The organism is Neorhizobium sp. LMR1-1-1.1 (assembly GCF_040675795.1).
In the GTDB taxonomy this organism is placed as follows: Bacteria; Pseudomonadota; Alphaproteobacteria; order Rhizobiales; family Rhizobiaceae; genus Neorhizobium; species Neorhizobium cellulosilyticum.
Genome location: NZ_JBEGHE010000058.1, coordinates 57672 through 115342, shown reverse-complemented (window position 1 = coordinate 115342; position 57671 = coordinate 57672). Strand labels below are relative to the sequence as shown.

Annotated in this window: 40 protein-coding genes (2 of these 40 cut by a window edge); 14 read left to right on the top strand and 26 right to left on the bottom strand. The window is 59.9% G+C overall.

The features are described 5' to 3' along the window. Positions 1–1321: the 3' portion of a M48 family metalloprotease gene (locus MRBLMR1_RS25750; protein WP_246436449.1), read on the top strand. Its footprint begins 98 nt before the window's first position; 1321 of the gene's 1419 nt are visible here — the last part of the coding sequence; its start codon lies off the left edge, out of view; it ends in the stop codon at positions 1319–1321. Between the two features lie 24 nt (positions 1322–1345). Here the strand turns inward: MRBLMR1_RS25750 and MRBLMR1_RS25745 are convergent, their stop codons facing one another. The 5 genes from MRBLMR1_RS25745 to MRBLMR1_RS25725 all read right to left on the bottom strand — a co-directional run bounded on the left by MRBLMR1_RS25745 (position 1346) and on the right by MRBLMR1_RS25725 (position 7555). Then, positions 1346–2212, bottom strand: a complete 867-nt coding sequence (locus tag MRBLMR1_RS25745; RefSeq protein ID WP_148147757.1) for an RNA polymerase factor sigma-32 — start codon at positions 2210–2212, stop codon at positions 1346–1348. Positions 2213–2491: 279 nt separating this feature from the next. Next, positions 2492–3064 carry a CarD family transcriptional regulator gene (locus tag MRBLMR1_RS25740; protein ID WP_148147756.1) on the bottom strand — a complete coding sequence of 191 codons (573 nt, stop codon included), beginning with the start codon at positions 3062–3064 and terminating at the stop codon, positions 2492–2494. 404 nt (positions 3065–3468) lie between these two features. Further along, positions 3469–3807 (bottom strand): ferredoxin FdxA, encoded by a 339-nt coding sequence (gene fdxA, locus MRBLMR1_RS25735; protein ID WP_112505794.1) that lies wholly within the window; start codon positions 3805–3807, stop codon positions 3469–3471. A 193-nt stretch (positions 3808–4000) separates the two neighbouring features. Then, on the bottom strand, positions 4001–4438 hold the full coding sequence (locus MRBLMR1_RS25730) for an RNA-binding S4 domain-containing protein (RefSeq protein WP_148147755.1): 438 nt from the start codon (positions 4436–4438) through the stop codon (positions 4001–4003). Between the two features lie 6 nt (positions 4439–4444). Then, positions 4445–7555, bottom strand: coding sequence for a helicase-related protein (locus tag MRBLMR1_RS25725; RefSeq protein WP_148147853.1), 3111 nt, complete (start codon positions 7553–7555; stop codon positions 4445–4447). A 493-nt stretch (positions 7556–8048) separates the two neighbouring features. Here MRBLMR1_RS25725 and MRBLMR1_RS25720 point away from each other — a divergent pair, with 493 nt between their 5' ends. Both MRBLMR1_RS25720 and MRBLMR1_RS25715 read left to right on the top strand, forming a co-directional pair. Then, entirely contained in the window at positions 8049–8204 is a 156-nt protein-coding gene (locus MRBLMR1_RS25720) for a DUF3309 family protein (RefSeq protein ID WP_500066939.1), read from the top strand. A 32-nt stretch (positions 8205–8236) separates the two neighbouring features. After that, positions 8237–8491, top strand: coding sequence for a YMGG-like glycine zipper-containing protein (locus tag MRBLMR1_RS25715; RefSeq protein WP_148147754.1), 255 nt, complete (start codon positions 8237–8239; stop codon positions 8489–8491). A 107-nt stretch (positions 8492–8598) separates the two neighbouring features. On the opposite strand, the gene phbB is transcribed toward MRBLMR1_RS25715, so the two are convergent. Next, on the bottom strand, positions 8599–9327 hold the full coding sequence (gene phbB / locus MRBLMR1_RS25710) for an acetoacetyl-CoA reductase (RefSeq protein ID WP_148147852.1): 729 nt from the start codon (positions 9325–9327) through the stop codon (positions 8599–8601). A 44-nt stretch (positions 9328–9371) separates the two neighbouring features. Continuing rightward, positions 9372–10553: an acetyl-CoA C-acetyltransferase gene (locus MRBLMR1_RS25705; RefSeq protein ID WP_148147753.1), complete on the bottom strand. Its 1182-nt coding sequence runs from the start codon at positions 10551–10553 to the stop codon at positions 9372–9374. Between the two features lie 222 nt (positions 10554–10775). On the opposite strand from MRBLMR1_RS25705, the gene phaR reads away from it, so the two are divergent. Next, positions 10776–11357, top strand: a complete 582-nt coding sequence (phaR, locus tag MRBLMR1_RS25700) for a polyhydroxyalkanoate synthesis repressor PhaR (RefSeq protein ID WP_148147752.1) — start codon at positions 10776–10778, stop codon at positions 11355–11357. An 83-nt stretch (positions 11358–11440) separates the two neighbouring features. On the opposite strand, the gene rpmF is transcribed toward phaR, so the two are convergent. The 3 genes from rpmF to mtgA form a co-directional block, all read right to left on the bottom strand. Beyond that, positions 11441–11626 carry a 50S ribosomal protein L32 gene (gene rpmF, locus MRBLMR1_RS25695; protein ID WP_112458846.1) on the bottom strand — a complete coding sequence of 62 codons (186 nt, stop codon included), beginning with the start codon at positions 11624–11626 and terminating at the stop codon, positions 11441–11443. Between the two features lie 167 nt (positions 11627–11793). After that, positions 11794–12456: a glutathione S-transferase family protein gene (locus MRBLMR1_RS25690; protein ID WP_148147751.1), complete on the bottom strand. Its 663-nt coding sequence runs from the start codon at positions 12454–12456 to the stop codon at positions 11794–11796. A gap of 67 nt (positions 12457–12523) precedes the next feature. After that, positions 12524–13270, bottom strand: a complete 747-nt coding sequence (gene mtgA, locus MRBLMR1_RS25685; protein ID WP_183686361.1) for a monofunctional biosynthetic peptidoglycan transglycosylase — start codon at positions 13268–13270, stop codon at positions 12524–12526. A gap of 140 nt (positions 13271–13410) precedes the next feature. Here mtgA and MRBLMR1_RS25680 point away from each other — a divergent pair, with 140 nt between their 5' ends. Continuing rightward, positions 13411–14334 (top strand): polyprenyl synthetase family protein, encoded by a 924-nt coding sequence (locus MRBLMR1_RS25680; protein WP_148147749.1) that lies wholly within the window; start codon positions 13411–13413, stop codon positions 14332–14334. A gap of 170 nt (positions 14335–14504) precedes the next feature. Here the strand turns inward: MRBLMR1_RS25680 and MRBLMR1_RS25675 are convergent, their stop codons facing one another. Then, complete coding sequence (locus MRBLMR1_RS25675; protein ID WP_148147748.1) at positions 14505–15161, bottom strand: YiaD family glycine zipper/OmpA-like lipoprotein; 657 nt, start codon at positions 15159–15161, stop codon at positions 14505–14507. 124 nt (positions 15162–15285) lie between these two features. Further along, positions 15286–15762 carry a cupin domain-containing protein gene (locus MRBLMR1_RS25670; protein WP_148147747.1) on the bottom strand — a complete coding sequence of 159 codons (477 nt, stop codon included), beginning with the start codon at positions 15760–15762 and terminating at the stop codon, positions 15286–15288. Positions 15763–15835: 73 nt separating this feature from the next. On the opposite strand from MRBLMR1_RS25670, the gene MRBLMR1_RS25665 reads away from it, so the two are divergent. Continuing rightward, complete coding sequence (locus MRBLMR1_RS25665; RefSeq protein ID WP_183686363.1) at positions 15836–16438, top strand: TetR/AcrR family transcriptional regulator; 603 nt, start codon at positions 15836–15838, stop codon at positions 16436–16438. Here MRBLMR1_RS25665 and ispG read toward each other — a convergent pair whose 3' ends face one another. The 5 genes from ispG to MRBLMR1_RS25640 form a co-directional block, all read right to left on the bottom strand. Continuing rightward, positions 16439–17692 carry a flavodoxin-dependent (E)-4-hydroxy-3-methylbut-2-enyl-diphosphate synthase gene (gene ispG / locus MRBLMR1_RS25660; RefSeq protein ID WP_148147745.1) on the bottom strand — a complete coding sequence of 418 codons (1254 nt, stop codon included), beginning with the start codon at positions 17690–17692 and terminating at the stop codon, positions 16439–16441. A 98-nt stretch (positions 17693–17790) separates the two neighbouring features. Further along, positions 17791–18984 (bottom strand): MFS transporter, encoded by a 1194-nt coding sequence (locus MRBLMR1_RS25655; protein ID WP_148147744.1) that lies wholly within the window; start codon positions 18982–18984, stop codon positions 17791–17793. After that, positions 18981–19793, bottom strand: a complete 813-nt coding sequence (locus MRBLMR1_RS25650; RefSeq protein ID WP_500066938.1) for a DeoR/GlpR family DNA-binding transcription regulator — start codon at positions 19791–19793, stop codon at positions 18981–18983. Before MRBLMR1_RS25650 ends, MRBLMR1_RS25655 begins: the two co-directional genes overlap by 4 nt. 123 nt (positions 19794–19916) lie before the next feature. Beyond that, positions 19917–23390, bottom strand: coding sequence for a pyruvate carboxylase (pyc, locus tag MRBLMR1_RS25645; protein WP_148147742.1), 3474 nt, complete (start codon positions 23388–23390; stop codon positions 19917–19919). A 112-nt stretch (positions 23391–23502) separates the two neighbouring features. Continuing rightward, positions 23503–24243 (bottom strand): LuxR family transcriptional regulator, encoded by a 741-nt coding sequence (locus MRBLMR1_RS25640; protein WP_148147741.1) that lies wholly within the window; start codon positions 24241–24243, stop codon positions 23503–23505. A 272-nt stretch (positions 24244–24515) separates the two neighbouring features. On the opposite strand from MRBLMR1_RS25640, the gene MRBLMR1_RS25635 reads away from it, so the two are divergent. Then, a complete protein-coding gene (locus MRBLMR1_RS25635; protein WP_500066937.1) occupies positions 24516–26303 on the top strand; it encodes a glucan ABC transporter ATP-binding protein/ permease in 1788 nt (595 codons plus the stop codon). A gap of 657 nt (positions 26304–26960) precedes the next feature. On the opposite strand, the gene MRBLMR1_RS25630 is transcribed toward MRBLMR1_RS25635, so the two are convergent. Beyond that, positions 26961–35423 (bottom strand): GH36-type glycosyl hydrolase domain-containing protein, encoded by an 8463-nt coding sequence (locus MRBLMR1_RS25630; RefSeq protein ID WP_148147739.1) that lies wholly within the window; start codon positions 35421–35423, stop codon positions 26961–26963. A gap of 348 nt (positions 35424–35771) precedes the next feature. Between MRBLMR1_RS25630 and MRBLMR1_RS25625 the strand changes: the two genes are divergently transcribed. After that, a complete protein-coding gene (locus MRBLMR1_RS25625; RefSeq protein WP_246436448.1) occupies positions 35772–36935 on the top strand; it encodes a M20 aminoacylase family protein in 1164 nt (387 codons plus the stop codon). A 154-nt stretch (positions 36936–37089) separates the two neighbouring features. Here the strand turns inward: MRBLMR1_RS25625 and MRBLMR1_RS25620 are convergent, their stop codons facing one another. From MRBLMR1_RS25620 to MRBLMR1_RS25595, 6 genes are all read right to left on the bottom strand, one after another. After that, entirely contained in the window at positions 37090–37227 is a 138-nt protein-coding gene (locus MRBLMR1_RS25620) for a hypothetical protein (RefSeq protein WP_183686365.1), read from the bottom strand. Positions 37228–37419: 192 nt separating this feature from the next. Beyond that, the gene (locus MRBLMR1_RS25615; protein ID WP_148147738.1) at positions 37420–38394 is read right to left on the bottom strand and encodes a threonine/serine dehydratase family protein; all 975 of its coding nucleotides are present in this window, start codon (positions 38392–38394) and stop codon (positions 37420–37422) included. Positions 38395–38515: 121 nt separating this feature from the next. After that, positions 38516–39328, bottom strand: coding sequence for an endonuclease/exonuclease/phosphatase family protein (locus tag MRBLMR1_RS25610; RefSeq protein WP_148147737.1), 813 nt, complete (start codon positions 39326–39328; stop codon positions 38516–38518). 52 nt (positions 39329–39380) lie between these two features. Then, positions 39381–40841 carry a phospholipase D-like domain-containing protein gene (locus MRBLMR1_RS25605; RefSeq protein ID WP_148147736.1) on the bottom strand — a complete coding sequence of 487 codons (1461 nt, stop codon included), beginning with the start codon at positions 40839–40841 and terminating at the stop codon, positions 39381–39383. A gap of 65 nt (positions 40842–40906) precedes the next feature. Beyond that, positions 40907–42262, bottom strand: coding sequence for an aspartate aminotransferase family protein (locus tag MRBLMR1_RS25600; protein WP_148147735.1), 1356 nt, complete (start codon positions 42260–42262; stop codon positions 40907–40909). A 155-nt stretch (positions 42263–42417) separates the two neighbouring features. Then, entirely contained in the window at positions 42418–43851 is a 1434-nt protein-coding gene (locus MRBLMR1_RS25595; protein ID WP_500066936.1) for a M20 family metallopeptidase, read from the bottom strand. A gap of 524 nt (positions 43852–44375) precedes the next feature. On the opposite strand from MRBLMR1_RS25595, the gene MRBLMR1_RS25590 reads away from it, so the two are divergent. The 5 genes from MRBLMR1_RS25590 to MRBLMR1_RS25570 all read left to right on the top strand — a co-directional run bounded on the left by MRBLMR1_RS25590 (position 44376) and on the right by MRBLMR1_RS25570 (position 49790). After that, positions 44376–45974 carry an ABC transporter substrate-binding protein gene (locus MRBLMR1_RS25590; protein WP_148147733.1) on the top strand — a complete coding sequence of 533 codons (1599 nt, stop codon included), beginning with the start codon at positions 44376–44378 and terminating at the stop codon, positions 45972–45974. 157 nt (positions 45975–46131) lie between these two features. Next, positions 46132–47136, top strand: a complete 1005-nt coding sequence (locus MRBLMR1_RS25585; protein ID WP_148147732.1) for an ABC transporter permease subunit — start codon at positions 46132–46134, stop codon at positions 47134–47136. 16 nt (positions 47137–47152) lie between these two features. Beyond that, complete coding sequence (locus MRBLMR1_RS25580) at positions 47153–48073, top strand: ABC transporter permease subunit (RefSeq protein WP_148147731.1); 921 nt, start codon at positions 47153–47155, stop codon at positions 48071–48073. A 2-nt stretch (positions 48074–48075) separates the two neighbouring features. Continuing rightward, positions 48076–48939 (top strand): ABC transporter ATP-binding protein, encoded by an 864-nt coding sequence (locus MRBLMR1_RS25575; protein ID WP_148147730.1) that lies wholly within the window; start codon positions 48076–48078, stop codon positions 48937–48939. Continuing rightward, entirely contained in the window at positions 48936–49790 is an 855-nt protein-coding gene (locus MRBLMR1_RS25570) for a dipeptide ABC transporter ATP-binding protein (protein WP_148147729.1), read from the top strand. Before MRBLMR1_RS25575 ends, MRBLMR1_RS25570 begins: the two co-directional genes overlap by 4 nt. Positions 49791–49845: 55 nt before the next feature. Here the strand turns inward: MRBLMR1_RS25570 and pbpC are convergent, their stop codons facing one another. Together pbpC and MRBLMR1_RS25560 are read right to left on the bottom strand one after the other, a co-directional pair. Continuing rightward, positions 49846–51927 (bottom strand): penicillin-binding protein 1C, encoded by a 2082-nt coding sequence (pbpC, locus tag MRBLMR1_RS25565; protein ID WP_148147728.1) that lies wholly within the window; start codon positions 51925–51927, stop codon positions 49846–49848. A gap of 15 nt (positions 51928–51942) precedes the next feature. After that, positions 51943–57396, bottom strand: coding sequence for an alpha-2-macroglobulin family protein (locus MRBLMR1_RS25560; protein ID WP_500066935.1), 5454 nt, complete (start codon positions 57394–57396; stop codon positions 51943–51945). A gap of 214 nt (positions 57397–57610) precedes the next feature. Between MRBLMR1_RS25560 and MRBLMR1_RS25555 the strand changes: the two genes are divergently transcribed. After that, a protein-coding gene (locus MRBLMR1_RS25555) for a methylenetetrahydrofolate reductase (RefSeq protein ID WP_500066934.1) crosses the window boundary here: on the top strand, positions 57611–57671 show its beginning. The gene runs 863 nt beyond the window's last position; the window shows 61 of its 924 coding nt (coding positions 1–61); it begins with the start codon at positions 57611–57613; the stop codon falls past the right edge of the window.

The window sequence follows — 57671 nt, the reverse complement described above, 5'->3', positions numbered from 1 at the left end:
CCCGCGTGCCGCAATGGGCGCCCGCGAGCATCCGCGCATTGTCGCAAGTTACGGCGGCGAATATCGCGATGCGAAGACCGAGCGTCTGGTCGCGCGTATCACCGGTGCATTGACGGCCGTTTCGGAAAATCCAACCCAGTCCTTCCGCATCACCATTCTGAATTCGCCGGCAATCAACGCCTTCGCGCTGCCAGGCGGTTATCTCTATGTCACACGCGGTCTGCTGGCGCTCGCCAACGATGCGTCGGAAGTGGCGGCCGTCCTGTCGCACGAAATGGGCCACGTCACCGCCAATCACGGCATCGAGCGTCAGAAGCGGGAAGAGGCGGAAGTCATTGCCAGCCGAGTCGTCGCCGAGGTCCTGTCGAGCGATCTCGCCGGCAAGCAGGCGCTCGCACGTGGCAAGCTGCGTCTCGCCGCCTTCTCCCGCCAGCAGGAATTGCAGGCGGATGTTATCGGCGTGCGCATGCTCGGCGAAGCCGGATATGATCCTTATGCAGCCGCTCGCTTCCTTGATTCCATGGCAGCCTACGCCCGCTATTCCGCCGTCGATCCAGATAACGACCAGAGCCTCGACTTCCTTTCAAGCCACCCGAATTCGGCCCAGCGTGTCGATCTCGCGCGCCGCCATGCCCGCGCCTTCGGCCAGGAAGGCGTCGGCGACCGTGGCCGCGATTATTATCTCGCCGGCATCGACGGTCTCCTTTACGGCGACAGCCCGCAGGAAGGTTATGTTCGAGGCCAGACGTTCCTACACGGCAGCCTCGGCATCCGTTTCGATGTTCCGCCGGATTTCCGGATCGACAACAAGGTCGAGGCGGTGCTCGCAACCGGCCCCGGCGAAAGCGCCATCCGTTTCGATGGCGTTGCCGCCGGCGACAATAACAACCTGACGAATTACCTGACGAGCGGCTGGGTTGCAGGATTGCAGCCGGAAACCGTGCGCGAGTCCACCGTCAACGGCCTGCCGGCCGCAACCGCCCGCGCCTCCGCCGAGCGCTGGGATTTCGACGTGACCGTCGTGCGCCTCAATGAGCAAATTTTCCGCTTTTTGACAGCGGTACCAAAGGGTAACACGACCCTACAATCTACGGCAGATACGCTACGCAACAGCTTTCGTCGTATGACGCCAGAAGAAATAGCCTCCCTGAAGCCGCTTCGCGTGCGGATCGTCACGGTTGGCCCAAGTGACACTCTTGCATCGCTCTCGGGTCGGATGATGGGAACGGATCGAAAACTCGATCTTTTCAAGCTCATCAACGCCCTGCCGGCCGGCGCGACGGTGTCGCCCGGCCAGAAGATGAAGATCATTTCCGAATAGGGGTGAAGGAACACCCCTTCACACTCAGCAGGCAGCGGCAGCCATCTGCGGATTGGCGGAAACGAGCGCCGACTTCAGCTTCTCGATGGCGCGGCTTTCGATCTGACGCACTCGTTCCTTGGAAATTCCAAGTTCGGTACCGAGCGCTTCGAGCGTCGCACCGTCGTCGGTGAGCCGGCGGGCACGAATGATCTTCTTCTCGCGGTCGTTAAGTTTGGTGAGCGCGCCCTGCAGCCATTTCAGCCGCCGTTCGCCGTCGATCATCCCCGAGACCTGCTCGTCGGGAAGTGGCTCGTTGCTCTCCAGCATGTCCAGCCGTTCGCCGCTATCGGCGTCACCGGCAATCGTCGGCGCCTGCAGCGAGGCATCGTTGGCGGAAAGACGTGCATCCATTGTCTGCACGTCGTTTACGCTGACACCGAGCGCCACCGCGATCTCTTCATGGATGGCACGGGCAGTAAGATTGCTGTCACCGCGGGCAAGCTTTGCACGCAACCGGCGCAGATTGAAGAAAAGCGCCTTCTGCGCAGAGCTGGTCCCGCCGCGCACGATCGACCAGTTGCGCAAGATATAGTCCTGCATCGAAGCGCGGATCCACCAGCTGGCATAGGTTGAAAAACGAACGTCCCGCGCCGGCTCAAACCTTGCCGCCGCCTCAAGCAGCCCTACATAACCTTCTTGAACGAGATCACTCATCGGCAGACCGAAGCCGCGAAACTTCGAAGCCATGGCTATGACGAGACGCATATGCGCGAGTGCAATCTGGTTTCGTGCATTCTGATCCTGGCCGTCTTTCCATCGGATGGCAAGATCACGCTCCTCTTCTCGGGCGAGATAGGGAGCTGACATCGCTATCTTGATCATTGTGCGGTCTGCGGACATGGCTGTCATCGTCTTCTCCGTCAACGGTTCTGATATGACGATGAACAGCGGGAAACCTTGCAAACGCACATCCGCGAAGGATGCCAACGTTAGTTCGGACTGCTGATCTCGCCCCCTCATCAGCGACCCGGAACATCCTGGTCGCAACAGTTTCAGAAGGGAACCGAGGGCAGCGTTACGCAGCAATCAATTCGCCGTTCCGGCGGCTTAACGCGGCGACAGCGCAAAAGTTCCAATAAAAAAACCCGGCTCAAGGCCGGGTTTTTTTATTGCTGTATCTCAGAAAAATCAGGCAGCTTCTTCCTGCGCTTCATCCTCATCAAGGCTCTTGCCGCGCTTGGGTCCCTTGGCAAGATTGACCTCTACAAGACGAACAGCTTCGGTATCCGACATCTTGTTGACGGCCGCGATCTCACGGGCCATTCGGTCGAGAGCAGCCTCATAAAGCTGACGCTCGGAATAAGACTGTTCCGGCTGGTTTTCAGCGCGATAGAGATCGCGGACCACTTCAGCGATAGAAATCAGGTCACCGGAATTGATCTTTGCATCATATTCCTGGGCACGGCGCGACCACATGGTGCGCTTCACACGAGCCTTGCCCTGCACAACCTTGAGCGCGCGTTCGACGAAGTCCGTTTCCGAAAGCTTGCGCATGCCGATAGCAACGGCTTTGGCGACCGGAACCTTCAGGCGCATCTTATCCTTTTCGAAGTCGATCACAAAAAGCTCGAGCTTCATGCCAGCAACTTCTTGCTCTTCAATCGCACTGATCGTACCAACGCCATGAGCGGGATACACGATCGATTCGCCGGTCTTGAAACCCTGGCGAGCCGGGGAATTCTTCTTCTGCTGAGTCGTCATTCGTTTCAAAAACTCCCTTCTACTCACCCACATCTGGGTCAGGGGAAAGCCGGGTCTGTCAGGCCCGGATGAGACGGGGGAAACCGTCGGGTCACTCCATACTGGTCCGACAAAACGCGCGCGAAAAAACAAATCCCATCGCTGAGCTGCGACCGACAACATGAAACGAGTTTATGTCTCGGGGAGCGCGTGTGATTGATCTGTGCTTTCGTGATGTTTTTTGGGCACGCGAGTGCCGCCTTGTGGAACAGTATCTCTTGTCTACCACAAAAAAGTGCGGAAATCAATAATTTGCTTCACAGAGTCCGCAAAGCAACATTATAGCGTCCTGCCTATGAAAGCAGCAACGCTTCAATGGCGCCTGCGACAGCAAGGCAGGCACATCCCGGCTGGACAACCTAGACTCAGTCGCCCTTGCCCGGTTCCGGAGAGAAATACTTCTCGTACTTGCCCGCCTCGCCGTCAAGCTCCTTGGCGCCGTCCATCGGATCTTTCTTGATCGTGATGTTTGGCCAGATCTGGGCGAACTCCGCATTGATCTTCAGCCATTTGTCCAGCCCCGGCTCGGTATCGGGCTTGATTGCCTCGGCAGGACATTCAGGTTCGCATACGCCGCAATCGATGCATTCGTCGGGATGGATGACGAGAAAATTCTCGCCTTCATAGAAGCAATCCACCGGGCAGACTTCGACGCAGTCGGTATATTTGCAGCGGACACAGTTATCGGTCACGACATAAGTCATGAAGCACTCCACATCAACGCGTTGATCAGGACACGATTGGGAACGGTCGGGCCCCGAGGGCCGGACGGGGGCAACGCAACCGCTGGAACGACAGAGGCGGGCTATCCGGCATTTTCGAACGTCACGTAAAGCCTTTATCCAAGCTTAGCAAGGATAAACCATTTCGAAAAAACGCGGAAACAGGGCGCATTTTCTAATCATCGTCCCAATTGATCCCGGCACCCAAGTCGGCATCACCAGCATTGGGAAAAAGACGGTCTGTCTCGCGGCGTTCCTTTTTAGTCGGACGGCCGGATCCCTTGATGCGCTGCGCCTGTTCCAGCATCGTCAGGCGCTCGGTTTTCTCGCGCGGTGGGGTGAGATCTTCGTAGAGTTCCTTGGCCTCTTCGTAAGGCCCTCGCCGCTTGCCACCGGACTTGACGACCAGGATGAGATCGCGCCGATCGAGCGCGATTTCCACCCGATCGCCTACCTTCACCTGGAAGCTCGGCTGGCGGATCGAAGCCCCGTTCACCTTCACATGGCCGGAATTGAGCAGGCTTTGCGCGAGTGATCGGGACTTCACCATGCGGGTGAAGAAAAGCCATTTGTCGATGCGTTGCCGCAAATCCCCGGATGGCTTTTCGCTCATGACCCTTTACTTCTTCATCTGCTCCTTAAGAGCAGCGAGTTTTGCGAAAGGAGAATCCGGATCGATCGGCTTTTCCTTGCGCGGCGGCTTTGCCTCGAAACGTGCAGGCTGGTTGTTCTTCTGCCCGCCGCGTTCCGGACGCGGACCACCCTCGTTGCGTTCGCCACGGAAGGGACGATCGCCCTGCGGACGCTTGTCACCCCTGCGGTCGTTGTTACGGTCGCGACCCTGGCCTTCGCGCTTGTCCTGCTCACCGCCGCGGCGGTTGTCACGACGATCACCATCACGGCGGCCCTGCGGAGCATTTTCGCCGCCGGCATTGCGCTGGCCGCCACGATCACCACCCCGGTCACCGCCATGACCGCGGCGATCGCCCTGCGGACGGCCACCACGCTGGTTGTTTTCACGACCGCCGCCCGGGCGCCACAACAGAACCGGCTTCGGCTCTTCAGCTTCCGCAGGCTTCGCACCTTCGACTTCGGCAGACAGCTCTACGGCTGCAGCCTCGACAACCGGTTCAGCCGCAGTTTCGGTCACTGTTTCAGACGGGGCTTCCGCAGTGCCTGCGTCTGCCGTTTCTTCAACAGCAGATGCTTCAGCCGAAATCTCCACAGCGGAAATCTCGTCCGATGCTGCGGATGCAGCGGCGGCCGGCGTCTGGCTGGCGAGATAGGCCTGAGCCTCTTCCGCAGTTACGCTGTCGGCCCGATAGCCGAGACCCTTAAGAATTTCTTCCATATCGTCCGGCGTTGCACCGAGGATCGACAGCATGGCCGTCGTCGTGGTGAACCGGCGACCGTCATAGGCACCTTCCGGACGCGGCGTCGCACCCGGCTTCCACTGCAAGAGCGGACGGATAAGGTCTGCAAGACGTTCGAGAATATCGACGCGAACCGCACGCTTCCCGAGGAAACGGAAACCGGCGAGCTTGTAGAAGGTCCGCTCAAACGACGGATCGGCAACAACCGACGTGCGGCCAGCGGCAAGAGCCGGAATAAGGTCGCCATAACCCGGCTTGTCGAGACCATCGTTCTTCAGCGCCCACAGCAGCGTGATAAGCTCGGCCGGAGCCGGCTTCAACAGCGCAGGCATGAAGACGTGATAGGCGCCGAAACGGATGCCATAGCGGCGCATCGAGGCGCGAGCATCCTGATCGAGGGACTTCACGTCCTCGGCAACATCCCGACGGAACAAGACACCGAGATTTTCGACGATCTGAAACGCTAGGCCCTTTGCCAGACCCTGCAGGTCTTCCGCACGAGACAGGTCGTCGAGCGGCTTCAGCACCGTTGCGATATGATGATTGACGAAACGTTCGATGCGGGCGGCCACGTGTTCACGGGCATTGCCGGTCAGCTGTTCATCCGACAGCAGGATGACCCGTGGGCGCATGACATGGTCGCTTGCTGCAAGACGGGCAACCGGATCGCCGAGCCAACGCACAGAACCATCGGAACCGACGGCAAGATCGTTATTGCCGGAAGCATAGAGACGGGCGGCACGCGCCTCGAACTCCAGCGCCAGCGCCTTTTGTGAGGCGGCCTGAACAGCCTTGGCATCCGGTCCTTCGGTCCCCGAGACCGGAGTAAAGCGGAATCCCGCCAACTGTCCGACGTGATGTCCCTCGACAAACACATCGCCATTCACACTGATTTCTGCTTCCAGCATCGCATTCTCTCTTAGGCGCCTCATGAGCACAGATGTCCTGCGATCAACAAAGCGTTTCGTCAACCTTTCATGTAGCGCGTCCGACAACCTATCCTCGATTTCCCGTGTCTTTTCTTGCCAGTGTGTCGGATCGGCAAGCCAGCCGGGTCGGTTTGACACATAGGTCCAGGTTCGAATCTGCGCGATTCGGGCAGACAGGGTATCGATTTCGCCGTCGGTGCGGTCGGCACGGCGAACCTGCTCCGCCATGAAGTCCTCGTTCACCGTGCCGCGACGCACAAGATCGAAGAAAAGCGTCGAAATAAGGTCAGCATGCTGCGCCGGCGCAATTCTTCTATAGTCTGGAAGCGCGCAGGCGTCCCATAATTTCTCCACACGCTCCGGCGTGGTAACGATATCCTTCACTTCCGGATAGCGCGACAGATAGTCAAGCGCCTGGCTGTCGGTAGCCGGCAAAGCACGCGTCAGCCCCTGTATCGTCGGATTTGCATCAAGACTGCGCCGAAGCTCATTGAGCGACGAAAAGCTGAGGTTTTTCGAACGCCACTGCAGCACCTTTACACTGTCGAAATGATGCCCCTCGATCCGCTCCACCAGCTCGTCGTCGAACGGCGCGACCTGTCCCGTCACCCCGAACGTGCCATCGCGAAGGTGCCGCCCCGCACGACCGGCAATCTGCGCCATTTCGGCAGGATTGAGATTGCGGAACTGGTATCCGTCGAATTTCCGGTCCTGCGCGAAGGCGACATGGTCGACATCGAGGTTGAGGCCCATGCCGATCGCATCGGTGGCCACCAGATATTCGACATCACCTTCCTGATAAAGGCCGACCTGCGCATTGCGGGTGCGCGGGCTGAGCGCTCCAAGCACGACGGCAGCCCCGCCGCGCTGGCGGCGGATCAGTTCGGCGATCGCATAAACCTCATCGGCCGAAAAGGCGACAATCGCGGTCCGCTGCGGCAGGCGCGTGATCTTCTTCTGGCCCGCATAAAAAAGCTGCGACAGGCGCGGGCGCTCCACGATCGTAATGCCTGGCAGAAGATTCTCGAGGATCGGCCGCATGGTTGCAGCGCCGAGAAGAAGCGTCTCGTCACGGCCGCGCAGATGCAGGATGCGGTCGGTAAAGATATGTCCGCGCTCAAGATCGCCGGCAAGCTGGACTTCATCGATCGCGACGAAAGAGGCCTTCGTCTCGCGTGGCATCGCCTCGACGGTGCAGACCGAATAACGCGCCATATGCGGCGTGATCTTCTCTTCCCCGGTGATCAGTGCAACATTGTGATGCCCGACCTTCTCCACCAGCCTCGTATAGACTTCGCGCGCGAGCAACCGGAGCGGCAGGCCGATCACGCCTGAGCCGTGCGCCACCATGCGCTCGATCGCGTAATGGGTCTTGCCGGTATTCGTGGGGCCAAGCACGGCGGTTACGCCACGCCCGCTAAAAATCATTGGCTGAGAATTCAAAGCGAAGTTCCACGTCTAATCAACCACGGGCTCCATTGTCGCCCGAAGTTTCGCAACACATGGCGACGCAACGCGACAAACGCAAGAAGAAAGACGCTGAGGCGGCTGAAAACCGGGCTGACGACATCTTCGGAACAAAAGTGAACGAATCGGCGACGAATCGAAGACTCACTGGATTCACGCTCCGTTCTCACAATATATAGACACAGAAACTAGACAGACACATCATATTGTACCAACGGACATTCCGCCGACTTTCCCGACGAGAACAGGTCAAGGACTCGTATCGCTTCGAGAGTCAATCACCCGACCAATCAGCATTTTTTGACGCATCAGAAGTTAGAGACATCTCTCAACGTCCGTTAACAGCCCGTAACAAGGAGTGAGAACAAGGACTTCCACGCCAATGGAACAAAAGTTCCAGCGCCACGTTCTCACCGCAAATTCATCCTGGCTTCAGGAAAGCGGAGATAAACCCATGCTCGGAACGGTTCTACTCGTAATACTCATTCTGCTCCTTATCGGCGCTCTGCCGAATTGGGGACATAGCCGGAACTGGGGTTATGGTCCTTCGGGCGGCTTGGGTCTCATCGTTCTTATCATCATCATCCTGCTTCTCATGGGCAGGATCTGAACTATCAACGTGGAAGGGAAGGAAACCGAGTTATGAAGAAGATCATGCTGATCGCCGCACTTGTCGGCACTCTCGCATCGTGCACCTCGACCGAAAAGGGAACGGCCATCGGTGCAGCATCCGGCGCGGTTATCGGCGGCGCTGTGACCAATAGCTGGGGTGGCGCGGCAGTCGGTGCTGTCGGCGGCGGTCTGATCGGGGCAGCCATCGGCGAATCCCAGAAGCACCGCGGCTACTGCGTCTATCGCGACCGCTATGGCCGTACCTACGAAGCTCGTTGCCGCTAAGCGGCACGTTTTCAGCTGAATATGTTAAGGCCGGAATCGGGAGAGGATTCCGGCCTCAATTTTTGATGATCTATATTGCCTGCAAGTAGCAACAGGCCTCGGCCTGTTCAGCCGGCCATATACTGGCCGCCGTTGGCGGTAAGCGTCGAGCCGGTAATGAAACCCGCATCGTCGGAAGCCAGAAACACCACGCAGCGGGCAATTTCTTCCGGCCTGCCAAGCCGCCCGACCGGTATATGCGGTAGGATTTTTTCCTCCAGCACATGTTGCGGAATGGCTTTCACCATGTCCGTCTCGGTATAACCCGGGCAGATCGCATTGACGGTGATGTTGCGCGACGCGCCTTCGAGCGCCAGTGCCTTGGTGAAACCGACATCGCCGGCTTTCGCGGCTGCATAATTCGCCTGACCCAACTGGCCTTTTTGTCCGTTGATCGACGATATGCTGATGATCCGGCCAAAACCGCGTTCCCGCATCCCCGGCCACACAGGATGGGTCATGTTGAACAGTCCGCTGAGATTGGTGCCGATCACCTCGTTCCACTGCTGCGGCGTCATGCGGTGGAACATGTTGTCCCGCGCAATGCCGGCATTGTTGACGAGAACCTCAATCGGACCCATCTGCTTCTCAACAGCCTCGACACCGGCAACGCAGGCATCGTAATTCGACACGTCCCACTTGAAAACTGGAATGCCGGTTGCGTCGTGAAACTGGGATGCACGCTCGTCATTGCCGTGATAACTCGCAGCAACCCTGTATCCTGCGGCCTTTAGGGCGACCGAAACCGCGGCACCGATGCCGCGCGTACCACCCGAAACGAGAGCAACTCGCCCCATCATTCTTCCTTCTCTTTTAAAACCGCGTCACGGTTCAAGGGCGTTCATGGACGTTCCAGACACATGGCGACCCCCATGCCGCCGCCGATGCATAGCGTCGCCAGCCCTTTCGACGATCCGCGCCGCTTCATCTCGAACAACAAAGTGTTGAGAATGCGAGCGCCGGAAGCGCCGATCGGATGACCGATGGCGATTGCTCCGCCATTGACGTTGACGATCGACGGATCGAGACCGAGATCACGGACCACTGCGCAGCTCTGCGCCGCAAATGCCTCATTCGCCTCGATAAGATCAAGATCGGAAACTTTCCAGCCCGCCTTTTCCAAGGCTTTGCGCGACGCCGGGATCGGCCCCGTCCCCATGATCTGCGGATCAACGCCTGCCGTTGCCCAGGACGCGATGCGTGCGAGCGGCTCGATACCGCGGCGAACGGCTTCTTCTTCCGTCATCAGTACGACGGCGGCAGCACCATCATTGAGACCCGAGGCATTTCCGGCTGTTACCGTACCTTCCTTGTCGAAGGCAGGACGAAGCTTGGCCATCAGGTCCAGCGTCGCCCCGGCACGGATATATTCGTCCTGGTCGACGGTGACATCGCCCTTTCTTCCCTTCACGACGAAGGGCAGGATCTCGTCCCGGAACCGCCCTGCCGCCTGTGCAGTCTCGGCTTTGTTTTGCGAGGAAACCGCATACTGATCCTGGTCATCGCGGGAAAGCTGCCATTGGCGGGCGATATTTTCCGCCGTAATTCCCATGTGATAACCGTAAAATGCGTCGGTCAGGCCATCCTTCAGCATCGTATCGACCATCTTGAAGTCACCCATCTTCACACCGCCGCGAAGATGGGCGCAATGCGGCGCCATTGACATCGATTCCTGTCCGCCGGCAACAATGATCTTCGCATCGCCAAGCGCAATCTGCTGCATACCAAGCGCAACAGCACGCAAACCTGATCCGCAAAGCTGGTTGACGCCCCAGGCGGTCGCTTCCTGCGGCACGCCTGCCTTCATCGCCGCCTGCCTTGCGGGGTTCTGCCCCTCGCCTGCCGGCAGGACCTGGCCGAGGATGACTTCATCCACCTCGCCTGCCTCGACCCCGGCGCGCGCCAATACCCCCTTGATGGCAACGGCTCCGAGTTCATGCGCCGGCACGCTTGCGAAGGCACCGTTGAACGAGCCGACAGCGGTACGACCCGCAGCGGCGATGACAATAGAAGGATGAGGCATGCGTTTCCTCCGGCATTATTGTTGGCCGGACACTGGCAAAGCTCGGTCGAGGTGTCAAATGGACGCACGCGACATCGGCTTTGAAGTCATTTGCTGCGCAACACGATTTTCGTCGCGCCGCACAAAAACATTGTCTCGGCGCATGGTTGAGCTTACATTTCATGCTGGGAGAAGGGCGCTTGCCCTCGAAATAATAAGATTCGTGCTGTGGGAGGCAAAACGATGGCGAAAGCCGAAGGCGAGACGATTATCAAGAAATATGCCAACCGGCGGCTGTATAACACCGGCACCAGCACCTATGTCACCCTGGAGGATCTCGCCAAGATGGTGAAGAAGGGTGAGGTTTTTGCGGTGCAGGACGCAAAGACCGGCGAGGACATCACCCATTCGGTCCTGACACAGATTATCTTCGAGCAGGAATCCAAGACGGGAAACACGCTTCTGCCGGTTTCCTTCCTGCGCCAGCTCATTTCTTTCTATGGCGATCAGATGCAGATGGTCGTGCCGACATTCCTTGAACAATCCATGCACGCTTTCACCGAACAGCAAGTACAGATGCGAGAGCAGATGACACGCGCCTTCGGCGAGACGCCTTTGGCCAAGAACCTTCACGCTCCGATGCAGATGATGGAAGATCAGGTGCGTCGCAACACGGAAATGTTCCGTCAGGCTATGCAGATGTTCGCACCCTATTCCGCCCCACCGGCAAGCCCGGCACCGAAAAAAGCCGAGGCACGCGATATCGACGAGTTGAAGGAACAGCTCCGTAGCCTCCAGAGTCGGCTGGACAGCCTCGGCGCCTGACACTGCAATCCTGAAAACAGAATTTCGCGCAACAAAAAAGCCCGGTCAGACCGGGCTTTAAAGTTTCTGCTCGAGAAAAACGCTTATGCGCTTTCCTTCGGCGTCAGAACCTGGCGACCGCGGTACATGCCGGTCTTCAGGTCGATATGGTGCGGACGGCGAAGTTCGCCGGAATTCTTGTCCTCGACAAACGTCGGGGTAGCCAGCGCGTCTGCGGAGCGGCGCATACCGCGCTTGGATCGGCTAACTTTTCTCTTTGGTACTGCCATTTGTGTTACTCCACTTCGTGCAAAACGCCTTATTCGGCCCCTGTGAGGCCGAACCCGTCACGTCTCGATCTCGGAAATTTGGCTGACTTATACATGCACGTCAGGGCTTTGACCAGTCCCCACAGGCATTTTTTCGCGGCCGCGCCGGATTCGTCGAATCCAGCCATTCATGCTTCGTCCGCCGGCACGATCCAGGTCTCGGCAAGCGCTGCTGTTTCCCACGCCTTCCACGCCGGATGCACCTTCATCGCCGCCATATAGGCAAGCACAACCTTGTCGGACACGAGGTCATATGCCTCGAACCGGTTGACCACCGGCGCGAACATAGCATCTGCCGCCGAAAATTCGCCGAACAGATAAGGCCCGCCCGAGCGCGCCGTCAGCTCGGTCCAGATCGCGGAAATCCGCGCCACGTCGGCATCGACACCGGCTTGCAAATCCTTCGGCAGGTCGAGCCGGCGTTTTGGCCGCCGCAGGTTCATCGGGCAGGCATTGCGTATACCCCTGAAGCCGGACAGCATCTCCATCGAAACGGAGCGCGCCAAAGCCCTGTCTGCAACAGCTTTCGGCCAAATGGCTCTCTCCGGAAAAAGCTCGGCAGCATATTCGATGATCGCAAGCGATTCCCAGACGCGAAACGCACCGTGATGCAAACACGGCACCCGGCCTGTCGGCGAGATTTCCCTGAATTTCGGATTGCCCCCCTTGTCATCGAAGGGGATCAGCACTTCACGAAACGGAATGCCTGCCGCCGTCAGCGCGATCCAAGGCCGGAACGACCAGGACGAATAATTCTTGTTGCCGATATAAAGGGTGAGTTCTTCAGCCATGACAGTCTCCAGCTTTTGCCTCACGCTACAGGCACAGGCCAAAAGCCTCCAATGAAAAGCCTAGAACCTAGTCATAAATGCATTTGATATATTCACCGGAATTCCTCGCCCGCCGATCGATGACGGCAGCTAGACGGCGCATGCCGCGGCCCGGTTTGCTGGCAACGCGGGTAAACGGATTGGGCAGTGCCACGGCCAGAAGTGCTGCCTGGCCGGTGCTGAGCTTTGCCGCACTTGTCTTGAAATAATGCTGGGCGGCGGCTTCCGCACCATAGATGCCCGGCCCCCATTCCGCTACGTTGAGATAGATTTCCAGCATCCGCCGCTTCGTCCAGATCGTATCGGCAGCAATCGCCAGCGGCATTTCCAGCACCTTGCGCACGAAGAAACGACCGTTCCACAAAAATAGGTTTTTCGCCGTCTGCATCGAGATCGTGCTGGCGCCGCGGGTCGCCTCGCCGCTGAGAGTATCCTCGACGACACCTCGCATCTGTTTCCAGTCGACGCCGCCATGAAAGCAGAACTGCCCGTCTTCCGACATCATCACCGCGCGCACGAGATTGGGCGAGATCTCGTCGAGATCCACCCAACGCCGGTCGTAACCGCGCAGGAGAAACAGTTCCGACAGCATCAGCGTCGAGACCGGCCGGGTAAACGGCACAGCGTAAACGGGAATGAGCAGATAGGGCAGGATGAGAAGTGCAGCGATGATGAGAACGGCCTTTCGGCCAACACGCGAAAACGATCCCGCCTTTTGCCGTCGCGGCATGGCGGGTTCCTCTTCCTCAGTCTGTCGATCTGGCGTGATATCCAAACGAAGTTCCCAAGAGCCCCGATAAGCAACCCGATGTTTCATAGCCAGTATGTCGGCATGTGACGAGTCTTTCGCGTTAAACTTCCTGTGGGGTGGTAAATCCCGTTGCCAGCGCTGTGGCGGCATGCAACACAGCGGCCATGAACACGAAGCCCGCCGATCAGCCCCTTTTCGAGACCCGACTGAAGCAGAGCGCCGTCGAGACGGAAACACTGCTGATGCGCCTTCTGTCATCGCAGGCGCTGGAAGACGAGATCGCCCGGCCGGAAAACCTGACCGCTGCGATGCGCCATGGAACGTTGAACGGCGGCAAGCGGCTGCGACCCTTCCTCGTCATCGAAAGTGCCGCCCTGTTCGGCGGAGAACGCGAGACGGCACTGCGCATCGGTGCGGCACTCGAATGCCTGCACTGTTATTCGCTGATCCATGACGATCTGCCGGCCATGGATGACGACGATCTGCGCCGCGGCCAGCCGACGGTCCACAAGGCCTTCGATGAGGCAGTCGCGATCCTAGCCGGCGACAGCCTTTTGACCTACGCCTTCGATATCATCTCGGCGCGGGAAACGCAGCTTGATGCCGAAAGCAAGATACAGTTGATCTCAGCACTCGCCCGTGCTGCCGGTGTCGGCGGCATGGCAGGCGGACAAGCGCTCGATCTGGCGGCGGAAAAGACGGCCCCCGACGAAGCCGGCATCCGCACCCTGCAGGCGATGAAGACCGGCGCATTGCTGCGGTTTGCCTGCGAGGCGGGCCCGGTCATTGCCGGCGCATCCGATGACGACCGCAAGCGGCTAAAACTCTTCGGCGAAAAGATCGGCCTTGCCTTCCAGCTTGCCGACGATCTGCTCGACGTCACCTCCGATGCGGCAACGCTCGGCAAGGCAGCCGGCAAGGATGCCGGACGCGGCAAGGGCACGCTGGTCGGATTGCACGGGATGGATTGGGCGGAAAAGACGCTGAATGCGCTGACGGTCGAAGCTGTCGATCTGCTCGCGCCCTATGGCGAAAAGGCAGAAATCCTGCAGCAGGCGGCACGCTTCGTCGCCAATCGCCAGAGCTAGAGCAATTCCAGCAAAAGTGGAAACCGGTTTTGCGGCCGGAATTGCGTAAAAACAAACAGATAGAGCGGTTTCGCGTTTCGAAGAAAGGCGGAAATGCTCTAAGCCGTCAAAAAACGACTTCACAGAGATGAACCCACCGCCGGCCTGAACAGCCGGCAGTGGGTTTGTTTTTACTGCTGGATCGGAGCGATCGCCACTTCGACGCGGCGGTTCTGCGCCCGACCGTCCGGCGTTGCGTTGGACGCGACCGGCTGCGACGGGCCGAAGCCCATGGTCGAGATACGGCGCTGGTCGACACCGCGACCGCCGAGATAGTTGGCGACGGAGGCAGCACGACGCTCGGAAAGCGCCTGGTTATGCTGCAGGCTGCCGGTCGAGTCGGTGTGGCCGTTGACGTCGATATAGGTCTTGCCGAACTTGTTGAGCACGATCGCCACGGAATTCAGCGTATCGTAGAACGGCGGGATGACCTGGTCCTGGTCGGTCGCGAACGTGATGTTGGACGGCATGTTGAGGATGATGCGGTCGCCCTGGCGCGTCACCGAGACGCCGGTGCCCTGAAGCTGCTGGCGCAGTTCGGCTTCCTGACGGTCCATGTAATTGCCGATAGCACCGCCGGCGAGACCGCCGATTGCAGCGCCGATCAAGGCGTTACGGCCCTTGTTGCCGCCGCCGATGACGAGACCGCCGAGTGCGCCGATACCGGCACCGATTGCGGCGCCGCCCGCAGTATTGGAAACCTTCTGCTCGCCCGTATACGGATCGGTCGTGGTGCAGGCAGAAAGGAAGGTCGCGGCCAGCGCGACGATGGCAAATTTCTTGAGCATTCGAATCGTTTCCCGTCCTAGGTGGTCGCACTTCCTTACCACGAAATGCGGCAAAACGAGGAAAGGACTGTTTTCTCCCCATCATTGGCCACTGACGAGGAGAAGACGTCGCCTGCAAACACGGTCACGCGGCAGGAGGAAGAATTTCGATCCGATTATGCAACCCGCTGGCGACGATGGCCGGAACATCCGGCGGCGTCATCGGTGGAAACGCCGTCTGCCCAAACTCGACCTTTTCGCCGACATCGACGAAGAAAGCCTCATGCAGGCTGCCGGGCGAGTTGATGATCAGCATCCGCGCATCGGTTTTTCCGGGGTTGCGGAAGGCATGCACGGTGCCGGGCGCGATATGAAGCGCCTCGCCGGCTCCCTTACTATGCCAGGTGCCGTCGAGCAGGAATTCGTACTCCCCCTCCAGAACATAGAAGGCCTCGTCATCCGCCTGCCGATGCACGGGCGCACCTTGTCCCGGTGCGGTGCGGTTCTCGATCAACGTGAACTTGTCGCCCGTTGTGGCGCTGCGGATATGGAAGGTCAGCAGATTGCCGAGAAAATGAACCGTCATCGGCGCGGTGTCGCTGGGATTGACCTTGGAGGTCATGTCGTCTTGCCCTCTTCTTGCTTTATGATACGATCGCCTCTTAATGAGACTATTTTCTCATAAAGGAAATATGATGACAGGTCAAGTATTGCGCGAAACAGGCTCCGGACGGATCAACCAGAAGAAGAGAACGCGAGCCGAACTGCTAAAGACAGCACGAAAAATGATCGAGGATGGAGTGTCGTTTTCGGTCGCGGATGTGGCTGATGCATCCGGTATTTCCCGCGCCACGGCCTATCGATACTTCTCCAAGCCGGACGACATTTTGCGCGAGGCCGCACTGGATGCGGTGGCGGAGCAGGTTCAGCTTTCCGAAGAGGTTTCGAACAACGGCACGGTTGAGCAGCGGCTGGACGAGATGGTCGGCCGGATTTTCCGGATGGTCGCCGAAAACGAAAGCGTTTTTCGCGCATTTCTAGCGGCAGCGGCCACCAATGATCAGATCCCGCGCACAGGCCGCCGCCTTCCCTGGCTGTCGGAAGCGCTACAGCCGATCAAGGAAAAGCTGTCGAAACCGGCTTACGAGACCCTGCTCGCCGGCCTATCTCTGCTGACAGGCATCGAAGCGATCATCGTGCTGCGCGACGTCTGCGCCATGGATATCGACAGGGGGGAAAAGGTCATTCGCTGGTCTGCCCAGGCCATGCTCGCAAAAACGCTGGCCGAGGCAAAATAATTATTCGGCAGCCGTGCGGTTTTGGCCGAAACGGTTCTCGATATAGTCGGCGACAAGCTTCTCGAAATCGCCGGCGATATTCGGGCCTTTCAGCGTCATCGCCTTCTTGCCGTCTATAAAGACGGGCGCGGACGGCGTTTCGCCGGTTCCCGGCAGCGAGATGCCGATATCGGCATGCTTGCTCTCGCCCGGACCATTGACGATGCAGCCCATGACGGCGACGTTCAAGGCTTCGACGCCCGGATATTTCTCGCGCCAGATCGGCATGTTCTTGCGGATGTCGGCCTGGATGTTCTGTGCCAGTTCCTGGAACACGGTAGAGGTCGTGCGGCCGCAGCCCGGACACGCGGCAACGACCGGAATGAACTGGCGGAAGCCCATGACCTGCAGGATTTCCTGAGCCACCTGCACTTCCTTAGTCCGGTCGCCATTCGGTTCCGGCGTCAGCGAGACGCGGATCGTATCGCCGATCCCGTGCTGCAGCACATAACCCATGGCGGCCGACGAGGCGACGATGCCCTTGGAACCCATGCCGGCTTCGGTAAGACCCAGATGCAGCGCATGGTTGGAGCGCTCGGCCAGCATCGAATAACAGGCGATCAGGTCCTGAACCTGGCTGACCTTGGCGGACAAGATGATGCGGTTGCGCGGCAGGCCGATCGATTCGGCAAGTTCGGCCGAAATCAGCGCCGACTGCACGATCGCCTCATGCATGACCTGACGGGCGGAAAGCGGCGAACCGGCCTCCGCATTGCGGTCCATCAGAGTGGTCAGGAGATCCTGATCGAGCGAACCCCAGTTGACGCCGATACGCACCGGCTTGTCGTAACGGATCGCCATCTCGATGATGTCGCCGAACTGCTTGTCCTTCTTGTCCTTGAAGCCGACATTGCCCGGATTGATACGGTATTTGGCAAGAGCTTCGGCGCAAGCCGGGTGATCGGAAAGCAGCTTGTGGCCGATATAATGGAAGTCGCCGACCAGCGGCACATCCATGCCGAGACGCAGAAGGCGTTCGCGCACCTTCGGCACGGCGGCGGCACTTTCGTCGCGATCGACGGTGATGCGCACGATTTCCGAACCCGCCTTGTAGAGTGCCGCGACCTGCGCCACCGTCGCATCGATATCGGCAGTATCCGTATTGGTCATCGATTGTACGACGACCGGCGCACCACCACCCACGATGACCCCACCCACATCGACCGCAACGGTTTGACGGCGCGGTTTCGGATCGAAATCTATGGGTGATGTCATGGTCGGGTCTCGGTGCCTACAAGCAGAGTTGCAATTCAGGTGGCGTATGCATTGCCGCTTGTCAACCACCGAGCCGTGTCAGTTTTGCGGCATCGGCCTCAATGATGCGCCCCGTCCGCGTGACGCGCGAGCCGCGAGACCGCCAGCACGACAACGAGGAAACCCGACAACGCAAGGAAGATCGACGCCAGCCCGGTATGTTCGGCAACGAAGCCGATCACCGAGGGTGCAAGCAGAATGCCGGAATAACCCATCGTCGTGACGACCGACAATCCGACACCGGCAGCCATGCCCGGCAGATTGCCGGCAGCCGAAAACACGATCGGCACCATGTTGGAAATGCCGATACCGGCCAGCGCGAAACCGGCGATGGCAACAGTGGTGTTGGGAGCAAGCCCGATGATCGCAAGCCCGCAGATCGCGATCGTGCCGCAGATCCGAAGCGTCATGACGGCACCCAACCGGTCGCGAATGAGATCACCGGCAAACCGCATGATCGCCATGGTCAGCGAAAAGCCGGCAAAGGCGAAACCGGACAGAGCGACAGACGCACCGAGCTCGTTGCGCATGTAAAGCGCGCCCCAATCGAGAATGGCGCCTTCCGGGATCATGCAGAAAAGCGCGATCACACCGATCAGCCAGGGCAAGGGCGAACGCGGCAACCGGCTGCGTGTCTCGTCCTTGGCTTCATCCGGATGCGGCGCGTCATGCAGCACGATCTTCCAGCAGAGAGCGACCATCAGCGCCGCAATCAGCGTGACGATGACGGAATGGCTGAACACGCCAAGCTTCTGGATCAGGAAACCGCCGCTGGATGCACCCAAAAGGCCGCCGAGGCTCCAGAAGGCATGGCAGGACGACATGATCGCCCGGCGCATATGCTTTTCGGTCGCCACCGCATTGGCATTCATCGCCACGTCCATTGCCCCGATCAGGCCGCCGAACAGCGAGATGGCGACCGCGCCGGTCCAGACATCTCCCGTGAGGGAAAGTAGTAGAAGCATGGGCGTCAGCAGCACTGCCGCGAACTTTGAAACCGTGCTGGAGCCGAACCGGGCGATCTGGCTACCGGCAATCGGCATCATGATGATCGAGCCGAGGCCGAAAGCCAGGATCATCAATCCAAGCTCTTTTTCGCTGAGCCCGAGGCGCGAGGCGAATTCCGGAATTTTCGGCGCCCAGGAACCGATCATGAAACCGTTCATCAGGAAAAGAAGCGCGACACCGGCCCGCTCCCTGGTCAGATAGGATCCAAGCGGCCGGCCGGCCTTCTCGATCTCGGATTGGCTCATGGGGTATTTCCTCTTGATGCATTTTTTTCGTTGATTGAGGCGGCGGCACCGCATCGATGTGCCTCGACACCCTGAAGACTTATCTTTTCCACCAGCGCCTCGTCGGCATCGGCCTCGAACACCAGCGACAAGGGGGCCTGAAGCGCATGCACATGAAACGCGGCCTTCAAGCCCAGCTTGTCCGAGGTGATGGCGGCGAGGCTGCGTCTGCTGGCAGCACAGGCCATACGCTTGAAGGCAGCGTCTTCAAAAATATCCGCGGCCAGCCCGTCTTCCAGCGTCAGGCCGCAGGCGCCGAGAATGCAAAGATCCGGCCGGATCATTTCTAACTGCCGGATGGCAGTCGCATCGAGCGCAGCCCCGACAGCCGGATCCACCCTGCCGCCGATCATGATCAGTTCGACGCCGGGTCGACCGGAGAGTTCTGCAGCAATTGCCGGCGTATTGGTAACGGCGGTCAGGCGAAAATTTTCGGGCAGACTGCGGGCAACAGCAAGATTGGTCGAACCCGCATCGAATAAGACGACACTGCCTTCTTCAAGCAGGTCCACCACCTTTTGCCCCAGCATCACCTTTCGATCCGGCTGCTCGAAGATGCGGGTTTTCAGCGGAACCGTCTTGCCCACCGGCAACAGCGCTCCGCCATAAACCCGCTCGCATTCGCCGCGTCCCGCCATTTCCCTGAGGTCGCGCCGGACCGTGTCCTCCGACACCTCAAACGCCTGCGCAAGATCCTGCGCCGCAACACGCCCCCTCGCGCGAAGCTCCGAAAGTATCCTCGCCTGTCTCTCACTGACAAATTGATCCATGCCGAAATCATGCATGAGTCGGCACAAGTGCGCAATATCGTGCACAAACACGAAATATGTCACAACGAAAAAAGGCGGCCCAGTTAATTGGGCCGCCTTATATCATTCACGCAAAAACCTTGTTCAGGCGGCGTAGACCACCAGCAGGTCCTTGGCGTCGATCTGGTCGCCAGCTTTGACGAGCACCTCGGTGATCACGCCGTCTTTCTCGGCATGCAGCGCGGTCTCCATCTTCATTGCCTCGATGGAGAGCAACACATCGCCCGCCTGCACCGTTTGGCCGGAGGAGACGTATACCGTCGAGACGACACCCGGCATAGGCGCGCCGAGATGTGCGGCATTGCCTGCTTCCGCCTTGCGGCGAACAGCACTGGAGGCGGCGCGATTGCGATCCGGCACCTTGATGCGGCGCGGCTGGCCGTTGAGTTCGAAGAATACTGTCACCATGCCCTGCGCATCTGCAGCGCTGATTGCCTGATTGACGATAACCAGCGTCTTGCCCCGCTCGATATCGGCAAACATTTCCTCGCCGTCTGCCAGCCCGTAGAAATAGGTGGGCGTCGGCAGCACGGAGACCGGGCCATAGGTTTCAGACGCCAGTGCGAAATCGGTGAACACCTTCGGATACATCAGATAAGAAGCGAACTCGAAGTCATCGACCTTACGGCCAAGCTTCTCCTCGATGTCCTTGCGCTCCTTGGCAAGATCGGCCGGCGCGAGCAGCGAACCGGGAACCGCCGTATAGGGCTTCTCACCCTTCAGAGCCTTCTTCTGGATGCCTTCCGGCCATCCGCCCGGAGGCTGGCCGAGATCGCCCTTGAGCATCGAAACGACCGATTCCGGGAAAGCGATATCCTTGTCCGGGTTTTCGACATCGGCAACCGTCAGGTCCTGGGAGACCATCATCAGCGCCATGTCGCCGACCACCTTGGAGGACGGCGTGACCTTGACGATATCGCCGAACATCTGGTTCACGTCCGCATAGGTCTGGGCGACCTTGTGCCATTTGGTGTCGAGACCCAGCGAGCGTGCCTGCTCCTTGAGGTTGGTGAACTGGCCACCCGGCATTTCATGCAGATAGACTTCCGAAGCCGGCCCCTTCAGATCGCTTTCGAAGGCCGCATACTGGTTGCGCACCGCTTCCCAGTAGAACGAGATTTTTCTGATCCATTCCGGATCGAGACCCGGATCGCGCTCGGAGCCCGAAAGAGCCTCGACGATCGAACCGAGACATGGCTGCGATGTATTGCCGGAAAACGCATCCATGGCCGCATCGACCACATCGACGCCGGCATCGACGGCCGCAAGCACTGTGGCTGCCGAAATGCCCGATGTGTCATGCGTATGGAAATGGATCGGCAGCGAGGTCGCGTCACGCAGCGCCTTGAACAGAACCTTGGCCGCGGCCGGCTTCAGAAGCCCGGCCATGTCCTTGACGGCTATGATATGCGCGCCGGCCTTTTCCAGCTCCTGCGCCAAGCCGACATAATATTTGAGGTCGTATTTGGGCCGTGCGGAATTGCCGAGATCGCCGGTATAGCAGATGGCCGCCTCGCACAGCTTGCCTTCCTCGTTCACCGCATCCATCGACACTCGCATGTTGTCGACCCAGTTCAGGCAGTCGAACACGCGGAACAGATCGATGCCGCCGTTTTCGGAACTGCCCTTCGCCGCCTGACGGACGAAATATTTGACGACATTGTCGGGATAATTCTTGTAGCCGACGCCGTTTGCCCCGCGTAGAAGCATCTGCAGAAGGATGTTCGGAGCCGCCTCCCGGATCAGCGCCAGCCGCTCCCACGGATCTTCGGTGAGGAAGCGCATCGAAACGTCGAACGTCGCACCGCCCCAGCACTCCAGCGAGAAGAGGTTCGGCAACGCCCGTGCATAGACACCGGCAATGCTGGCAATGTCGTGGGTACGCATGCGGGTCGCGAGCAGCGACTGGTGGCCATCACGCATCGTCGTATCGGTGATCAGCGCCCTGCCTTCGCCGCGAATCCATTCGGCAAACTTCTTCGGCCCCAGCTCATCGAGTTTCTGCTTGGTACCGGCCGGGATCGCCCCTTCGATGAACGGCAGGACGGGCTTCGAGATTTTGTCCGATGGCGTCGGCCGCCCCTTCGTCTCCGGATGGCCGTTGACGGTCACGTCGGCGAGATATGTCAGAAGCTTCGTCGCACGGTCGGCGCGCTTCACCTGTTCGAACAGTTCCGGCGTCGTATCGATAAACCGCGTCGTATAGGTGTTGTCGCGGAATTTCGGGTGCCCGATGATCGCTTCGAGGAAGGTCAGGTTTGTAGCCACGCCACGAATACGGAATTCGCGCAACGCGCGATCCATGCGGCTGATCGCTTCTTGCGGCGTCGATCCCGAGGCCGTCACCTTGACCAGCAGCGGATCGTAATAACGGGTGATGATCGCACCCGTATAGGCCGTACCGCCATCCAGCCGGATACCGAAGCCGGCAGCCGAACGATAAGCGGTGATACGCCCGTAGTCCGGGATGAAGTTCTGTTCCGGATCTTCCGTCGTGATGCGGCACTGAAGGGCGTGGCCGTTGAGCCGGATATTCTCCTGGGCAGGCACGCCCGATTCCGGCGTACCGATTGCAAAGCCTTCCAGAATGTGGATCTGCGCCTTGACGATATCGATACCGGTCACGACTTCCGTCACCGTATGTTCGACCTGGATGCGCGGGTTCACCTCGATGAAGTAGAATTTGCCGGTCTCGGCATCCATCAGATACTCGACCGTGCCGGCGCCGACATAATTCGTCGCCTTGGCGATCTTCAGCGAATAGCCGGCAAGCTCAGCACGCTGCGCCTCGGAAAGATAGGGAGCAGGTGCGCGCTCCACCACCTTCTGGTTACGTCGCTGGATGGAACAATCGCGCTCGAACAGGTGCACGACATTGCCATGCGTATCACCCAGCACCTGGCTTTCGACGTGACGGGCACGTTCGACCAGCTTCTCCAGATAGACCTCGTCCTTGCCGAAAGCCGCCTTCGCCTCGCGCTTGGCCTCGACGACTTCTTTGGCTAGGTCCTTGGGGTCGCGGATGGCGCGCATGCCACGACCGCCGCCGCCCCAGGAAGCCTTGAGCATTACGGGATAACCGATTTCCTCAGCCATCCGCGCCACTTCTGCGGCGTCGTCCGGCAAGGGATCGGTTGCCGGAACGACCGGCACGCCGACCGAAATGGCAAGATTGCGGGCAGCCACCTTGTTGCCGAGCTGCCGCATCGTATCGGGCCGCGGGCCGATGAAGATGATGCCGGCCTCGTCACAGGCATCGACGAATTCCGGGCTTTCGGAAAGCAGACCGTAACCGGGATGGATCGCGTCGGCGCCGGAGAGTTTAGCGACCCGGATCACTTCCGGGATCGAGAGATAGCTCTCGATCGGGCCTAGATCCTTGGCAAGATGCGGGCCGCGGCCGACCTGATAGCTCTCGTCCGCCTTGAACCGGTGCAGCGAAAGTTTGTCTTCCTCCGCCCAGATCGCGACCGTCTTAATCCCGAGCTCGTTGGCAGCGCGGAAAACGCGGATTGCGATCTCGGATCGGTTGGCAACAAGGATCTTCTTTATCTGCAAAGCGCTCTCCCCACGGCAATTTGAGTTTGTTGCACCGCAAGAGATCAATATCCCTGAAATTACGCAAGTATAAAGTTGGCCGAAAATGGCGCCTCAAGTTGCACAGATTGCCTCAGGCGATCAGCGCCAGACGAAACGCCAGCGCAATCAAATGCTGCCGGTTGTTAGCACCGAGCTTTTCGTGCAGCCCGTTGATGTACCAATCGACTGTATGGCTGGAAATATCCAGCTCCTTTGCTATCTCGTTAGAGGTAAGGCCGTTGGCCAATAGAAGTGTGATTTCCATTTCCCGCCGCGTCAATTGCACATCGCTCAAAGGCGCATTCTCGAAGATATCCGCCTTGTGGCGAAGCTCAAGCAACTTCCAGAAAACCGCTTTGGCAGCCGCATCGAACAGGCTGATTTCGGCCGGCGAGAGGTCGACCGGATTACCGCCAACCGCGAAACTGCCGACAAGTCCGTTGCGGCCATGGACCGGAAACAGATATCCGTCGTGCAGCCCGTGCCGCGCAGCCTCCTGAAGCATCCTCTTCATTCGTTGACGATGCGGATCGGCCTTCAACGTCAAAAGCGCATCCTTCCAGCGGAACGGCCGTTGAGCCAGGCGCAGCCACCGAAGCGTCGGATCGATCAGCGAATATTTCCGTTGGGTATAGAGTTCCGTCCAGTTTGCCGGCCATTCGGCGGCAAGGACTGATCTCTGCAGATTGAGCTGCGGCAGGGGCTGGATGAGAAGACTGTAAAAATCAAACCCATAGCTACCGACCAGGCTTTCCAGCTCGGCGGTAACCTGTTCCGGCGTCTTTGCTTCCCCAAGCAACACCAGGAACTGGACAATCATGGTAATATTCAATACCGCCCCCGAGCCCGAACCGGGCATGCCGAATTACATATGCTACAATTGCCGAGATAGTTTACACAGACGGTTAGGATTGATTGAAACCGAGCCGCCAAATCTAGCATCGCTGAATCGATAAACACCACAAATACGTGCATTCCTATTTTTCTACACGACACACCATAGCGACACAATCTCGCCTACGATAATGGCTTGGAATCGCCTTGTATTGTCCATAAAGCTCTGTGACCCACATTAGGGTGAAAGTGACTGAAGAGGTTAGACGGTTGACACTATTTCAGGTTTATGGGCGGGCACTTGGATACCTGGGCAAGAACAAGTGGCGCGTGACGGCAATCGTCATCGCCAACATCGTGCTGGCCGTGATCACCATCGCAGAGCCGATCCTGTTCGGCTGGATCATCGATGCGATATCCTCCGGCGGTGCAGTGACCAATGTCCTGATCCTATGGGCAGCTTTCGGCTTCTTCAATACGGTAGCATACGTACTCGTGGCCCGTGAGGCTGACCGGCTTGCACACGGCCGGCGTGCATCGCTGCTGACGGAGGCCTTCGGGCGGATCATCTCGATGCCGCTCTCCTGGCATCACCAGCGCGGCACTTCCAACGCCCTTCACACGCTGCTTCGCGCCGCCGAAAGCCTTTTCGGTCTCTGGCTCGAATTCATGCGCACGCATCTCGCAACTGCTGTGGCGATCTTCTTCCTGATCCCGACCGCAATCTCCATGGACTGGCGCCTCAGCCTCGTACTGCTCTGCCTCGCCGTCTTCTACTGGGTGATCGGCGTTGCGGTGATGAAGCGAACCAAGGAAGGCCAAGCCTCCGTGGAAAGCCACTATCACCAGGTGTTCTCGCATGTCAGCGATTCGATCAGCAACGTCTCGGTCCTGCATAGCTACAACCGTATCGAGGCTGAAACCCAGGCCCTCAAGGTCTATACCAAGGACCTGCTGAAAGCCCAGTATCCTGTTCTCGACTGGTGGGCGCTGGCAGGCGGCCTCAACCGCACGGCCTCGACCGTCTCCATGGGCGTTATCCTCGTCATCGGCACCACGCTCGTCCAGCGCGGCGAGATCCGCGTCGGCGATGTGGTCGCATTTATCGGTTTCGCCAACCTGCTGATCGCCCGCCTCGACCTGCTGCGCCAGTTCGCCACCCAGATTTTCGAGGCCCGCGCCAAGCTCGAAGATTTCTTCGCGCTCGAAGATTCCGTCGATGACCGCACCGAGCCCGCCAATGCCGGTGAGCTGCGTGATGTCAACGGCGAGGTGGAATTCCGCGATGTCAGCTTCGGCTTCACCAATACCAAGCAGGGCGTCCACAACATTTCGTTCACTGCCAGAGCCGGCCAGACGGTCGCGATCGTCGGACCGACCGGCGCCGGCAAGACCACCCTTATCAATCTTCTCCAGCGGGTCTACGATCCGCAGCAGGGCAAGATCCTGATCGACGGGATCGATATCGCAACCGTCACCCGCAAATCCCTGCGCCAGCAGATCGCCACCGTCTTTCAGGACGCCGGCCTTCTGAACCGCTCGATCAGCGACAATATCGGCCTCGGCCGCGAGGATGCTACCGAGGCCGACATCATCAAGGCGGCGGAAGCCGCTGCCGCGACCGAGTTCATCGAGGACCGCCTCAACGGCTATGAGACCGCGGTCGGCGAGCGCGGCAACAAGCTTTCCGGCGGCGAGCGCCAGCGTATCGCAATCGCCCGCGCGATCCTGAAAAACGCTCCGATCCTCGTTCTCGACGAGGCAACCAGCGCGCTCGACGTCGAGACCGAAGCCCGGGTAAAGGTGGCAATCGACAAGCTCCGGCAGGATCGCACCACCTTCATAATCGCCCACCGCCTGTCGACCGTGCGCGACGCCAATACGGTCATCTTCCTCGATGGCGGCCGTGTCGCCGAAATGGGAAGCTATGACGAACTGAGCCGCCTCGGCGGCCGCTTCGCCTCGCTCCTGCGAACCAGCGGCTTGCTGGATGACAGCGACGATGAAGACGCGTCGAAAAAGGACAAGAAACCGGAGGCGACGCCGAACCCGGCGTGATGCAGTTTTTTGGATAGATTACTATACGGCCCGGCGCTCCATAAGACGCCGGGCTTTTATGTTTCTGGGATAGGCCTTTTGCGTGGCGTCATCCTAGGGACACGCCTGAGCATGACGAAAGAGGCCGCGGTTCTTACGCGGGCTTGCCGCGGTGGGGACGAAATCCGCCCTCCCCGCAAAAAAACATCATTGCCAATCAATCACCTGGCGAAAATCATCGCCGACGATCATCCCCACACCCGGCCAACCGCTTAACCTGATCACGTCATCAAGCAGGGGGCCGGGTCGCGAACCGGACGCCTACGGACGAAAGATCCGGCGCACGATGATGGTCGTTAAGCGGAAGGGCATGCCGTCAGGGCAAAGTCCTTCAGCGGAACGGAAAAACGGGATGCTCCTCACCCGTCAACCTTCCGGAACGCTTCACGATCGGGCGGGGAGAATGCCTGACACCAATATCCACCCATTATCGCATTGCCCGCCTCCCCAATGAGCCGACCGTGACGGGATCTCCCGTTGCGGTAACCTGTGCTGCGCTTTTTGGATGGAGACTGCCTTATGCCGACGTAGAAAAGCATCGCCCCGAAAACCATTCCGGTTTCCGGGGCGATGCCATCTCATTCGATGTCACGTCACGCAGTTGTCTGGCTTTGCGGCCTATTTGGACGAGAGCAGAAACCCGCCATCCTTGCCGGCAGACTTGCCATCGACGGTAACATTGCCGCCTTCGACCTTGATCTTGTGGGCTTTGCCCTCAATCGTCAGTTCGGCCTCGAAACCATCCCAGCCGGTCGGCAGCGACGGATCGACGGTCAGACGATCGCCGTTGCGCTTGATGCCGAGAATGCCCTCGATCGCGGCGCGATAGAGCCAGCCGGCGGAACCCGTATACCAGGTCCAGCCACCACGGCTCTGATAGTCGCCGGCGCCATAGACGTCGGCGGCAACGACGTAAGGTTCGACCCGGTAGGTATCGGCCGCCTCGCGGGTCAGCGCATGGTTGATCGGGTTCAATATCTGGAAGCATTTCCAGGCATCGTCACCACGTTTCATCTGCGCCAGCGCCAGCACGACCCAGATGGCTGCATGCGTGTACTGACCGCCGTTTTCGCGGACACCGGGCGGATAGGCCTTGATATAGCCGGGATCCTGCCGGGTCTTTTCGAACGGCGGGGTGAACAGGCGGATGATGCCCGCCTCTTCGTCCACCAGCTGTTTCATCACCGCATCCATCGCCTGGTCACGGCGGTCCACCCGGCCTTCGCCGGAAAGCACGCTCCACGATTGGCCGAGGCTGTCGATGCGGCATTCGTCGCTCTTGGCAGAACCGAGCGGAGTGCCGTCATCGAAATAGCCGCGACGATAATAGTCGCCGTCCCAGCCGTCGGTTTCGAGCGCATCCTTGAGCGTGTCGATATGCTTCTTCCAGCGATCGGCGCGCTTCTTGTCCTTGCGTGCTTCGGCGTAAGGAATGAAGTCACGCAGGGCAGCCGCCAGGAACCAACCGAGCCAGACGCTCATGCCGCGGCCATTGACGCCGACACGGTTCATGCCGTCGTTCCAGTCGCCGCCGAGCATCAGCGGCAGGCCCATGTCGCCGGTCCGGTCGATCGCAAGATCGAGCGCACGCGCCGCATGTTCATAGAGGTCGGCGATCTCGTTCGTCACCTCGGGCTGGATGAAGGCATCGTGCTTCGTCTTTTCGAGGATCGGACCGGAGAGGAACGGCAGTTGCTCGTCCAGAATGGTCTGGTCACCGGTGACCGAGACATACTGGTTGATCGCATAGGCGAGCCACACCACGTCGTCGGAGATCGTCGTGCGCACGCCCGAGCCGTTATGCGGCAGCCACCAGTGCATCACGTCGCCTTCCTTGAACTGGCGCGACGCCGCATTGATGATCTGCCGGCGGGCAAGCGACGGCTCGTGCACGAGGAAGGCCAGCGTGTCCTGCAACTGGTCGCGGAAGCCGAATGCACCCGATGCCTGATAGAAGGCGGTACGGGCCATGATGCGGCAACCGAGCGCCTGATAGGGCAGCCAGTGGTTGACCATGTTGTCTAGCGACTTGTCCGGCGTCGAGATTTTCAGACGACCGGTAAACTCGTTCCAGAAGCCACGGTTCTCTGCCAGCGCACCGTCGAACCTGACGGTCTTGAGCTCGGCGGAAAGCGCAACTGCCTCCTCCTTCGTTGCGGCATCGCCGAGGAAGAAGGTGACTTCCGTTTCCTGACCCGGAGCAAGCTCCACGTCATAGGCAAGTGCTGCGCACGGATCGCCGTCGAGATCGAGCGAGCCGCTGAGCGAGGACGCGCCCGTTACCGCAGCCGGCATCTGTACCGAGCCGAAACGGCCAACAAATTCGCGGCGGCTTGCCGTGAAGCCGGTCGGCATCTCGCTCATGCCGAGGAAGGCGAAGCGGCTGAAATTGATGCTGAACGCGTTGTTGGCAAACAACGTGCCCGTCGCCTCGTCCCGCGAAGGCAGGATGAAGGGAACAGTCTTTGCCGTGTTCGCACCAAGCAGCCATTCGACATAACCGTAGAGCTTCAGCTTCTTCGGTTCCGAGCCGGAGTTCTTCAGCTTGATATGTGAGAACTTGGCATGGCGCGTCCGGTCGACGGTCTGCGTCAGTTCCAGCTTCAGCCCGTCCTCTTCGGACGAGAAGACCGAGTAGCCGAGACCGTGGCGGGCTTCGAACAGGACCTCTGGACGACGCGAGAGTGCGGCGAACGGCGTGTAGACCTTGTTCGTCTCCGTGTCGGATACGTAGAAACCTTCACCCGGACGGTTGATGACGAGATCGTTGGTCCAAGGCGTCAGCTGGTAGTCGCGGGAGTTTTCCGCCCAGGAGAAGCCTGCACCTTCGGCCGAAACGTGGAAGCCGAACGTATCGTTGGAGATGACGTTGATCCACGGATGCGGCGTCGACTGGCCGCCATTGAGACGAACCACATACTCGTTGCCCTCTTCCGAGAAGCCGCCGATGCCGTTCCAGAATTCGAGATCGGTCGGTTCCTTCGGCAGGATTTCCGGCGCGGCAAAGATCTCGCCGTTCAGGAGCGGACGACGATCGGCTTCGATCTGCTGTTCCGTCGACGGCGCGAAGATCGTGCTCGTACGGTTCAACTGGTCCCCGAACTGGCCGTTGCGGGCATGCAGGACGACGCGGGAAGCGGCGATCAGGCCATCAGCGCCCGCGCCTTCCAGAAGATCGCGGCGCAGCGTGAACACATGCGTGCGTCCGCCTTCCTGCCCCATGCGGGTCGCCATCTGTTCGATTGACTGCTGCATGTCCTGTGCATCGTCGGCCCCGCGCTCGTTGAAGATCACGAGATCGGAGACTACGCCGCGCGAACGCAGATATTGCTGCGCCAGGATGGCTTCCTTGGCGACCGGCATGTCCGCCTCGTCATTGATCCGCAGCGTGAAGATAGGAAGGTCGCCCGAAACCGAGGACGGCCAGAGGCCCGACTGCTTCTGCATGCCTGCCTGCAGCGTCTGCTGGTCGGCGCGAAGCTGCATGTCGGGATAGACGAGATAACGGGCCAGATGCTGGAAGACGGCCGCATCCTGCGAGGTGACGCCGAGATGGCGCATCTGCATCTGCGTACGCGTCCAGGCCTGGGTCAGTTCGCTCTGGAAGCTTTCAGCGTGGCGATAATGTTCAATCGCCTTGTCGAGATCTTCGCGTTTCGGTGCTGCGATCGTCCAGAAGACGACGCTGACCTTCTTGCCGGCCGGAACCCGCACACTGCGGCGCAGCGACAGGATCGGGTCGAGCGTAAAGCCGTCCGTATTCGACAGCGATGCACCCGGATCGAAGGCGGCGGCCTCCGACAGCGTGCGGCCGCGGCCGAGGAATTTGCGGCGGTCGGTTTCGTATTCGGTCGGGCGGTCAGTTCCGGCGTGGTCGGCGGCGAGATGCGCCACCAGCATGTCCGGTTCGCTGTGATCGCGCTTGTTGCGCCATGCGCGGATCACGTCTCCGCGCTTGCCGATCTCGGTATTGATGAACATGCGCGAGAAGACCGGGTGACCGTTATCGCCGTCATCACCGGCAATCACCGGCTCCATATAGGAGGTGACTTCGATGAAGCGATCCTCGGTGCCCATGTTGAGCAGCGTCACACGACGGCCTTCGGCATCGTGCTCGGTGCCGACGATGACCTCGACCGTGCTGGTCAGGTCTCCGACCGTCTTGTGGAACTCGGCCTTTTCGTCACCGAACACGGCCTTGGACTGCTCGCCTTCGGCACGACGCGGTTCGGTCGTGGTCGACCACCAGTCATTGGTCGCCGTATCGCGTAGGAAGATGAACTGACCCCAGCGATCTTCGGTCGGATCCGGTCTCCAGCGCGAAACGGACAGGCCGTTCCAGCGGGAATAACCCGAACCGGTCGCCGTCATCATCAGCGAGTAATGACCGTTGGACAGAAGAACGAGTTCGCGATCCTTGGTGGCCGGGCTGGTGATCGTGCGGATTTCCGGACGCAGCAGCTCGCCGCCGCCGGTGCCCGGTTTTTCCTCGTGCTTGGCGCTCATCACCGGGATGTCGCGCGGCGCCTTTTCCTGCAACAGCAGTTCGGCCGCCTCGATCACCGGATCGGCGTGGAAGAGCTCGCGCAGAAGGCCGTTCATGACGACGTTGGCGACAGCCGCGATCGACATGCCATGGTGGTGGGCATAGTAATTATAGACGACGGCGCAGCGCTTGCCTTCCGGCACGCGGGTCGGGGTGAAGTCGACCGCATCGTGGAAACCGTAGATGCCGAGCGCACCGAGTTCGCGCAGTTCGGCAAGGTTTTCGACGGCTGCCGTCGGGTCGTACTGGCTGGCAAGGATCGATGCATAAGGCGCGATAACGGCGTTCTGGCCGAGACCACGCTTCAGGCCCAGCGTCGGCACACCGAAATTGGTGTACTGGTAGTGCATCTGATGGTCGAGCGCGTTGAACGCGGCTTCCGAAATGCCCCACGGCGTGCCGAGACGGCGGCCATGGTTCATCTGTTCCTTGACGATCAGGTTGTTGGTCTGGTTGAGGATACCGCCCTGACGCTCCTGCATGACGAGCGGCGGCATCAGGTATTCGAACATCGAACCCGACCAGGACACCAGCGCACCGCGCGCACCGATCGGCACGACATGGCGGCCGAGCTTGTACCAGTGCTCGTTCGGCAGGTCGCCCTTGGCGATGCCGAACAGGCTGGTGAGGCGAGCCTCGGACGCGAGCAGGTCATAGCAGGCTTCGTCGACTTCGTTGCTCTCGACCCGGTAACCGATCGACAGAAGACGACGATCCTTGCGGAACAGGAACTTGAAGTCCATCGCAAAGGCGATCTTGCGGGCACGGACACCAAGCGACGCGAGGCGATCGCGCAGCTCTTCGACATTGGCGTTATCGAAGGTACTGTCGGCAATATGCGCTTCGCAGGCGGTTACCAGCGAGGCGGCCCACTTGGTCACTTCCTCGCTCTGGCTGGAGCGAACTTCGTGGTCGAGATTGTGCGAAAGCTTCTGGATCTCGCGCGCCAGCACCGACAGGTTGATGATGCGGATCGAGGCGAACTCGTGCTCGCGCTTGACGGCGGCAAGCGCATTGGCAAAGCCGTTGATCCGCTCTTCGAGACGGCGACGCAGCGGACGCACGGTCTTGCGATCGTCGGGAAGCGCCTTCAGCGTTTCACCGAGAATGCCGGCGACATCACCCAGACCATCGAGATTGCCCTGCAGATGCGCCGACGGCGCTTCTGCCCAGATGCGGCAGGCAGACGAAATCGCAATCAGGTGACCGGCGAAGTTACCGCTGTCGACCGACGACACGTAGCGCGGCATCAGCGGCTTCATCGTGTCGATATGATACCAGTTATACATGTGGCCGCGGAACTTGTCGGCCTTTTCGACGGTCGCAAGCGTCTGCTCAAGCCGTTCGATCGTCTCGGCAAAGCTGATCCAGCCGAAGTGACGCGCCGAAATGGTCGACAGGAGATAGACGCCGATATTGGTCGGCGAGGTGCGCTTGGCGACCGACGGATTCGGCTTTTCCTGATAGTTGTCCGGCGGCAGATAGCTGTGTTCTGGCGTCACGAACATTTCGAAATAACGCCAGGTGCGGCGCGCGATCTTGCGCAGCTCGACCGACACGTTTTCCGGCACGAACAGCTTGTCTTCCGTCTCGGCCGACTGGCTGACATACCAGGCAACGAGCGGCGAGAAGATCCACAGGATTGCAAACGGAATGCCGACGAGGAAGGCATTGTCGCCCGGGATGGCGGCAAGAATGATGCTGAGCACGGCGATTGCCGGCGCATGCCACATCGACCGGTAATAATCGGTCGGGCTGCCCTGCGCATTCGACTGGATAGACGCAGCCGTCTTCCATTCCAGCATCAGCTTGCGGGAAACGAACAGGCGATAGAGCGAACGGCCAATCGCGTCCGTCATGATGCAGGCAGAATCGGCAATGAAGACGATCCGGAGCGCCACCTGAGCATTGGTCGAGCGGACGTCGGACCAGACGGAATAGAAATGCGCCTTGGCAACGTTGTCGCTCGAACGCGGCAGAAGATTGGTCAGAAGCGAGATCGTCGGAGCGACGAACAGCGAGAAGATAAGCAAAATCTGCCAGATCAGCGCGCCAAGCGGGTCCATGCAATACCAGCCGAGCACGGAGGCGAAGAACCATGCGATCGGAGTGAGCGACCGGCGCAGGTTATCGAGCATCTTCCAACGACCGAGCGCGGTCACACCACGCTTGGCGTCGATGATGTAAGGGATGAGCTGCCAGTCGCCGCGTGCCCAGCGATGCTGGCGCGAGACTTCGACTTCGTAACGGGTCGGGAAATCTTCGACCAGCTCGACATCGGTGACAAGAGCGCAACGCGCGAAAGACCCTTCGAGAAGGTCGTGGGAGAGAACCGCGTTTTCTTCGATACGGCCCTTCAGCGATGCCTCGAAGGCATCGACGTGATAGAGGCCCTTGCCGGTGAACGAACCTTCAGCGGTCAGGTCCTGATAGACGTCGGAGACGGCGAAGACGTAAGGGTCGAGACCGCGGCCGACCGAGAAGACGCGCTGGAAGACCGAGGCTTCCGTGCCGGTCGTCAGCGACGGCGTGACGCGCGGCTGCATCAGGCCGTAGCCCTTGACCACCTGGTTGGTTTCAGGATCGAGAACCGGGCGGTTGATGGGGTGGTGCATCTTGCCGACGAGCTTGGTCGCCGCATCGCGGATGAGGCGGGTATCGGCATCGAGCGTCATCACATACTGGATGTTTGCCGGGACCGTGTTGGCGCCCTGAAGATAGGTCGTGTCACGGTCGCCGCGCAGCAACAGGTTCAGCTCATGCAGCTTTCCGCGCTTGCGCTCCCAGCCCATCCATACGCCTTCGTTCGGATTGAACAGGCGACGACGGTGGAGAAGGAAGAAGCGGTCGCTTGCCACCTCGTCCTTGTAACGCGCGTTGAGCGCCACGATTTCGCGCTTGGCATAATCGAGGATTTCGAGATCAGCCTCGGTCTGCTCGACCTTGCTGTCGCGCCAGTCGGACAGCAGCGAGAAATAGATCTCGCCCTGCGGGTTGGCGAGATAATGAACCTCGAGATTGCGCACCAGTTCATCGACCGTATCGCGGTCGGTGATCAGGCACGGCACGACGACGAGCGTCTTTGCCTCTTCCGGAATACCTTCCTTGAATTCGTAACCGACAAGCCGCGCCGGTTTGACGAAGTAGGTTACGACCGTGTTGAACAGGCCGGTCGCACCTTCCGAAGCCGGAAGCGCGAACATCAGGAGCAGGAAGAAAACGACGATCAGCGGGATCGCGGCCTGAACCAGGAAATGGCCTGTGATCGCCAGGGCAATCACGGTCAGCAGGATCACCGGAGCGGCAATCGCCAGCCAGTTCAGCTTGCGATAGGCGCGCACCGCCCGCTGCAGGATCGGCGGATGATAATTAACGGCCGCTTCCAGTTCCTTGCGGTGACGGCCTACGATGAATGCGCCGACATTGGTCTCGCGTACATCGGGGTCTTTTTCGGCCGCTTCCTGCGAAAGGTTGATGGCGGCTTGGGTGACTTCCGCTTCGCTGCGCTTGGAAAGGCGCGCGAGCTTTTCGATGCGGTTGCGATAGGCGTTGCGCGAACCGAAATCGAGCGCTTCGTAATCCGTATGTTCGCGGAACAGCTTGTCGATCTGCGAGACGTCTTCGAACCAGACGCTCCATTCCGTATCGATGATGAGACGCAGGCTCTTGATGATATTGCCCATCGTCACATTGCCGGAAGACAGACGGCTCTGCTCCGACTGCGTGACGGTCTCGACATCCGTGCCGACCTCGGCAAGGCGCTGTTCAATCCACTGCGTGGCGAACGTCGTCGACTGAGAGGCATTGCGCATTCTATAGAGGAACTGAGCTGCAAACGTGTTGTCGCGCACCAGATCCGCAACACCGGCAAGCACCTTGGCGCTTTCGGTCTCGTCGTTCAGGCGGATGATCTCGTCGGCCACGTCATTGGCGCGCTTGCGCATGTTGCGCGAACGGTCGACGCGGGTGGCGATACGGCGCAGGTTCTCGATCAGCACGAAGCGGATGAAGGACGGCAGCGCCCAGAGTTCGCCGATTTCGAGCGGTTCGTTTTCCTGGAAACCCTCGACCATGGCGGCCAGCGTCTCGCGGTTCACGCCCGAATGGGTATGCGCCACGTAAAGCCATGCGAGCGCCAGAACGCGCGGCATCTTCTGTCCCTGGATGACGCGGGTCGGCAGTTGCTTGAAGAACTTTTTAGGAAAATCGCGGCGGACTTCCTGGATCGCCTCTTCAACGATGTAATAGTTGTCGAGCAGCCATTCGGCCGCCGGCGTGATCGAGGCGCCCGCATCTACATCGAGAGCTGCAGCGCGATAGACGCGAAGGATTTCCTTCTCGTTGTCGGAATGCTGCTGGAAGAACTCGAAGGACATGAGGCCGGGAAGATCTTCCCCCTCGCCGCGGCCGAGCCTTACGCCGCAGTCTCTCAGGTCGTCTATCGTCAGATAGCTCGCACGGATCGAATCATTGTGATCGATCTGCTTGACGTCTGTTTCGCGCGAGGAGCCGGGCTTCGGAGTATCAAGGGACATGGACACGCTTCTGAATGAAAGATCGGGGTTTATCGGCCAAATTTCTTGGGCCTACGCCGGAAGATCACGTCGCCATCTGGGAAATGGCGCCAAGTTCCGGTGCAATCCGCGCGAAGGGAGATAGAGGCCGGCTTGAATATTGCAAATCAAAGACACCAATTATCGCCAGCCACAGCTCGGATTGACACAATCTATCCAATTAACCTTGGCAGCCTGAATAAAGGCTGAACGGATTCAAACGATTGATTCAGGAAGAAAACTTTAAAGCTTGAGCCACTCGATTGGCGCATAGCGGCCAATGGTCTATACCCGCGCCTTCTCTTTGCGAAAGCCAGAAAGGCCTGACAGATGACGCTGCGATTTTCAAACGACATGACCGACGTGATCGCCATCCGCCGGCATCTGCATGAAAATCCGGAAATCGGCCTTTCAGAATTCAAGACCTCGGATTTCATTGCCGGGAAGCTTGAGGAGTACGGCTACGAGGTCACGCGCGGGCTGGCGAAGACCGGCATCGTCGCAACGCTTAAAAACGGCGACAGTTCGCGTTCCGTCGGCATTCGCGCCGATATCGACGCCCTGCCGATCACCGAAGAGACCGGCCTCGAATATGCCAGCAAGAACAAGGGTGTGATGCATGCCTGCGGCCACGACGGACACACCGCCATGCTGTTGGGAGCGGCAAAAATCCTTGCCGAGCGAAAGAATTTCGACGGCACGATCCATCTGATCTTCCAGCCGGCGGAGGAAAACTTTGGTGGCGCCAGGATCATGATTGACGAAGGCCTGTTCGATAAATTCCCCTGCGACGCCGTCTTCGGCATGCACAATGATCCGGCCATGCCCTTCGGCAAGGTCTTCGTCAAGGACGGCCCACTGATGGCGGCGGTCGATGAAGCCCGCATCATCGTCAACGGCCATGGCGGTCACGGCGCCGAACCGCAGGCGGCATCCGATCCGATCGTTGCTGGCGCCAGCATCATCATGGCGCTGCAGACGATCGTCTCGCGCAACATCCATCCGCTCGATCCGGCTGTCGTCACGGTCGGCGCATTCAACGCTGGCATCGCCAGCAATGTCATTCCCGAACGCTCGGAAATGGTCATCACCATCCGCTCCTTCGATCCGGGTGTGCGCAACAAGCTGGAAGAGCGCATCCGCGCCATCGCCGAAGGCCAGGCCGCAAGCTATGGCATGACCGCCACGGTCCATTACGAGCGGGGGTACGAAGCGACTATCAATCACACAGCGGAAACCGATTTCGTTCGCGACCTGGCAAAAAAGGTCGTCGGAGCAGAGAATGTCGCCGAGATCGAACGCCCGATGATGGGCGCCGAGGACTTTGCCTATATGCTGGCTGAGCGTCCCGGCAGCTACTTTTTCCTCGGCACCGCGAAGACCGACAACGACCCTTCGCTGCATCATCCGCGCTTCAACTTCAACGACGATGCACTACCGATCGGCGTCAATCTCTGGGTTGAGCTTGCTGAGACTTATCTGGCATCGAAATAGGATTTCTTTACGGGAGGAGACGTTATCGACGATCTCTCCCGCTCGTCATCCTCGGGTTTGTCGCGAGGATCCAATCACGTTTCCACCAATTCAACGTAGCAGATGCTCGGGACAAGCCCGAGCATGACGAACGCGGCATTACCGCATTTAAGGCTCAGAAAATACCGAGCGTCACGGCACCGACGAAAACAAAAGCCGCAACGGCGATTGCCAGATGCGTGGCAGATTGCCAGCTGCCTAACAGCGAGTGGCGATGGGAAAGCGATCGTGTCTGAACAGTCGAGTGTCGCATGATCTTCCTCCAGCTTTTCTTAAAGCCACCATTCTCCGGGTGATGACTGATGCTACCTTATCCCTATCAACTTGGTAGAGATAAAGTTCCAAGCAAAAGCGGCGGATTGGAAAATCCTTTTCCGTTAATGCCTGTAATGCGACGTTAACGGTTTATTATGCCTCCGGTTCCGACGAGCGCCTTTTTGTCGCCTCAATCCGGATTTCGTTCGAGCGCCATGCGGAAAATGTCGCTATCGACATTGCCGCCCGAGCAGACCGCAATCACGGTGTCGCCGAGCGTCTCGCCGTGGAAAAGCGCTGCCGCAAGCGCCACAGCGCCGCCCGGTTCGACGACGATCTTCAACCAGCTGAAGGCAAGCGCCATGGCTTTCAAAGCCTCGTCCTCGGTGACGACGAGCCCGGCGCCGCAAAGCTTCGACATGATCGGAAAGGTGATGTTTCCCGGCTGCGGCGTGATGATCGCATCGCAGAGCGAACCGGATTGCCTCGCGTTTTTTTCGATCGTGCCGGATGCCAGCGAACGCGTGACATCATCGAACCCTTCCGGCTCGCAAGGGTGGACAGTGAAGCCCGGCGCCTTGGCGGCGAGCGCCAGCGAAACGCCGGAAATGAAGCCGCCGCCACCGGTCGGGACGAGAACGTCGGCCTTTTCGATACCCAGTTCCTCTGCCTGTTCGGCGATTTCGAGACCCGCCGTCCCCTGACCGGCGATCACCAGCGGTTCATCGAACGGTTTGACCAGCGTGAGGTTGCGCTCGGCCGAGAGCCGCGCACCGATCGCATCGCGATCCTCCGTCGCGCGATCGTAGAGCACGACTTCGGCGCCATAGGCACGGGTGTTCTCGATCTTGATGCGCGGCGCATCGGCCGGCATGATGATGACTGCCGGAATGCCGTGCAGCTTCGCGGCAAGCGCCACGCCCTGCGCGTGATTGCCGGAAGAAAACGCGATCACGCCTTTTGCACGAACCTCCGGCGCCAGCCCCGAGATTGCCGACCATGCCCCGCGGAACTTGAACGATCCCGTATGCTGCAGGCATTCGGGTTTGACGAAAATCCGCCGGCCGGCGATCTCGTCGAGAAAGGGAGAGGAAAGCAGGGGCGTGCGACGGACATGGCCGTCGAGACGGGCTCGGGCGGCTTCGATCATGGCAATATCGGTCATGGAAATCCTTGCTCGGGAAAGGCAGCGGCGCGTGAATGACAAAAGCCTATTATCGCCCCGGCTCGAGGTAAAGCGACGCAAGCCGGGAAGATTGTCACCAAGTCAATTCAGCCGGCCAGTTTCAACGAGTAAGCCGGGCACCGATCTTCACCACCGCCTTGATCGGCAAATGATCCGATGCCCGCCGAGAAAGCGGCGTGTCATGCGTTTCGACACGATCGATCAACTCGGGGCGGTTGGCCATGATGCGGTCGAGCGCCAGCACCGGCAGTCGTGACGGGAAACTTGGCACCGCCGATGGCAGGCCGAAAACCGTCGCCAGCGTGTTGAGCGAGGAACGATCGCCCAGCCGCCATTCGTTGAGGTCACCCATTAAAACGGTCGGATATTCTTCGCGGGCGCGCAGGATATCGAGGATCATCCGCGCCTGCTGCTGGCGGGACCGATTGAGCAGGCCAAGATGCGCGGCAATCACCCGAAATGTATTTCCACCTGCAAGGTCGAGTTCCGCCATCAGCGCCCCGCGCGGCTCCAGTCCCGGCAGCTTCACCTGGTGCACGTCACGCACCACCCCCTCGCGGAAAAACACGACATTGCCATGCCAACCATGCGCGCGCGCGACGCCAGAGACCGGAACCGGGTAAAGCCCCGTTTCCCTCTCCATCCATGCGAGATCGAGAAGCCCACGGCGCTCACCGAAGCGTGTATCCGCCTCCTGCAGCGCGATGATATCGGCACCGATTTCGCGGATTACCTGGGCGATCCGGCCAGGATCGAATTTGCCATCGACCCCGACGCATTTGTGCACATTGTAGGATGCGACAAGCAGGCCGGTTGAAGGATCATGCTGTGAATGGATGCCAATCCCGCGCGCCTTTCGGGCGCGGATCGACGCAATGATGCTGGCAGGCAAGGTTGTACGTTTCTCGTGCATCACCGTCATTCTTCAAAGCATGACCGACGCGGGCCGCGCCGACCGGTACAGATCACAGATAGGGTGAACCCAACCAGAGCACCCGTTCAAGCAGGCGTTTTGCAAATGGTCGTGAACGAAGACCATGCAGCGTCACCTCTTCCGCAGAGGAAATAGCCAGGTCGACCCTTCGTTCCAGCGCTTGCGCAAATCCACGATCGAAAACTTCAAGATCGACCTCGAAATTCAACCTCAGCGAGCGGGGGTCGATATTCGAAGAACCGACATAGGCCCAGCAGCCGTCGATAGCCATCAGCTTAGAGTGGTTGAACGGTCCTGCCGCCCGCCAGATGCGGCAATAGTTTTTCAGCATCTGGTCGAATTGCGCGGTCATGGCGAGATCGACCAGTTTCAGGTTGTTGGCGCTCGGTACGACGATATCGACCACCACGCCGCGCCGCGCCGCCGTGATCAGCGCAGTAATCAGCTCCCGGTCGGGCAGGAAATAAGGTGAGACGATCTTGATCGAGGACCGGGCGATGGAAAAAGCGCCCATCAGCATCTTCTGGTTCGTCTCGACGCTGCGATCCGGACCGGAGGAGACGGCTCGCATTATGGTGGGCGAGCCGGGCCGCATGCCAGGTGTCGGAACCTTCCAGGCTTCACCCTCCAGCTTTTCGTCGGTGGAAAACTCCCAGTCGGCAGCCGAGATCGCCAAAAGATCGGCCACAACCGGTCCGGTCACGCGGAAATGCGTGTCAGCGGCACATTTATCGCCGCTGAATTCGCAGGAAAATCCCTCGCGGATATTCATGCCGCCGGTAAAGGCTATTTCGCCGTCGATGGCCATGATCTTGCGGTGGGTCCGCAGGTTCGCATAGGGCAGCCGTAGGCCGGTAATGACATTGCCGTTGAATACATCGACGGTGACGCCGCCCTCACGCAGCATGCCGAGCACGCTCGGCACGGAATAACGTGCACCGACGGCATCAATCAGCACCCGGACCTCGACACCACGCCGCGCCGCCGCACTCAGCGCCTCGATGAACCGCGCGCCAATCCGGTCACGGTCGAAAATATAGGTTTCGAGCAGAATTGAACGGCTCGCGAGCGCGATCTCTTCGAGCATTGCGCCATAGGCTGCATCGCCATTGTCGAAGGCGGAAATCGTATTGCCGGTCGTCAGGTGGTGCCGGGTAACTCGGTCGCCAAGCGTCTTCATCCCCCGAAACCGGTGGCCGAAGTCCTCGATCACCTGATCATCGGTCGCATCATAGGAGGCGAAATCGAAACGCTCCGCTCCCTGCAGCAGCGAGCGCCGGTCACCGATGACATTGCGCCGGATACGATTGACGCCGGCGATCAGATAAAACGCTGCGCCGACGATGGGCGACAGCAGAATGACGCCGACCCACCCGACCGCAGAGCGGACCTCTTCCTTCGTCATTGTCGCGTGAACGGCCGCAGACGCGCCGGCCACCACCGAGACAATGAACAGGATGTGCGGCCAATAGGCGTCGATAATCGAGATCATGGCGTCCAATATAGGGACGCCATGATACTAGGCAATGCGGCTAGACAATTGGAGAAATCAGCGGTTTACGCCGTCAGCTCCCTGGCGAATTTTTCAAGCCCGCGCTCGACCTTGTCGAACATGTCATCGACCTGCTCGTCGGTAATGATCATCGGCGGGCAAAACGCAATCGAATCGCCGATCGCGCGGCTGATGACGCCCTCCTCCATCAGATATCCGAACAGCTTAGGCCCGAGCTGTCCGGCGGCAAAGCCTTCGCGCGGTGCAAGCTCGAAGGCGCCAATCAGGCCCACGCCGCGGTATTCTATGACCAGCGGATGATCAGCGATCGACTTCAGCCGCGCCAGGAATTTCGGGCTGAGCGACCTGACATTGCCGACAAGATCACGCTCCTCGATGATCCTGATATTTTCCAGCGCGACGGCGGCTGCAACCGGATGGCCGGCAGCAGTGACGCCATGGCCGAACGTACCGATCTTCGCCGATTCATCCGCCAGTGGCTGGTAGACATTTTCGTTGATCAGAAGCGCCGAGATCGGCTGATAGGAAGACGAGATCTGCTTCGACAGCGTCATCATGTCGGGCTGCAACGCATATGTCGTCGTGCCGAACATCTCGCCCGTGCGACCGAAACCGCAGATCACTTCGTCGGCGATGAAAAGCACATCATATTTTTTCAGAACCTTCTGGATGGCTTCCCAGTAACCAGCCGGCGGCACGATGACGCCGCCCGCACCCATGACCGGCTCGCCGATAAAGGCGGCAACCGTATCGGGACCTTCCTTCAGGATCAGGTCTTCCAGATCTTTTGCGCAGCGCTCGACGAACTGCGCCTCGGTCTCGCCCTCAGTCTTGAAGGCACGGTAATGCGGGCAGCTCGTGTGCAGCACGCGCGCGATCGGCAGGTCGAAGGAACGATGGTTGTTGGGCAGGCCGGTCAGGCTGGCGGACGCGATGGTGACGCCGTGATAGCCCTTGGTGCGGGAAATGATCTTCTTCTTGTCCGGCTTGCCGAGCGCGTTCGACCGATACCAGACGATCTTCATCGCCGTATCATTGGCTTCCGAACCCGAATTAGTGAAATAAGCCTTCGACATCGGCACCGGCGCGATCTCGATGAGCTTTTCGGCAAGCTCGACCGAAGGGCTGTGCGTGCGCGCCGTGAACGTGTGGTAATAGGGCAGCTTTGCCATCTGCTTGGCCGCGGCCTCGACCAGACGGCTTTCGCCGAAACCGACGCCGACGCTCCAAAGCCCAGCCATGCCCTCGATATACTGCTTGCCGGCATTGTCGTAGACATGGATGCCTTCGCCGCGCTCGATCACCAGCGCGCCATCGCGCTCCAGCGCCCGTGCGTTCGTGTACGAATGCAGATGATAGGCCTTGTCGCGGGCCTCGATGGAATTGGGCTGGATCGTCACGGGCTGTTCTCCTCTCGCACGAACGCGAATAGGAAATTCATAAGAGGAATCCAGCGGATTTCCAGCCCTCAAACACGATTTAGCAGAGCCCGTCGTTTAAAATAATTGACGGGCTCATGAGCAATTTTCATAGGCCTGATCAGCGAACCGACATCCTAGCGTACAGACATGGCCGCGATCGGCGGCTCTGCTTGAGCAGGGATCGGGCTCTTGTAATCCTGCCCCTTGTGCCGGCGCTTCAGATCTGCCCAGGCAGCCTCGCGCAGCTGTTCGCTGGTCATCGCCGCAAGACCCGTGGCCGCCATCACTTTCGCGACCGAAGCCATACCCTTGTGGGCGAGCGCGCTCTTGCCCTGCGCAACCACCTGCCAGGTATGAAGCTGCGTGCCTATGGCGAGCGTCGCACCATAGGCCTGAACAGTCGGCACGACCCAACTGACATCGCCCACATCAGTCGATCCGCCCATCTGGCGAACCTCGTTATGAGCCGGCAGAACGAAGTCGGCAAGCGGGATATCCCGCTGTTCGAGGCGCTCCTGCGCCCAGCTGGCCGCAACATCCTCGGGCGTCAGCGTCGCGCGGATCTTTTGCGCAAATTCGATATCCTCTGCGTCGAAGGCCGGCGGCCCCATGCTCTCCCAGATATCCTGCATCGTATCCATCAGCGGCGTGTTCACCACGAGGTTGGAGACGCCGGCAAGCGTGACGGATTCCATTTTGGTCTCGGTCATCAGCGCCGCACCCTCGGCCACCTTCTTTACCCTCTCGATAAGCGCGAAGAGACCGGCGAGATCCGGCGCGCGCACGACATAACGAACCTTCGCATGCGCCTGAATGACATTCGGAGAAATGCCGCCAGTATCCAGCACCGCATAATGGATACGGCATTCGGACGGCATGTGCTCGCGCATATAATTGACACCGACGCTCATCAGTTCGACGGCATCGAGCGCGCTGCGGCCCAGTTCCGGCACGGCGGCGGCATGGGCGGCACGGCCGGTAAAGGTGAAATCAATGCGGCAATTGGCAAGCGAAGTCTCGCGCTGCACCCCGGCAAAGTTGCTCGGGTGCCAACTGATGGCGATATCGACATCGGAAAAGGCGCCGTCGCGCACCATGAAGGCCTTGGCGGCACCACCCTCTTCCGCCGGGCAGCCGTAATAACGGACCCGGCCGGGCGTGCCCGTCTTTTCAAGCCAATCCTTGAGCGCGGTCGCAGCCAGGAGGGAAGCGGAACCGAGCAGGTTGTGCCCGCAGCCGTGACCGTTTGCACCGGCAACCAGCGGATCGTGCTCTACGGTGTCCGCCTTCTGGCTGAGACCGGCCAGCGCATCATATTCGCCGAGAAATGCAATGACCGGGCCACCGCTGCCGGCCTCGCCCATCACAGCGGTCGGGATATTGGCAACCGCATCGGTAATCCGAAAACCCTGCGCCTCCAGCATCTCGCGATGGGCAGCAGCAGACTCCGTCTCCATGTAGCAGGTCTCGGGCGTCTCCCAGACTTGGTTGGCCAGTTCCGCGAACACCTCCGTTTTACGATCCACGAGATCCCAGACGAGAGGGAGGTTCGAGTTGCCATCGGTCATGAAACAGCCGCCTTGATTTCTAGCTAAGATGAGTTTTGGGTATGGAATGCAATAACCGCATACCTATCCCTTTCCGGGCCAAGCGCAACGCATAATGCAAAGAATTAAGGCTATGCGCATCGATTAGGCAGCGTCACCGCAGTTGTGATCAAATCCCGAATCTTACCGTCTCGACAACCGAGTGATAATCGCTATTCTCGCGCGCCACGGGAAGCAGACACGCTGAGCGAGCATTGCTTCACCGCAAAACAAATATGGAGTGAATGAGCAAAGACCAAGCATGACGTTCTGCATTTGTCGCCTCGATTGAAAATCTATTCCTTGAGGCAGCCGATATGTAGGACGACCCGCATGATCCTGCAGTTTCATCCGAGATGGGGAAATATATTTCGACCGGCATAGAGTTGGGCTTGCCGGTCAGGAGGTGAACAACACAGGACTTGGTCAAAAGATGCGGCAAAACGCATCGTAAATCAGGGAAATCAACCGTGCTGGCAAAGCCGGCACAGGTAGGGAGACTATCAATGAAACGTGTACTTACTCTCGCAGCGGCAGCGCTTCTGTCCGCAACATTCTTTGCCGGCGCCGCCAGCGCGAAGACCTTCGTTTATTGCTCCGAAGGTTCGCCAGAAGGCTTCGATCCGGGCCTCTATACCGCCGGCACGACCTTCGACGCCTCGGCTCATCCGATCTTCAACCGCCTGCTCGAATTCAAGCCGGGCACGACGCAGCCGGAAGCCGGTCTCGCAGAGAGCTGGGAAATTTCCGCTGACGGCACCGTCTACACCTTCAAGCTGCGCAAGGGCGTCAAGTTCCAGACCACGGACTTCTTCACCCCGACCCGCGAATTGAACGCAGACGACGTCATCTTCTCGATCGGTCGCCAGATTGACGAAAAGAACGCCTGGAACAAGTACATTTCCGGCGGCACCTGGGAATATGCCGACGGCATGGGCTTCCCGAAGCTGATCAAGTCGATCGAAAAAGTCGACGACCTGACGGTCAAGGTCACGCTGAACCGTCCGGAAGCACCGTTCCTGGCCAACCTTGCCATGCCGTTCGCTTCGATCCTGTCGAAGGAATATGCCGACAGCCTCGAGAAGGACGGCAAGAAGGAGCAGTTGAACCAGAACCCGGTCGGTACCGGTCCGTTCACCTTCGTCGCCTACCAGCAGGACGCCATCATCCGCTACAAGAAGAACGCCGACTACTGGGGCACCGCTCCGAAGATCGACGATCTCGTCTTCGCGATCACCAGCGACGCTGCCGTTCGTTACCAGAAGCTGAAGGCCGGCGAATGCCACCTGATGCCGTTCCCGAATGCCGCCGACGTTGAATCGATGAAGTCCGACCCGAACCTGGAAGTTCTGGAGCAGGAAGGCCTCAACATCGCCTACCTCGCCTACAACACGACCCAGGCTCCGTTCGACAAGCCGGAAGTTCGTATCGCTCTGAACAAGGCGATCAACAAGAAGGCCATCGTCGACGCCGTCTTCCAGGGCATGGCAACGCCTGCAACCAACCCGATCCCGCCGACCATGTGGTCTTACAACAACGAGACCAAGGACGACACCTACGACCTCGACGCTGCCAAGAAGATGTTGGCAGACGCTGGCGTCAAGGATCTCTCGATGAAGATCTGGGCAATGCCGGTTTCGCGTCCATACATGCTCAACGCACGTCGCGCTGCTGAAATCATGCAGGACGACTTCGCCAAGATCGGCGTCAAGGTCGAGATCGTTTCCTACGAATGGGCTGAATACCTGTCGCGTTCGAAGGCAAAAGACCGTGACGGTGCCGCAATCCTCGGCTGGACCGGCGACAACGGCGACCCGGACAACTTCCTCGACACCCTGCTCGGCTGCGATGCAGTTGGCGGCAACAACCGCGCACAGTGGTGCAACCAGGAATTCGACGCTCTCGTGAAGAAGGCCAAGGTCACCTCCGACCAGGCTGAGCGCACCAAGCTTTATGAGCAGGCACAGGCCGTCTTCAAAAAGGACGCTCCCTGGGCAACCATCGATCACTCGCTCGCCGTCGTTCCGATGCGCAAGGGTGTGACCGGCTTTACCCAGAGCCCGCTCGGCGACTTCACTTTTGAAGCAGTCGATATCGCCGAGTAAAACTGGCCTATCACAACTTTTTGCCGCGGGACGCGTTGCGTTTCCCGCGGCATTTTCTTATGAGATGCCTAAAAATATGGCGGTGACGCCGATATGGTTCGATCCATGGCTTGACAAAAGCCCAGGTCGGTCCAGCCCCTTTCCGCAAAGGCTTAAAATGTTTGGCTTCCTTCTGCGGCGCCTCGCCGTCCTGATCCCGACTTTCATCGGGGTCTCCATCATCGCCTTCTCCTTCATCCGGCTTTTGCCGGGTGATCCGGTTGCGCTCCTTTCGGGTGAGCGCGTCATGTCTCCGGAGCGTCACGCGCAGATCAGCGCGCAGCTCGGCATGGACCGGCCGATGATCGTGCAGTATTTCGATTATCTCGGTGGCGTACTCACCGGCGACTTCGGCACCTCGATCGTCTCGAAGAAGCCGGTTCTTGATCAGTTCCTGACACTGTTCCCGGCAACGGTCGAACTGTCTTTCTGTGCCATCATCATAGCGATCGCGCTCGGCATTCCCGCCGGTGTCATTGCCGCAATCAAGCGAGGCTCGATCTTCGATCAGGGCCTGATGGGCATCGCACTGGTCGGTTATTCCATGCCGATCTTCTGGTGGGGTCTGCTGCTGATCATCCTGTTTTCGGGCACCCTGCAGTGGTTCCCGGTATCGGGTCGCATCTCGCTGATGTTCTATTTCCCGCAGGTCACCGGCTTCATGCTGATCGACAGCCTGATTTCCGGCCAGAAGGGGGCGTTTGCCTCGGCACTCAGCCACCTCGTTCTGCCGTCGATCGTGCTCGCCACCATTCCGCTCGCCGTCATCGCCCGCCAGACCCGTTCGGCCATGCTGGAAGTTCTGTCCGAAGACTATGTGCGCACCGCCCGCGCCAAAGGCCTGTCGCCATTCCGCGTCGTCGGCATCCATGCGCTGCGCAACGCCATGATCCCGGTTATCACGACGGTCGGCCTGCAGGTCGGCGTCATGTTGGCCGGCGCGATCCTGACCGAGACGATCTTCTCCTGGCCGGGCATCGGCAAATGGATCCTCGATAGCGTCTTCCGCCGTGACTACGCCGTCATCCAGGGTGGACTGCTGCTGATCGCCGCGATCATCATGACGGTCAACCTGATCGTCGACCTGCTCTATGGTCTCGTCAACCCGCGTATCCGCCACTAAGAAGGAGCAAAATCCCATGGCTGACGCCACTCTTACACCAAAGGCTGCGGAGCCCGTATCCTCGGCCCAGATGCGACGCCAGATGCTCAAGGAGTTCTGGTTCTACTTTTCCGAAAACCGCGGCGCCGTGATCGGCCTGTTCGTTTTCCTGGCTTTGGTGCTGGTCGCGATCCTCGCACCGGTGATCGCGCCCCATTCGCCGTTCGAACAGTATCGTGATGCGGTCTTGAAGCCGCCGGTATGGGCTGAAGGTGGCACCGCCACCTATATTCTCGGCACCGATCCGGTCGGTCGCGATATCCTCTCGCGCCTGATCTACGGCGCGCAGTATTCGCTGTTCGTCGGTCTGGTCGTCACCACACTGTCGCTGGTTTCCGGCATCGTCGTCGGTCTTCTGGCCGGTTATTACCGCGGCTGGCTGGACACGATCATCATGCGCCTGATGGACATGATTCTCGCCGTTCCCTCGCTGCTTCTGGCGCTGGTGCTCGTCACCATTCTCGGTCCGGGCCTGAACAGCGCCATGATCGCGATTGCCGTGACGCTGCAGCCGCATTTCGTGCGCCTCACCCGCGCCGCCGTGATGGCCGAAAAGACCCGCGACTATGTCACCGCCGCCCGTATCGCCGGCGCAAGCCCGCTGCGCCTGATGTTCCGCACCATCCTGCCGAACTGCACCGCACCGCTGATCGTCCAGGCAACCCTGTCCTTCTCCAACGCCATTCTCGATGCGGCCGCTCTCGGCTTCCTCGGCATGGGCGCTCAGCCGCCGACACCGGAATGGGGCACGATGCTGGCCGAAGCCCGCGAATTCATTCTGCGCGCCTGGTGGGTCGTCACCTTCCCGGGTCTCGCAATCCTCATCACCGTTCTTGCCATCAACCTGATGGGCGACGGCCTGCGCGATGCGCTTGATCCGAAGCTGAAGAGGTCCTGATCATGTCGCTTCTGCAAATCGACAATCTCACCGTCGAATTCGAAACCGCCAGCGGCTGGTTCCGCGCCGTGGACGGCGTCTCGATCTCGGTCGACAAGGCCGAAGTGCTCGCCATCGTCGGCGAATCCGGCTCCGGCAAGTCGGTCTCCATGCTGGCAGTCATGGGTCTTCTGCCCTGGACGGCAAAGATCACCGCCGACCGCATGCTTTTCGAAGGCAAGGATATCCAGGCACTCAGCGGCGCCGAGCGGCGCAAGTTGATCGGCAAGGATATCGCCATGATCTTCCAGGAGCCGATCGCCAGCCTCAACCCGTGTTTCACGGTCGGCTTCCAGATCGAAGAAGTCCTGCGCATCCATCTCGGCCTCGGAAAGAAGGAGCGCCAAGCGCGCGCCATCGAACTGTTCAAGCAGGTTGGCCTGCCGAACCCGGAAGAGCGCATGCATGCCTTCCCGCATCAGATGTCGGGCGGCCAGTGCCAGCGCGTGATGATCGCGATCGCAATCGCCTGCAGCCCCAAGCTTCTGATCGCCGACGAGCCGACCACCGCGCTCGACGTGACGATCCAGAAGCAGATTCTCGATCTGATCATGGATCTGCAGGCCCGCACCGGCATGGGCCTGATCATGATCACCCATGACATGGGCGTGGTTGCAGAAACCGCCGACCGCGTCGTCGTGCAATACAAGGGTCGCAAGATGGAGGAAGCCGACGTGCTTTCGCTGTTCGAAAACCCGAAGAGCAATTACACCAAGGCGCTTCTGGCAGCCCTGCCTGAAAACGCCACCGGTGACCGCCTGACCACGGTTTCCGCCTTCTTCGACGGCAACCCGGAACCGGCACCTTCCGCAGGAGCATCGGCATGAGCGACATAAAGACCACCGACACCATGCTCGAAGTCCGCGACATCAAGCGCGATTACGAACTGCCGGGCGGCTTCATGAAGCCGAAGAAGACGCTTCATGCGGTGAAGGGCGTTTCCTTCAGCCTGGAACGCGGCAAGACGCTGGCGATCGTCGGCGAATCTGGCTGTGGCAAGTCCACGCTGGCGCGCATGATCACCTTCATCGACGAACCGACCTCCGGTGAACTGATCATCGACGGCAAGAAGATGGACACGCGTCCGGGCCACCTGACGTCCGAAATGCGCCAGAAGGTGCAGATCATCTTCCAGAACCCCTATGGCTCGCTCAATCCGCGCCAGAAGATCGGCGACGTTCTCGGTGAGCCGCTGGCGATCAACACCGATTTGTCTGCTGCCGAGCGCCGCAACCGCGCCACCGAAATGCTGATCAAGGTCGGCCTCGGCCCGGAACATTACAATCGCTACCCGCACATGTTCTCCGGCGGTCAGCGCCAGCGTATCGCCATTGCCCGCGCGCTGATGATGAACCCGAAACTGCTGGTGCTCGACGAACCGGTTTCCGCACTCGACCTTTCGGTTCAGGCTCAGGTGCTGAACCTGCTCGCCGACCTGCAGGACGAGTTCAACCTCACCTACGTCTTCATCAGCCACGATCTCTCGGTCGTTCGCTACATCGCAGATGAGGTGATGGTGATGTATTTTGGCGAGGCGGTCGAATACGGCACGCGCGACGAGGTGTTTTCAAATCCGAAGCACGAATACACGCAGACCCTGTTCAAGGCAACGCCGAAGGCCGACGTGGAATCCATCCGCGCCCGTATAGCGGCGAAGAAGGCTGCTTCGGCGGCTTAATCCTCACTGCTCTCGACAGATATGGGACCGGAGAGAGAAATCTCTCCAGTCTTTTTTATTCAACGAACACCCTCACCGTCGCAGCCTTTCCCGCTGCATCGATCACCGTCAGCGTCGAAAACCCCGCCCCTTCCGGCTGCCATTCATTGGTGCGTCGGCGGGAGAGAGCATCCAGCGGCCTGCCGTTGGCGAGCCAGCGGAACGGCGGACGACCGCCCTGCAGTTTCAGCACCAGCGGCGAGATATCGCCGGATGACGCTCCAAGATCGACCTTCGCCCCTTCCGGCGGATAGACGATCTGCGGCGCAGTCTCGCGGGATGAAGAGCGTATAAGCCCGCTTGCGGTGACCGCAAACCGTCGCTGGCCGATCGGCAGATCGGATTGCGAAAGCCGGACGGCACCCGGCGGGGCGGCGGGATGCGGCGTGAACGGTACGCCGGAGCGCGAAAAAGCCTCGAACAGGATCGGCGCCGCCGTCTGGTAACCGGCAATGCCCGGCACCGCGCCATTATCCGGCCGCCCGACCCAGACACCGAGCACATAACGCCCGTCATAACCGACCGACCATGCGTCGCGATAACCGTAACTGGTGCCGGTCTTGTAAGCGATGCCGAGTTTCCGGCTGCCGGTCGGCGGCAGAACGTCGGAGAGAATATCCGTGACATTCCAGATCGCCTGCCGCTCCAAGAGCATCTCGCTGTCGAGCACGGCTGGTTGCTCGTCGATACCGTTGCCGACCCGCACCGGCTGCCCGCCATTGGCAAGTGCGGCGTAGGACTGCACCAGATCCTTAAGCGTGATACCGACCCCGCCAAGCCCGATCGCCAGCCCCGGCGCTTCGCTCGGCGGCAGGACCGGGCGCACATCGGCACGGCGAAACCGGATCATCAGCCGCGATGGCCCGACCGCATCGAGCAACCTGACCGCAGGCACGTTGAGCGACAATTGCAACGCCTGCCTGACTGTCACGTCGCCCTGATAGGTCATGTCGAAATTCTTCGGCCGGTAACCGAAGAAATCCGCCGGCCGGTCCTCGATCATGGTTTCCTGGGAAACTAGCCCCTGCTCGAAGGCAAGGCCGTAGATGAACGGCTTCAGCGTCGAGCCCGGCGACCTGAGTACGCGCGTCATGTCGATCCAGCCGGAACGCCCCGTATCGAAATAATCCGCAGACCCCACTTCCCCGACGATCTCGCCGGTCGTTGCATCCGCCATCACCATGGCAAGCGAAACCTTTGGGGCGAGCTTTGCGGAAGCCTCTCGCGCCACCTCCTCAAGTTGTCTCTGAATGCCACGTTTCAGCGTCGTGCGATATTCTTCGGCCTTGGGCTGCTTGCGGATAGCGGCTTCGGCAAGATGCGCGGCATAGGCCGGCAATTGCAGCCTTTGCCGCGGCACCGCATCAAGCAACGCCCGCTCCGCCTCACCCTCTCCCGTCACCTCGGCCACCGCAGGACGGGTCAGCACCCGTTCGCGCGCGGCATGCGCCTCCTGCGGATGGCGATCCGGTCGGCGCATCTCCGGAGATTGCGGCAGGGCGACGAGGAGTGCTGCTTCGGCCACCGTCAGCCGCTTCGACTCCTTACCGAAATACGCGAGGCTCGCGGCCCTCACACCCTCCAGATTGCCGCCATAGGGCGCATGGGTGAGATAGAGTTCGAGGATCGCTTTTTTGTCGAGGCGGCGCTCGATCTGGATGGCGCGAGCAAGCTGCAGGAGCTTTGCGGAAAACGACCGTGTCTCGCGCGGCTCGATCAACCGCGCCACCTGCATGGAAAGCGTCGAGGCGCCGGAAACGATCCGGCCATTGGTCAAAAGCTGGAGCGCAGCGCGGCCGATCGCCAGCGGATCGATACCGCCATGCTCGTAAAACCGCCGGTCCTCATAACCGATCAGCATGGCGAGAAAACGTGGATCGACATCCTCGACATCCGTCTTCAACCGCCAGCGCCCTTGCGGCGTGGCAAACGCCCGCAGCAACTCGCCATCGGCATCCAGCACTTCGCGCGAAGTGGTCGTGGCATTATCAAGCGGCGGCGGATAGGCGCGATCGGCCCAGTCGAGGCCGAGGGTCGTCACTCCCGCCAGTAAGAGGCAGGCACCCACACCGATCGAGGATTTCCAGCGCTTTTTCATCGTCCTTCACGCCGCTTACGGAGCCGCCAAAACCTCCATCTTGCCCATCGCCGTCCGGCCCGAAAACTGCGGGCGGTACATGTCGTCCACCTGTGCTGCCGGGTGATCATAGACGCCCGGTGTCACGGCGCGGACGACGTAAGCCAGCGTGATCTGCCGGTTATCGCCCTGCGAACGATCGAAGGCTGCGACAAAGCGGTCGTTGCGGAATTCCGTATGTGCCGCCTGCACCTCTTCGATCCAGTCGAAATTGGCAAGGTTGGCGCTGTTGACAATAGACGGATTGTCGATCTCGAAACCGGCCGGCAGAAGATCGGTGACGACGATGCGCGACGGCCAGTCATTGGTCTCGGTGACGTTCAGGACAACGACATAACGCTCGTTCTGCTTCGCCTCGCTGACATTCGCCTCTTCACCCGCCATCGTGTAATAGGTCCGCGAGATCTGGAACCCGTCGCCGCCAGCCGGCAATGGCGTGGCCGGTGCGGCAACCGTGGTGATCGCGGCAGACAGGGCATCGCCGCTGTCGTTGCGGATGGTCAGCGGATGATCGAGCAGAACATCGCCCGCCATCTGCGACATCAGCGTGCCGGAATGGGCTGCGCCATTGACGTTGAGACGAAGGCTGTCATCACCGTTCTGCAGCGCACGGGCGGCAAGCAGCATCCAGGTCTGTTCCTGAGTGCTGGTGTATTTCTTAATAGCCCATTCCTTGGCAACGACATCCGCCAGCGCCGGCACGATCGGCGGCACCGGCCTGCTTTCGGCGGCAAGCGCCAGAACCGCGGCACCGTCACGCAGCGACGAACCGTAATCGGAACGGGCAAGGCTCACCTTATGGACCTGCGCATTTTCCGACATCTGCAGCGCATCGTTGAAGATATTTCGCGACCGCTGGCCATCGCCGTAAAGCGAAAGCGCCGCCGCAATATGCGCCTTGGCAAGCGGTGTCGGAAAATCATTGAGCATCGTATCGGCGTAATAGCGGAGATCGCTGATCGCAGCCTTGCGGTTACGGGCAAGAACATAGAGCGCATAGGCGATCTGGTTGCCCTGATCGCGCACGTTTGTCGTATAGGCAAGTGTGTTCTGCAGGTTTTCCAGCGCCTGGACCAGCGGCTGCTCCGGCGCGTCATATCCCTGCTCGCGGGCCCGCGACAGGAAATCGCTGACATAGGCATCGAGCCACAGATCATTACCCGCGCCATCCGGCCCCCACAGGCCGAAACTGCCGGCAGAAGCCTGGAAGGACAGCACGCGATAGATCGCATCCTGTACACGCTTCTTCACCTCGGTATCATCGGCAAGCCCGTTCTGGACCGCCATTTCGCTGAGATAAAGCAGCGGCAAAGCCCGGCTCGTCGTCTGCTCGGCGCAGCCATAAGGATAGCGGTCGAGGCTCATCAGCAGCGCCGGGATATCGAAGGCGTTGGAACGGCTGACATTGACGCTGACCGAAGCCCCCTGCAGCACGCTGTCGGCCAGCAGATTGCCATCGACGGTAACACTTGCGCCGGGCCGAAGATCGACCAGCCGCCGTTCCGTCACCGGCATCGCTGCCGGGCGGACCGGGATGTGGAGAACCTGATCGACGGAGAGACCGGCGCCATTGGCAAGCTTGATCGACACGGTGCCGTCACCCGGCTCGATACCGACCAGCGGCAGCGTAATGCTGGTCTTGCCGCCTGCGGCTATCTCAACCGGCTTGATCGCGCTCCGGCCGACGGCCACCGCATCACTGGTTTCGACGGTCAGATCATAGATTCCGGCGGGACCATCGGTATTGGCGATGTCGAGCCTCAGATTGCTGTCGTCTCCGGGTGCGAGGAAACGCGGCAGGCTGGACGTAATGACGATCGGATCGCGGATGATGACATCCTTGACCCCGTGACCGACACCGGATTTCGACCATGCAACGGCCATCACCCGCGCCGTGCCGTTAAACTGCGGAATATCGAAGGAGACTTTCGCCTTGCCTTCACCATCCAGTTTCACCGGACCGGAGAAGAAGGCGACCAGCTTTTCCTTCGGCGGGCTGGCCTGCAGCGCCATGCTGCCGCCATCGCCGCCGGTCCGCAGACGCCCGGTCGCACCCAGCGAACCATCGATCAGCCGGCCATAGATATCGCGGATTTCCAGGCCAAGGCGACGCTGGCCAAAATACCAGTCGTCGGGCGCCGGCGGCTCGTAACGGGTGAGGTTCAAGATGCCGACATCGACGGCCGCGACCGTGACATAGGCGTCCTCGTTGGCACCCGCTCCCGCTACCTGCAGCGAGAGTTCAAGCGGCTGGCGCGGCAGCGTCTTTTCCGGAGCGTCTATGGAAATCGAAAGATCACGGGTCTCGGGATCGACCTTCAGCCAGGTAATCCCGATCGCCCGCATCGGCATGCGGCTCTCACGCGCTTCGCCGGGGCGATAAATTGTTGCGGTCACATAGGATCCTGCGCCCCAATCCGCAGTCACCGGAATTTCGACCTCACCGCCATTTTCCGCAATGCTGGTGGTTTCGACCGAGATCAACTCCTCGGAACCAGCCATCACCATCAGCTCGCCTGCATAACGCGACGAAACTTTCAGCTTAGCCGTATCACCGACCTTGTAGCTCGGCTTATCGAGCGCAACTTCCAGCGCATCCGGCGTTTCGGTCGAGGTCGCGGTAACGAACCAGCCGGCATCAAACTCAACGCTTGAGGCCGGGCCGCCGATATCGGCGGTTTCGACCTCGAGGCGATAACGGCCCCACTCGACGGGAACGGAAACACGCCCGCCATCGGTCGTCACGTCGACCGTGCCATTGGAGACTTGGCGCGTGCGGGTGATCGGTTCATAACGCCAGGAATTGCCGTCGCGATACCACTGGTAATCCCGCTCGACCTTGACGAGCTTCCACGGCAGTCCTTTCAGCGCCTGCTTGGCACCGGCTTCGTTGACCAGGATGACGTTGAAATTGCCGACTGCACCTTCCGGCAGGTCTCCGGAAAATTCCGGCTTGATGCCGATCCTCAGACCGTCAGCCTTGACCGGCAGCGACAGATTGCGCTCGATCGCCCTTCCACCCGTCTCCTGCATCCTGACGACAATCTCGGCATTGATGAGCTTGGTCGTTGACGGCAATTCGGCAACATCCGCATCGAATGTCGCTTTGCCGTCCTCGTCCGTATCATCCAGCGCATCGAGCGGAATACGGACGGTTTCCGTCTCCTCCTCGTCGGCAAGGCCGAACTGATAACCGGGGAAGGTTGCGTTTTCACGTGTCGGCTTGAGCGCGATCTCACCTTCGAGGCCGAGGCCTGCAGCCGGTGCGCCATAAAGATAACGGCCGTCGATCGAGACCGAAGCCGGCTCACCGACAACGATCTCCTTCGCCTCGCTCGTCATGTCGAATTCGATGCGATCCGGCACGAAGTCATCGACGAGAAACGTCTTCTCGCCGATTGCAGACCCTTTGGGATCGGTAAACACCTGCATCGTCCAGGTGCCGCGCATCGACGTGTCCTGTAGCGGCAGATCGAGCGTGTAGCCGCCGATATCGCCGTTCTTCACCACTCGCCGGTCTTCCACGCCATCGGGGCGCAGGAAAACGAAGGTGAGCGGCAGGTTCTCGATCGCGGTTGCATCGACATTACGGGCAAGCGCGCTCGCATGCACGGTTTCGCCGGGGCGATAGATGCCGCGTTCGGTCCAGGACAGAAGATCGATCGCGCCGGGAGCCGGACGTCCGGTCACACCGCGGTCGGACAAATCAAAGCCTGCGCGGGTCATGTCGAGGAAGACATAATCCTTGCCCTCACTCTGCGCCGCCAGCACCGCCGGCACCATCGCCGCCGTGCCGCGCATCAGTCCGGCCGTGAAGGTGGCGCGGCCATCCGCATCCGTCTTCGCCGTGCCGAGGATTTCGTTGTTCTTGGCAAGAAGCTGCAGATCGACGCCTTCGATCGGCTTGGCGGATCCGAGCGCGCGGGCAAACACATGCAGGCCGTCCGTGCCGGCATAGGTGGTGAGACCGATATCGGAAACGACGAACCATTGCGTCGCCTTGTTGTCCCATTCCTGATTGAAGGCATTGGCGACGGAAGCGGTCAACACATAGACGCCGGGCTTGCGTTCCGGCAACGCCTCGTCGACCGGGAAACTGGTCGTCACATCCTTGTTGAGGTCTTGCCCCAGATCGATCGTGCCCTGCCAGACCAGTTCACCGTTTTCCTGCTCGATCCGGTCGGCGCTATAGCCGCTCATCTGGGTGAGAAACTGCGAGTTGGTGAGCAGAGGCGCGATGTTGCGATCACCGATCCGATAGAGTTTCAGGTTGGCACGCTCGGTATTCACCGAAACGATCGGGATGCCGCGACGCGCGGTCGACGGCAGCACGAAGCTGTCGCCGGTAAACCGCACCATCGGCGAGCGGTCCTTGACGTAGAGGTCGATATCCACCTGCGCCGTCAGCGGCTCGTCGACCGAAGACGGCAGGCCGCGGCGCAGTGACAGCTTGTAGCGCTGGCCATGGGTCAGGCCCTCGACGCAGATCTGATTGTCCTTGGACTCCATCGCCTTGGGTGCCTGCCCGTCAAGCGTCACGAAGGGCGCATAATCGACCCCGGCCTTCACCAGAGACTCGGAAAACTGCACACAGGCGCGCGGATTGGCACTGTCGGCATCCACAGTGTTGCCGCTCACGCGAAAACCCTGGCGTTCGCGTAGATCGTTATAAGCGGCCTGAACCGTGCGGGCGCTGATGAGTGCAAGGCTTTGCTTGTAGGCAGTGAGCGCCTGACGATAATTCTGCTGTTTGGCGAGTGCCGCACCGAGCACTGCAAGCGCATCGGCACGGGTCTGCGTCGAGCGTGACATCAGGTAACCGTTGATCGCCGCAAGCGTGCCTTCGCTATCGGCCGAACCATTGTTCTTGGCAATGCCGGCGGCGCGCGCCAGTGCGATCCACAATTCGCCGTCATCGGGGGCAAGCGACAGGGCGCCCTTGTAATTGTAGATCGCCGTATCGACCCGGCCGCCGAGCAATTCGGCCTGCGCCACGGTTTTCAGGTTCTCGATACCGTATCCCTGCTGGTTGTCGCCGAGCGCCAGCCCATCCTTCTGCTCGCGCGCCTGTTGCAGCAATTCGTCGGAAAGAAATGTCAGCCGCGGCGGTGCACCGATATCTGGCTGGGCAGCCACCTCGACGATCTTGCCGGCAACGGCACCGGCAAAGGTGTTGAGCTGGCCGTGATCGGATTTCAGAAAGCACCACTTGGCTTTGACATTATAGGTGAAGGCACGGCACTGGTTGTCGCCGATGCAGGCGGTCTCGCATTGTTCCTGGCTGACATTCTTCACGGTTCGAAGATCGAAGCCGAGATAGTCGCCATCCACCGTCGTCTCTATCCGCCGTTCCTGCGCGGCAAGCGGAGAGCCAAGAACAAGAGATGAAAGCACAAGAGCTGAAAAGCCGAAGATCGCGCGCCTAGACATTTGCAAGTCCCCCCGTGGCAGCCGTCGGATGCGCTGTTGTCCAATGTGAGCAGCCGCTTGTCAACGGAACTGATCTCCTTCGTTACGGACGAAATCAAACCGAAAGTGACGCAGCGAGAAAACTCCTCTACACAAAGCTGTGCCAGAAATGCCGTCTTGCACACGTCATTGATAGTGGCAGGCAGACAGTCTTGTGATGTAGAAGGCAGTCGATATGGCAATTCTGAACCTTTTCAAGAACCGGCGAGCAGACGAGAAGGCGGAGCGGGCAAGTT

What these genes read in the sequence shown, in the direction of transcription:
- MRBLMR1_RS25745 (WP_148147757.1), bottom strand. Translation starts at nt 2,212, where the DNA reads ATGACAGCCATGTCCGCAGACCGCACAATGATCAAGATAGCGATGTCA.
- MRBLMR1_RS25740 (WP_148147756.1), bottom strand. Translation starts at nt 3,064, where the DNA reads ATGACGACTCAGCAGAAGAAGAATTCCCCGGCTCGCCAGGGTTTCAAG.
- fdxA (WP_112505794.1), bottom strand. Translation starts at nt 3,807, where the DNA reads ATGACTTATGTCGTGACCGATAACTGTGTCCGCTGCAAATATACCGAC.
- MRBLMR1_RS25730 (WP_148147755.1), bottom strand. Translation starts at nt 4,438, where the DNA reads ATGAGCGAAAAGCCATCCGGGGATTTGCGGCAACGCATCGACAAATGG.
- MRBLMR1_RS25725 (WP_148147853.1), bottom strand. Translation starts at nt 7,555, where the DNA reads ATGATTTTTAGCGGGCGTGGCGTAACCGCCGTGCTTGGCCCCACGAAT.
- MRBLMR1_RS25720 (WP_500066939.1), top strand. Translation starts at nt 8,049, where the DNA reads ATGCTCGGAACGGTTCTACTCGTAATACTCATTCTGCTCCTTATCGGC.
- MRBLMR1_RS25715 (WP_148147754.1), top strand. Translation starts at nt 8,237, where the DNA reads ATGAAGAAGATCATGCTGATCGCCGCACTTGTCGGCACTCTCGCATCG.
- phbB (WP_148147852.1), bottom strand. Translation starts at nt 9,327, where the DNA reads ATGGGGCGAGTTGCTCTCGTTTCGGGTGGTACGCGCGGCATCGGTGCC.
- MRBLMR1_RS25705 (WP_148147753.1), bottom strand. Translation starts at nt 10,553, where the DNA reads ATGCCTCATCCTTCTATTGTCATCGCCGCTGCGGGTCGTACCGCTGTC.
- phaR (WP_148147752.1), top strand. Translation starts at nt 10,776, where the DNA reads ATGGCGAAAGCCGAAGGCGAGACGATTATCAAGAAATATGCCAACCGG.
- rpmF (WP_112458846.1), bottom strand. Translation starts at nt 11,626, where the DNA reads ATGGCAGTACCAAAGAGAAAAGTTAGCCGATCCAAGCGCGGTATGCGC.
- MRBLMR1_RS25690 (WP_148147751.1), bottom strand. Translation starts at nt 12,456, where the DNA reads ATGGCTGAAGAACTCACCCTTTATATCGGCAACAAGAATTATTCGTCC.
- MRBLMR1_RS25680 (WP_148147749.1), top strand. Translation starts at nt 13,411, where the DNA reads ATGAACACGAAGCCCGCCGATCAGCCCCTTTTCGAGACCCGACTGAAG.
- MRBLMR1_RS25675 (WP_148147748.1), bottom strand. Translation starts at nt 15,161, where the DNA reads ATGCTCAAGAAATTTGCCATCGTCGCGCTGGCCGCGACCTTCCTTTCT.
- MRBLMR1_RS25670 (WP_148147747.1), bottom strand. Translation starts at nt 15,762, where the DNA reads ATGACCTCCAAGGTCAATCCCAGCGACACCGCGCCGATGACGGTTCAT.
- MRBLMR1_RS25665 (WP_183686363.1), top strand. Translation starts at nt 15,836, where the DNA reads ATGACAGGTCAAGTATTGCGCGAAACAGGCTCCGGACGGATCAACCAG.
- ispG (WP_148147745.1), bottom strand. Translation starts at nt 17,692, where the DNA reads ATGACATCACCCATAGATTTCGATCCGAAACCGCGCCGTCAAACCGTT.
- MRBLMR1_RS25655 (WP_148147744.1), bottom strand. Translation starts at nt 18,984, where the DNA reads ATGAGCCAATCCGAGATCGAGAAGGCCGGCCGGCCGCTTGGATCCTAT.
- MRBLMR1_RS25650 (WP_500066938.1), bottom strand. Translation starts at nt 19,793, where the DNA reads ATGGATCAATTTGTCAGTGAGAGACAGGCGAGGATACTTTCGGAGCTT.
- MRBLMR1_RS25630 (WP_148147739.1), bottom strand. Translation starts at nt 35,423, where the DNA reads ATGTCCCTTGATACTCCGAAGCCCGGCTCCTCGCGCGAAACAGACGTC.
- MRBLMR1_RS25625 (WP_246436448.1), top strand. Translation starts at nt 35,772, where the DNA reads ATGACGCTGCGATTTTCAAACGACATGACCGACGTGATCGCCATCCGC.
- MRBLMR1_RS25620 (WP_183686365.1), bottom strand. Translation starts at nt 37,227, where the DNA reads ATGCGACACTCGACTGTTCAGACACGATCGCTTTCCCATCGCCACTCG.
- MRBLMR1_RS25615 (WP_148147738.1), bottom strand. Translation starts at nt 38,394, where the DNA reads ATGACCGATATTGCCATGATCGAAGCCGCCCGAGCCCGTCTCGACGGC.
- MRBLMR1_RS25610 (WP_148147737.1), bottom strand. Translation starts at nt 39,328, where the DNA reads ATGCACGAGAAACGTACAACCTTGCCTGCCAGCATCATTGCGTCGATC.
- MRBLMR1_RS25605 (WP_148147736.1), bottom strand. Translation starts at nt 40,841, where the DNA reads ATGATCTCGATTATCGACGCCTATTGGCCGCACATCCTGTTCATTGTC.
- MRBLMR1_RS25595 (WP_500066936.1), bottom strand. Translation starts at nt 43,851, where the DNA reads ATGACCGATGGCAACTCGAACCTCCCTCTCGTCTGGGATCTCGTGGAT.
- MRBLMR1_RS25590 (WP_148147733.1), top strand. Translation starts at nt 44,376, where the DNA reads ATGAAACGTGTACTTACTCTCGCAGCGGCAGCGCTTCTGTCCGCAACA.
- MRBLMR1_RS25585 (WP_148147732.1), top strand. Translation starts at nt 46,132, where the DNA reads ATGTTTGGCTTCCTTCTGCGGCGCCTCGCCGTCCTGATCCCGACTTTC.
- MRBLMR1_RS25580 (WP_148147731.1), top strand. Translation starts at nt 47,153, where the DNA reads ATGGCTGACGCCACTCTTACACCAAAGGCTGCGGAGCCCGTATCCTCG.
- MRBLMR1_RS25575 (WP_148147730.1), top strand. Translation starts at nt 48,076, where the DNA reads ATGTCGCTTCTGCAAATCGACAATCTCACCGTCGAATTCGAAACCGCC.
- MRBLMR1_RS25570 (WP_148147729.1), top strand. Translation starts at nt 48,936, where the DNA reads ATGAGCGACATAAAGACCACCGACACCATGCTCGAAGTCCGCGACATC.
- pbpC (WP_148147728.1), bottom strand. Translation starts at nt 51,927, where the DNA reads ATGAAAAAGCGCTGGAAATCCTCGATCGGTGTGGGTGCCTGCCTCTTA.
- MRBLMR1_RS25560 (WP_500066935.1), bottom strand. Translation starts at nt 57,396, where the DNA reads ATGTCTAGGCGCGCGATCTTCGGCTTTTCAGCTCTTGTGCTTTCATCT.